The sequence below is a fragment of the Streptomyces xingningensis genome, from assembly GCF_054957865.1.
On record NZ_JBDJPF010000045.1, the window covers coordinates 1 to 56476 of the forward strand.

Annotated in this window: 52 protein-coding genes and 2 pseudogenes; 32 read left to right on the plus strand and 22 right to left on the minus strand. The window is 69.2% G+C overall.

Going from position 1 to position 56476, the window contains the following annotated elements; genetic code table 11:
- The coding region (locus ABCR83_RS22160; RefSeq protein ID WP_462696871.1) for a SpoIIE family protein phosphatase at positions 1-1045 on the minus strand (1045 nt) is incomplete at its 3' end.
- 148 nt (positions 1046-1193) lie between these two features.
- Between ABCR83_RS22160 and ABCR83_RS22165 the strand changes: the two genes are divergently transcribed.
- On the plus strand, positions 1194-2450 hold the full coding sequence (locus tag ABCR83_RS22165) for a GNAT family N-acetyltransferase (RefSeq protein ID WP_462696872.1): 1257 nt from the start codon (positions 1194-1196) through the stop codon (positions 2448-2450).
- Positions 2451-2508: 58 nt separating this feature from the next.
- Here the strand turns inward: ABCR83_RS22165 and ABCR83_RS22170 are convergent, their stop codons facing one another.
- Together ABCR83_RS22170 and ABCR83_RS22175 are read right to left on the minus strand one after the other, a co-directional pair.
- Positions 2509-3318 carry an Fpg/Nei family DNA glycosylase gene (locus ABCR83_RS22170; RefSeq protein ID WP_462696873.1) on the minus strand — a complete coding sequence of 270 codons (810 nt, stop codon included), beginning with the start codon at positions 3316-3318 and terminating at the stop codon, positions 2509-2511.
- A gap of 10 nt (positions 3319-3328) precedes the next feature.
- Positions 3329-3817: a ribose-5-phosphate isomerase gene (locus ABCR83_RS22175; protein WP_462696874.1), complete on the minus strand. Its 489-nt coding sequence runs from the start codon at positions 3815-3817 to the stop codon at positions 3329-3331.
- Between the two features lie 185 nt (positions 3818-4002).
- Here ABCR83_RS22175 and ABCR83_RS22180 point away from each other — a divergent pair, with 185 nt between their 5' ends.
- Positions 4003-5433 (plus strand): amino acid permease, encoded by a 1431-nt coding sequence (locus tag ABCR83_RS22180; RefSeq protein WP_462696921.1) that lies wholly within the window; start codon positions 4003-4005, stop codon positions 5431-5433.
- Positions 5434-5779: 346 nt separating this feature from the next.
- Positions 5780-6388: a Uma2 family endonuclease gene (locus ABCR83_RS22185; RefSeq protein ID WP_462696875.1), complete on the plus strand. Its 609-nt coding sequence runs from the start codon at positions 5780-5782 to the stop codon at positions 6386-6388.
- A 41-nt stretch (positions 6389-6429) separates the two neighbouring features.
- On the opposite strand, the gene ABCR83_RS22190 is transcribed toward ABCR83_RS22185, so the two are convergent.
- Positions 6430-7032: a biotin transporter BioY gene (locus ABCR83_RS22190; RefSeq protein WP_462696876.1), complete on the minus strand. Its 603-nt coding sequence runs from the start codon at positions 7030-7032 to the stop codon at positions 6430-6432.
- Positions 7033-7262: 230 nt separating this feature from the next.
- Here ABCR83_RS22190 and ABCR83_RS22195 point away from each other — a divergent pair, with 230 nt between their 5' ends.
- The 3 genes from ABCR83_RS22195 (at position 7263) to ABCR83_RS22205 (ending at position 11100) form a co-directional block, all read left to right on the plus strand.
- Positions 7263-8657, plus strand: a complete 1395-nt coding sequence (locus ABCR83_RS22195; protein ID WP_462696877.1) for an amino acid permease — start codon at positions 7263-7265, stop codon at positions 8655-8657.
- Between the two features lie 187 nt (positions 8658-8844).
- Positions 8845-10260 (plus strand): amino acid permease, encoded by a 1416-nt coding sequence (locus tag ABCR83_RS22200; RefSeq protein WP_462696878.1) that lies wholly within the window; start codon positions 8845-8847, stop codon positions 10258-10260.
- Between the two features lie 198 nt (positions 10261-10458).
- Positions 10459-11100 (plus strand): superoxide dismutase, encoded by a 642-nt coding sequence (locus ABCR83_RS22205; protein ID WP_462696879.1) that lies wholly within the window; start codon positions 10459-10461, stop codon positions 11098-11100.
- Positions 11101-11210: 110 nt separating this feature from the next.
- Here ABCR83_RS22205 and ABCR83_RS22210 read toward each other — a convergent pair whose 3' ends face one another.
- Both ABCR83_RS22210 and ABCR83_RS22215 read right to left on the minus strand, forming a co-directional pair.
- Complete coding sequence (locus tag ABCR83_RS22210) at positions 11211-11837, minus strand: hypothetical protein (protein ID WP_462696880.1); 627 nt, start codon at positions 11835-11837, stop codon at positions 11211-11213.
- A 64-nt stretch (positions 11838-11901) separates the two neighbouring features.
- Entirely contained in the window at positions 11902-12576 is a 675-nt protein-coding gene (locus ABCR83_RS22215) for a DsbA family oxidoreductase (protein WP_462696881.1), read from the minus strand.
- 68 nt (positions 12577-12644) lie between these two features.
- Here ABCR83_RS22215 and pepN (ABCR83_RS22220) point away from each other — a divergent pair, with 68 nt between their 5' ends.
- Together pepN (ABCR83_RS22220) and ABCR83_RS22225 are read left to right on the plus strand one after the other, a co-directional pair.
- The gene (pepN, locus tag ABCR83_RS22220; protein ID WP_462696882.1) at positions 12645-15239 is read left to right on the plus strand and encodes an aminopeptidase N; all 2595 of its coding nucleotides are present in this window, start codon (positions 12645-12647) and stop codon (positions 15237-15239) included.
- A gap of 122 nt (positions 15240-15361) precedes the next feature.
- Complete coding sequence (locus ABCR83_RS22225) at positions 15362-16393, plus strand: hypothetical protein (protein WP_462696883.1); 1032 nt, start codon at positions 15362-15364, stop codon at positions 16391-16393.
- An 11-nt stretch (positions 16394-16404) separates the two neighbouring features.
- Here ABCR83_RS22225 and ABCR83_RS22230 read toward each other — a convergent pair whose 3' ends face one another.
- Positions 16405-18147 (minus strand): TIGR03767 family metallophosphoesterase, encoded by a 1743-nt coding sequence (locus ABCR83_RS22230; protein WP_462696884.1) that lies wholly within the window; start codon positions 18145-18147, stop codon positions 16405-16407.
- A 454-nt stretch (positions 18148-18601) separates the two neighbouring features.
- On the opposite strand from ABCR83_RS22230, the gene ABCR83_RS22235 reads away from it, so the two are divergent.
- Positions 18602-21928, plus strand: a complete 3327-nt coding sequence (locus ABCR83_RS22235) for a S8 family serine peptidase (RefSeq protein WP_462696885.1) — start codon at positions 18602-18604, stop codon at positions 21926-21928.
- A 126-nt stretch (positions 21929-22054) separates the two neighbouring features.
- Positions 22055-22204, plus strand: coding sequence for a toxin-antitoxin system HicB family antitoxin (locus tag ABCR83_RS22240; protein ID WP_462696886.1), 150 nt, complete (start codon positions 22055-22057; stop codon positions 22202-22204).
- Between the two features lie 25 nt (positions 22205-22229).
- On the opposite strand, the gene ABCR83_RS22245 is transcribed toward ABCR83_RS22240, so the two are convergent.
- Both ABCR83_RS22245 and ABCR83_RS22250 read right to left on the minus strand, forming a co-directional pair.
- Complete coding sequence (locus ABCR83_RS22245) at positions 22230-22730, minus strand: hypothetical protein (protein ID WP_462696887.1); 501 nt, start codon at positions 22728-22730, stop codon at positions 22230-22232.
- Entirely contained in the window at positions 22727-23026 is a 300-nt protein-coding gene (locus ABCR83_RS22250; RefSeq protein ID WP_462696888.1) for a hypothetical protein, read from the minus strand. The genes ABCR83_RS22245 and ABCR83_RS22250 overlap by 4 nt, the downstream gene beginning before the upstream one ends.
- A 190-nt stretch (positions 23027-23216) precedes the next feature.
- Between ABCR83_RS22250 and ABCR83_RS22255 the strand changes: the two genes are divergently transcribed.
- Positions 23217-24260, plus strand: coding sequence for an aspartate-semialdehyde dehydrogenase (locus ABCR83_RS22255; protein ID WP_462696889.1), 1044 nt, complete (start codon positions 23217-23219; stop codon positions 24258-24260).
- A 72-nt stretch (positions 24261-24332) separates the two neighbouring features.
- Here ABCR83_RS22255 and ABCR83_RS22260 read toward each other — a convergent pair whose 3' ends face one another.
- Complete coding sequence (locus ABCR83_RS22260) at positions 24333-24878, minus strand: Uma2 family endonuclease (RefSeq protein ID WP_462696890.1); 546 nt, start codon at positions 24876-24878, stop codon at positions 24333-24335.
- A 133-nt stretch (positions 24879-25011) separates the two neighbouring features.
- Here ABCR83_RS22260 and ABCR83_RS22265 point away from each other — a divergent pair, with 133 nt between their 5' ends.
- Positions 25012-26160, plus strand: a complete 1149-nt coding sequence (locus ABCR83_RS22265; RefSeq protein WP_462696891.1) for a TerD family protein — start codon at positions 25012-25014, stop codon at positions 26158-26160.
- A 90-nt stretch (positions 26161-26250) separates the two neighbouring features.
- A complete protein-coding gene (gene pepN, locus ABCR83_RS22270; RefSeq protein ID WP_462696892.1) occupies positions 26251-28821 on the plus strand; it encodes an aminopeptidase N in 2571 nt (856 codons plus the stop codon).
- Between the two features lie 167 nt (positions 28822-28988).
- Here the strand turns inward: pepN (ABCR83_RS22270) and ABCR83_RS22275 are convergent, their stop codons facing one another.
- A complete protein-coding gene (locus ABCR83_RS22275) occupies positions 28989-29180 on the minus strand; it encodes a hypothetical protein (protein WP_462696893.1) in 192 nt (63 codons plus the stop codon).
- Positions 29181-29379: 199 nt separating this feature from the next.
- Here ABCR83_RS22275 and ABCR83_RS22280 point away from each other — a divergent pair, with 199 nt between their 5' ends.
- Entirely contained in the window at positions 29380-30252 is an 873-nt protein-coding gene (locus ABCR83_RS22280) for an AraC family transcriptional regulator (RefSeq protein ID WP_462696894.1), read from the plus strand.
- Between the two features lie 4 nt (positions 30253-30256).
- Here the strand turns inward: ABCR83_RS22280 and ABCR83_RS22285 are convergent, their stop codons facing one another.
- A complete protein-coding gene (locus ABCR83_RS22285) occupies positions 30257-31069 on the minus strand; it encodes a hypothetical protein (RefSeq protein ID WP_462696895.1) in 813 nt (270 codons plus the stop codon).
- A 446-nt stretch (positions 31070-31515) separates the two neighbouring features.
- Between ABCR83_RS22285 and ABCR83_RS22290 the strand changes: the two genes are divergently transcribed.
- The 8 genes from ABCR83_RS22290 to ABCR83_RS22325 all read left to right on the plus strand — a co-directional run bounded on the left by ABCR83_RS22290 (position 31516) and on the right by ABCR83_RS22325 (position 36145).
- On the plus strand, positions 31516-32025 hold the full coding sequence (locus ABCR83_RS22290; RefSeq protein WP_462696896.1) for a DUF6879 family protein: 510 nt from the start codon (positions 31516-31518) through the stop codon (positions 32023-32025).
- Between the two features lie 445 nt (positions 32026-32470).
- The gene (locus tag ABCR83_RS22295; protein ID WP_462696897.1) at positions 32471-32992 is read left to right on the plus strand and encodes a DUF6879 family protein; all 522 of its coding nucleotides are present in this window, start codon (positions 32471-32473) and stop codon (positions 32990-32992) included.
- Positions 32989-33819 carry a helix-turn-helix domain-containing protein gene (locus ABCR83_RS22300; protein ID WP_462696898.1) on the plus strand — a complete coding sequence of 277 codons (831 nt, stop codon included), beginning with the start codon at positions 32989-32991 and terminating at the stop codon, positions 33817-33819. Before ABCR83_RS22295 ends, ABCR83_RS22300 begins: the two co-directional genes overlap by 4 nt.
- A gap of 32 nt (positions 33820-33851) precedes the next feature.
- The gene (locus tag ABCR83_RS22305) at positions 33852-34145 is read left to right on the plus strand and encodes a hypothetical protein (RefSeq protein WP_462696899.1); all 294 of its coding nucleotides are present in this window, start codon (positions 33852-33854) and stop codon (positions 34143-34145) included.
- A 34-nt stretch (positions 34146-34179) separates the two neighbouring features.
- Positions 34180-34404, plus strand: coding sequence for a DUF397 domain-containing protein (locus ABCR83_RS22310; RefSeq protein WP_462696900.1), 225 nt, complete (start codon positions 34180-34182; stop codon positions 34402-34404).
- Positions 34405-34475: 71 nt separating this feature from the next.
- Positions 34476-34943 (plus strand): hypothetical protein, encoded by a 468-nt coding sequence (locus tag ABCR83_RS22315; RefSeq protein ID WP_462696901.1) that lies wholly within the window; start codon positions 34476-34478, stop codon positions 34941-34943.
- A 25-nt stretch (positions 34944-34968) separates the two neighbouring features.
- Positions 34969-35493 (plus strand): DUF6879 family protein, encoded by a 525-nt coding sequence (locus ABCR83_RS22320; RefSeq protein WP_462696902.1) that lies wholly within the window; start codon positions 34969-34971, stop codon positions 35491-35493.
- Between the two features lie 16 nt (positions 35494-35509).
- A complete protein-coding gene (locus tag ABCR83_RS22325) occupies positions 35510-36145 on the plus strand; it encodes a DUF5753 domain-containing protein (RefSeq protein WP_462696903.1) in 636 nt (211 codons plus the stop codon).
- 187 nt (positions 36146-36332) lie between these two features.
- Here ABCR83_RS22325 and ABCR83_RS22330 read toward each other — a convergent pair.
- From ABCR83_RS22330 to malQ, 3 genes and pseudogenes are all read right to left on the minus strand, one after another.
- Positions 36333-36668 (minus strand): annotated as a pseudogene (locus ABCR83_RS22330) (cysteine hydrolase family protein); the annotation flags it as partial.
- Between the two features lie 38 nt (positions 36669-36706).
- Positions 36707-36961, minus strand: coding sequence for a hypothetical protein (locus ABCR83_RS22335; RefSeq protein WP_462696922.1), 255 nt, complete (start codon positions 36959-36961; stop codon positions 36707-36709).
- An 11-nt stretch (positions 36962-36972) separates the two neighbouring features.
- Positions 36973-39084, minus strand: a complete 2112-nt coding sequence (malQ, locus tag ABCR83_RS22340) for a 4-alpha-glucanotransferase (RefSeq protein WP_462696904.1) — start codon at positions 39082-39084, stop codon at positions 36973-36975.
- Between the two features lie 217 nt (positions 39085-39301).
- Here malQ and ABCR83_RS22345 point away from each other — a divergent pair, with 217 nt between their 5' ends.
- Entirely contained in the window at positions 39302-42373 is a 3072-nt protein-coding gene (locus ABCR83_RS22345; RefSeq protein WP_462696905.1) for a beta-N-acetylglucosaminidase domain-containing protein, read from the plus strand.
- Positions 42374-42410: 37 nt separating this feature from the next.
- On the opposite strand, the gene ABCR83_RS22350 is transcribed toward ABCR83_RS22345, so the two are convergent.
- Positions 42411-42671 carry a hypothetical protein gene (locus tag ABCR83_RS22350; RefSeq protein ID WP_462696906.1) on the minus strand — a complete coding sequence of 87 codons (261 nt, stop codon included), beginning with the start codon at positions 42669-42671 and terminating at the stop codon, positions 42411-42413.
- A 105-nt stretch (positions 42672-42776) separates the two neighbouring features.
- Between ABCR83_RS22350 and ABCR83_RS22355 the strand changes: the two genes are divergently transcribed.
- Positions 42777-43637 (plus strand): serine hydrolase domain-containing protein, encoded by an 861-nt coding sequence (locus tag ABCR83_RS22355; RefSeq protein ID WP_462696907.1) that lies wholly within the window; start codon positions 42777-42779, stop codon positions 43635-43637.
- 8 nt (positions 43638-43645) lie between these two features.
- Here ABCR83_RS22355 and ABCR83_RS22360 read toward each other — a convergent pair whose 3' ends face one another.
- Positions 43646-43978 (minus strand): glyoxalase superfamily protein, encoded by a 333-nt coding sequence (locus ABCR83_RS22360; protein ID WP_462696908.1) that lies wholly within the window; start codon positions 43976-43978, stop codon positions 43646-43648.
- 365 nt (positions 43979-44343) lie between these two features.
- Here ABCR83_RS22360 and ABCR83_RS22365 point away from each other — a divergent pair, with 365 nt between their 5' ends.
- Complete coding sequence (locus ABCR83_RS22365; RefSeq protein ID WP_462696909.1) at positions 44344-44808, plus strand: DinB family protein; 465 nt, start codon at positions 44344-44346, stop codon at positions 44806-44808.
- A gap of 315 nt (positions 44809-45123) precedes the next feature.
- On the opposite strand, the pseudogene ABCR83_RS22370 reads toward ABCR83_RS22365, so the two are convergent.
- Together ABCR83_RS22370 and ABCR83_RS22375 are read right to left on the minus strand one after the other, a co-directional pair.
- A pseudogene (locus ABCR83_RS22370) lies at positions 45124-46222 on the minus strand (MerR family transcriptional regulator).
- A gap of 106 nt (positions 46223-46328) precedes the next feature.
- Positions 46329-46973 (minus strand): isochorismatase family protein, encoded by a 645-nt coding sequence (locus ABCR83_RS22375; RefSeq protein ID WP_462696910.1) that lies wholly within the window; start codon positions 46971-46973, stop codon positions 46329-46331.
- A 106-nt stretch (positions 46974-47079) separates the two neighbouring features.
- On the opposite strand from ABCR83_RS22375, the gene ABCR83_RS22380 reads away from it, so the two are divergent.
- From ABCR83_RS22380 to ABCR83_RS22400, 5 genes are all read left to right on the plus strand, one after another.
- Positions 47080-48060, plus strand: coding sequence for a GNAT family N-acetyltransferase (locus ABCR83_RS22380; protein ID WP_462696911.1), 981 nt, complete (start codon positions 47080-47082; stop codon positions 48058-48060).
- 88 nt (positions 48061-48148) lie between these two features.
- Positions 48149-49108 carry an alcohol dehydrogenase catalytic domain-containing protein gene (locus ABCR83_RS22385; RefSeq protein ID WP_462696912.1) on the plus strand — a complete coding sequence of 320 codons (960 nt, stop codon included), beginning with the start codon at positions 48149-48151 and terminating at the stop codon, positions 49106-49108.
- 1036 nt (positions 49109-50144) lie between these two features.
- Positions 50145-50582 carry a hypothetical protein gene (locus tag ABCR83_RS22390; protein ID WP_462696913.1) on the plus strand — a complete coding sequence of 146 codons (438 nt, stop codon included), beginning with the start codon at positions 50145-50147 and terminating at the stop codon, positions 50580-50582.
- Between the two features lie 391 nt (positions 50583-50973).
- Positions 50974-51834, plus strand: a complete 861-nt coding sequence (locus tag ABCR83_RS22395; protein WP_462696914.1) for an AraC family transcriptional regulator — start codon at positions 50974-50976, stop codon at positions 51832-51834.
- A 19-nt stretch (positions 51835-51853) separates the two neighbouring features.
- Positions 51854-52900, plus strand: coding sequence for an alpha/beta fold hydrolase (locus ABCR83_RS22400; RefSeq protein WP_462696915.1), 1047 nt, complete (start codon positions 51854-51856; stop codon positions 52898-52900).
- 18 nt (positions 52901-52918) lie between these two features.
- On the opposite strand, the gene ABCR83_RS22405 is transcribed toward ABCR83_RS22400, so the two are convergent.
- Both ABCR83_RS22405 and ABCR83_RS22410 read right to left on the minus strand, forming a co-directional pair.
- The gene (locus tag ABCR83_RS22405; RefSeq protein ID WP_462696916.1) at positions 52919-53365 is read right to left on the minus strand and encodes a hypothetical protein; all 447 of its coding nucleotides are present in this window, start codon (positions 53363-53365) and stop codon (positions 52919-52921) included.
- Positions 53366-53430: 65 nt separating this feature from the next.
- Positions 53431-53631 carry a hypothetical protein gene (locus ABCR83_RS22410; protein ID WP_462696917.1) on the minus strand — a complete coding sequence of 67 codons (201 nt, stop codon included), beginning with the start codon at positions 53629-53631 and terminating at the stop codon, positions 53431-53433.
- 354 nt (positions 53632-53985) lie between these two features.
- Between ABCR83_RS22410 and ABCR83_RS22415 the strand changes: the two genes are divergently transcribed.
- Both ABCR83_RS22415 and ABCR83_RS22420 read left to right on the plus strand, forming a co-directional pair.
- Entirely contained in the window at positions 53986-54915 is a 930-nt protein-coding gene (locus ABCR83_RS22415; protein ID WP_462696918.1) for a helix-turn-helix domain-containing protein, read from the plus strand.
- Positions 54827-55012 carry a DUF397 domain-containing protein gene (locus ABCR83_RS22420; protein ID WP_462696919.1) on the plus strand — a complete coding sequence of 62 codons (186 nt, stop codon included), beginning with the start codon at positions 54827-54829 and terminating at the stop codon, positions 55010-55012. Before ABCR83_RS22415 ends, ABCR83_RS22420 begins: the two co-directional genes overlap by 89 nt.
- A 198-nt stretch (positions 55013-55210) precedes the next feature.
- Here the strand turns inward: ABCR83_RS22420 and ABCR83_RS22425 are convergent, their stop codons facing one another.
- The gene (locus ABCR83_RS22425) at positions 55211-55753 is read right to left on the minus strand and encodes a hypothetical protein (RefSeq protein ID WP_462696920.1); all 543 of its coding nucleotides are present in this window, start codon (positions 55751-55753) and stop codon (positions 55211-55213) included.
- Between the last annotated feature and the right edge of the window lie 723 nt (positions 55754-56476).

Genomic DNA, 56476 nt, shown 5'->3' on the forward strand with positions numbered 1-56476 from the left:
AGGTGACATAGCGGTCGGCCTCCCCGGTGAGCCGGTCCATACCCTCGGTGAGCTCACGGTCGGAGGTCTCGACCAGGCCGTCCGTGAACAGCATCAGGACGTCGCCGCGGCGCAGTGTGCCCTTGACGGCGTCGAACTCGGCGCCGTCGTAGACGCCGAGCAGCGGGCCCTCGGCGGACTTCTCCTCCCAGCGGCCGGTGCCCGCGCACAGGTGCAGTCCGGGAACGTGGCCGGCCGAGAAGAGTTCGTAGTCCCCGCTCTCCAGGTCCAGGACGAGGTGGACGGAGGTGGCGAAGCCCTCGTCCCAGTCCTGGCGGAGCAGGTAGCCGTTGGCGGCGGGGAGGAAGGCGTGCGGGGGCAGGGAGCCCAGCAGGCCGCCGAAGGCGCCGGAGAGCAGCAGGGCGCGGGAGGCGGCGTCCATGCCCTTGCCGGAGACATCGGTGAGGACGACCTCCAGGGTGCGGCCGCCATTGGTGCGGGCGCCGACGACGAAGTCGCCGGAGAAGGACTGGCCGCCGGCCGGGCGCAGGGCCATCTCGCGATGCCAGCCGCGCGGCAGCTTGGGCAACTTGCTCTGCACGCGGATGCGTTCGCGCAGGTCGAAGAGCATCGTTCCGCCGCGCCGCCAGGGCACCCCGACGCGGCTGCGGAACTGGGCGATGAGCAGGCCGAAGAAGCCGACCGCGGCGACGACCAGGATGGTGCCGGGGGTGACCCGGTCGGCGCCGTAGGCATAGGGGTCGAGGACGGCGGACTCGACGATGAGCGCGGTGGCCGCGGCCGCGTACAGCCCGAGCAGGCTGGCGGGGCGCAGCAGCAGTCCGCCGGCGACGATGGGCAGCACCAGGGCGGCGGGGGCGCACCATTCGGGCTGGACGATGGTGCCCAGGGCGATGGCGGGTACGGAGAGCAGCAGGGCGGTGAGGGCGAGCCAGTCGGAGCCGTCGCCGCGGAAGTAGTCGACTCCGGATTTGCGCAGGCCGGTGCGGGCCCGGTGCAGTGCTTTGCGCATCCGGGCCGTCGGGGTCTCCGCACTGCCAGTCATTGCTTCGGGACCTTATCCACCCATTCGGCGGTGCGTCGATTCACGCCGCGCCGACACGACAGCCTGGGGCACGCCGACCGGCAACCCCGGGAGCAACCCTATGCGAAATTCGGTCGCGCGCACGGGTATGCGTTGCTAGGCATGGTTCATGGCGATGGAGTTGCGCGTACTGCGCGAGGCTGACTGGGATCGGTGGTACGACACGGTGTTGCTCGCCTGGGGCGGGGTGCCCGAGCCGCCCGGGGTGCGCTCGCTGTGGGGCGAACTGGCGTCGGTGGAGCGCTCGATCGGGGCCTGGGAGGACGGCGAAACCATCGGTACGGCCAGCGCGTTTGCCTTTCGGCTTTCGGTACCCGGCGGTGCGCTGGTGCCTGCGGCGGGGGTGAGCCTGGTGAGCGTCCGGCCCACGCACCGGCGGCGCGGGGTGCTGACGGCGATGATGCGGCGGCAGTTGGAGGGGATACGGGCGTGGGGCGAGCCGCTGGCGGTGCTGACCGCCTCGGAGCAGGCGATCTACGGCCGCTTCGACTATGGGGTGGCCACCCACAGCATTCGCGCCAGTATCGATACAGCACGGGTGCATGTTTCCGTACCGCATGACACGCGTGTCTCACAGGGCGCGAACGGCACAGCTGGTGTGCGGTTGCGCTTGTCGAAGCCCGGGGAAGCGCGCGATGTCTGCGAGGCGGTGTACGCGCGCCGGGTAGCCACCCGGCCCGGCATGCTGGCGCGGGCGCGCGGCTGGGCGGCGCTGCCGCTGCTGGACCCGGCCGAAGAGCGGGCGGGCGCCTCGCCGTTGCAGTGCGTACTGGCCGAGGTGGCGGGCGAGACGGTGGGGTATGCGCGGTATGCGGTGCGCCCGTCCTCGGATGAGTCCGGGCCGAACGGCACGGTGATCCTGCGCGATCTGGAGGCGCTGAGCCCCGGGGCGTACGCCGCGCTGTGGGAGTTCCTCTTCGGCCTCGATCTGACCACGCGCCTGGAAGCCGACGCCCGGCCGGTCGACGACCCGCTGCTGCAGCTGGTGAACGACCTGCGGCCCTGCCGGCTGGGGGTGCGGGACGGGCTGCATCTGCGGCTGGTGGAGGTGGGCGCGGCGCTGTCGGCGCGTACCTATCGGGCGCCGGTGGATGTGGTGTTCGAGGTCGAGGACGCCTTCTGTCCCTGGAACGCGGGGCGCTGGCGGCTGACCGGCGATGCCAAGGGCGCGTCCTGCCGGCGCACCGGGGACCGGGCCGATCTCGCGCTGTCCGTGGGCGAGTTGGGGGCGGCGTATCTGGGCGGCGTCTCGCTGACCGCGCTGGCGGGCGCGGGGCGGGTGCGGGAGCTGCGCGAAGGGGCGCTGGCGGAGGCCTCGTTGGCGTTTGGCTCCGAGGTGGCGCCCTGGCTTCCGCACAGTTTCTGACGGATCGGGCTTCCGTACCGCTCCTGACGGACCTGGCCTCCGCACGGCTCCTGACGGATCAGGCCCGTTGGCAGCCCGGGCACCAGAAGAGGTTGCGGGCGGCGAGGCCGGCGGTGCGGATCCCCTCGCCACAGAGGTGGCAGGGCTGTCCGGCCCGGCGGTAGACGTAGACCTCGCCGCCGTGGTCGTCCACCCGGGGCGGCCGCCCCATGGCCTCGGGGGTGTGCTCGGGCCGGACGGTGTCGATGCGGTTGTGACGTACGCCCTCGCGCATCAGCCCGACCAGGTCCGACCAGATCGCATCCCACTCGGACCGGGTGAGATCGCGCCCCGCACGGTATGGGTCGATGCCATGCCGGAACAGGACTTCGGCGCGATAGACATTGCCCACCCCCGCGATGACCTTCTGGTCCATCAGCAGCGCGGCGACGCTGCTGCGGCTGCGGGATATCCGGGCGAAGGCGGGGGCCGGGTCCTCACCCGGCCGGAGCGGGTCCGGCCCGAGCCGGTCGTGTATCGCCTGCTTCTCACCATCGGTGATCAATGTGCAGGTGGTGGGGCCGCGCAGGTCGGCGTACGCCTCGGGGGTCGCCAGCCGCAGCCGCACCGTGTCGGTGGCGGGCGGCACGGGGGCGCCCCCGAAGGTGTACTTCCCGAACAGGCCGAGGTGGACGTGCACCCACCCGGTGGCCTCGAAGCCCAGGAAGAGGTGCTTGCCATGGGCCTCGGCGCCGGCCAGCGGCTGTCCGTGCACCAGGGCGGCGCCATCGGTGAACTTGCCCTGGGGGCTGGTCGCTCGGACGGGGCGGTCCGCGAACAGTTCGCGGTGGTCGGCGGCGAGCCGGTGGATGGTGTGCCCCTCGGGCATGGACGCGTCCTCAGCCCTGCTGCGGGTGGTGGGCCGGGATCGGGGGGAGCTCGCCGGTGGCCTCGTAGGCGCTCAGCATCTCAATGCGGCGGGTGTGACGCTCCTCACCCGAGTAGGGCGTCGCCAGGAAGATCTCGACGAACTTGGTCGCCTCCTCCTGGGTGTGCATCCGGCCGCCGATCGAGACCACATTGGCGTCGTTGTGCTCCCGGCCGAGGGCGGCCGTCTGCTCGCTCCAGGCGAGTGCGGCGCGTACGCCCTTGACCTTGTTCGCGGCGATCTGCTCGCCGTTGCCCGAGCCGCCGATCACGATGCCCAGGCTGTCCGGGTCGGCGGCGGTCCGCTCGGCCGCCCGGAGGCAGAACGGCGGGTAGTCGTCCTGGGCGTCGTAGATGTGGGGACCGCAGTCGACGGGCTCATGGCCATGGGCCTTGAGCCACTCCACGAGGTGGTTCTTAAGTTCGTAACCGGCATGGTCGGAGCCGAGGTACACGCGCATGCGTGCAGTGTGGCATGGACCGGCAGTGGGCTACGTCGCCGGGCCGTTGTCTTCAAAGTGTGAATACAACGATACGGATTCGGGTCTTCCGGAGTACGTCTTCGGAAGGTCTAATGCGGGGACTCGTACCCCGAGTAATCCGAGAACCGAAGGAACCTGCTTCCATGAGCGCGATACCGCCGACCATGACAAAGGCGTCGACGTCCGGTGATCCCGCAGACGCCGCCTCCTCGTCGGCCGACCGGGACGGCCTGAAGGCCGGGCTCAAGAACCGCCATCTCTCCATGATCGCCATCGGCGGCGTCATCGGTGCCGGCCTCTTCGTGGGCTCCGGATCCGGCATCGCCGCGGCGGGCCCCGGAATTCTGATCTCCTACGCACTCGTCGGCGCGATGGTCGTCCTCGTGATGCGGATGCTCGGCGAGATGGCCGCCGCCCGGCCCACCTCCGGCTCCTTCTCCGCCTACGCGGACCAGGCGCTGGGCCGCTGGGCCGGGTTCACCATCGGCTGGCTGTACTGGTTCTTCTGGGTCGTCGTGCTGGCGGTCGAGGCGACCGCCGGTGCCAAGATCCTCGCGGGCTGGGTCCCGGCCGTGCCGCAGTGGGCCTGGGCCCTGATCGTCATGGTGGTGCTCACCGCGACCAACCTGGCCTCGGTCAGCTCGTACGGCGAGTTCGAGTTCTGGTTCGCGGGCATCAAGGTCGTCGCCATCACGGCCTTCGTGGTGGTCGGCGGACTCGCGGTCTTTGGCATACTGCCTGGCTCCAAGAACAACACCGCCGGGCTCTCCAACCTCACCGACCATGGCGGCTTCCTGCCGCACGGTTCCGGAGCGATCCTCACCGGTGTGCTGATGGTCGTCTTCTCCTTCATGGGCAGCGAGATCGTCACCCTCGCCGCCGGTGAGTCCGAGGACCCGCAGCGCGCGGTGCGGCAGGCGACCAACAGCGTCATCTGGCGCATCGCCGTCTTCTACCTCGGCTCGATCTTCGTCGTGGTCTCGCTGCTCCCCTGGAACTCCAAGGCGATCACCGACAAGGGCAGCTATGTCGCGGCGCTCGACTCGATCGGCATCCCGCACGCCGGCCAGGTGATGAACGTCATCGTCCTCACCGCCGTGCTCTCCTGCCTCAACTCCGGCCTCTACACGGCCTCCCGCATGGCCTTCTCCCTCGGCCGACGCGGCGATGCGCCCAACGCCTTCGCCCGCACCAACCGGCGCGGTGTCCCACAGGCCGCGATCCTGGTCTCGGTCGTCTTCGGCTTCCTCGCCGTCGCCTTCAACTACTGGTGGCCGGACACCGTCTTCAAGTTCCTGCTCAACTCGTCCGGCGCGGTCGCCCTGTTCGTCTGGCTCGTCATCTGCTTCACCCAGCTGAGGATGCGCGGCATCATCCTGCGCGAGATGCCGGAGAAGCTGGTCGTACGGATGTGGCTGTTCCCGTATCTGACCTGGGCGACGATCGGCATGATCCTGTTCGTCCTCGGCTACATGCTCGTCGACGGCGGCGACAACCGCGAACAGGTGCTGCTGTCAAGCCTGGTGGCAGCGCTGGTGCTCGGCCTGGGCCTGGTGCTGGAGCGGCGGCGCAGGGTTGCGGGGGCGGTGGAGTAGTCCTCGGTGTGTACGTACCTGGCCCGCACCTTTGACGAGGTGCGGGCCAGGTTCTCGCGTCTGCGGGCGATCGACGATCGGGGGTGGGCGGTATCGGACAGCCGGAAGCCAGAAGTGATCTCTCCGACGTTGTCGGTCCTCTATGTGGCAGCTTCTGCCCCGGGACATTGCCCGGTCACGGGGGACGTCTCGGCGTACTGGAGGCACACTGGGCAGTACTGGCTGGAAGGAGCGAACATTGAGTGCGCAGCCCGTTCATTACGACGACTACGGACATGAAGCACCTGAGCCCAAGCCTCGCGACCATCTGAAGGCAGTCTCATGGGCAGGGGCGAGCCTGCGGGAGATGGCCGAAGAGATCGAGAAAGCCAGCGGCCTGCGGGTCGAGATCATCCGAGGAAGGCTTATCGTGTCCCCCTCGCCACGCCTTGGCCACGCGCAGACCGTGAACTTTCTTCGAAGGCTCCTGGGTCCGTGCTTCACAGATGGCCTGGATGCCTACGAGAACGTGTCCATCCCCCTCCCCGACGACCCGGATGACTACGCCACGCCAGATCTGCTGGTGTGCCATGACTCGATGTTCAATTCCGAGCCCGACGAGTGGCTGCTTCCCGGCGAGGAGGTCGAACTGGCCGTCGAGGTGACCTCTCCCTCCGAGAAGCCGTCAGACGTAGCGGGCAAGATCGACTGGTACGCAGAGGCCCACGTGCCCGCGCTGCTCTATCTGAACCCGGCCAAGGGAGAGTGGACCCTCTGCACTCGCCCGTCCAACAGTGGCTACCTCACAGTGGCGCACGGTACATACGGCGAAGCGGTCCAACTCCCCGACAGCCTGCGCAAGAATTTGGGCGGCGAAGACCTGCCCACCGGGGAACTGCCCCGCTTCCGCGGCACGCCCGCGCGGAAACGCGCCCCCCAGCAGAAGGAAGCGGACGGCAACCGGGCCGACGCCTGACCGGCGCGGCCCGGCCCGTATGTGCTGCGTACCCGGAACCCTCAGCCCCGCCGGCCCAGCAGTCGCCAGGCCGCCGGCAGGGCGCCCATCGCCAGGGCCGCCTTGAGCGCGTCGCCGATCAGGAACGGGGTCAGGCCCACCGCGACCGCGTCGGCCGGCGAGAGGTGCGCGGACAGGGCCAGGTACGGCACCCCGACCGCATAGATGACCGCGGAGCCGAGCACCATGGTGCCCGCGGTGCGCAGCACCGAGCGGTCGGCGCCGCGCCGGGCGAGGGCGCCGACCACGGTGGAGGCGAGCAGCATGCCGAGGACATAGCCGAAGGACGGGAACGCGGCGCCCGAGCGGGCCTCCGCGAACCACGGCAGGCCCGCCATGCCGACCAGGGCGTAGAGGGCGAGGGAGAGGAAGCCCCGGCGGGCGCCGAGGGCCGTGCCCACCAGCAGGGCGGCGAAGGTCTGGCCGCTGACCGGGACCGGGGAGCCGGGGACGGGGACGGCTATCTGGGCGGTGACGCCGGTGAGGACGGCGCCGCCCAGGATCAGGGCCGCGTCGCGGACCCGGGCGCGGGCCGCGGAGGAGGCGGGCAGGAGATCGGCGAGGACCGTACCGGTCCGGGGGACTGACGCTGCGGCGGTGGCCATCGGTACTCCATGAGCGGAAGACAGGTGGGGACAGGGCGACGTTAGCCGAGCGTGATCCGATAGGCACGTGGTCATCCGCGACAAAGGCGACCTGCCGGGCTTTGGTGGGTTTCACCCGAGTGATGCTGGTCACGCGGGGCCGGGCACGGCTTGGCTCCGGCCCCCGGCTCGGGGGATTGTGGAGGCTGCGCATACGCGCGGATCAGCACGACCCGAGAGTACGTACCCGCATGCACGACGCACCCCCCGCCGCCGAGCCCCTCGTCGGCGCGAAGGAACCGCTGTCCGCGGGGCTCAAGCAGCGGCATCTGACGATGCTGGGGCTGGGCGGGGTGATCGGGGCCGGGCTGTTCGTGGGCTCGGGGGCCGGGATCGCGGTCGCCGGACCGGGGATCATCGTCTCGTATCTGATAGCGGGCGCACTGGCGATGCTGGTGATGCGGATGCTCGGCGAGCTGTCGGCGGCGATGCCCGCCTCGGGCGCGTTCTCGGTGCACGCGGAGCGGGCGCTGGGCCGGTGGGCCGGGTTCACGGTGGGCTGGCTCTACTGGTTCCTGCTGGTGATCGTGCTCGCCGTGGAGGCGACCGCCGCCGCGCAGATCGCCCATGGCTGGGTGCCCGGGATGCCGCAGTGGGCCTGGGTGCTGGTGTTTATGACGGTCTTCACCACGGCCAACCTCTCGGCGGTGAAGCACTTCGGTGAGTTCGAGTTCTGGTTCGCGGCGCTCAAGGTCGGGGCGATCCTCCTCTTCCTCGGGCTGAGCCTGCTGGCGATCTTCGGGCTGCTGCCGGACACCCATGCGGTGGGCCTCACCAATCTCACCGGCCACGGCGGCTTTCTGCCCCACGGCTGGAGCGGAGTGATCTCCGGGGTGCTGGCCGTCGCCTTCTCCTTCGGCGGGCTCGAGGTCGTCACCATCGCGGCCGCCGAGTCGGACGACCCGGAAAGGGCCGTGGGCCGGGCGGTGCGCAGCGCCGTGTGGCGCATCCTCTTCTTCTATGTGGGTTCGATGCTGGTCATCGTGACCCTGCTCCCCTGGTCGTCGATCAAGCCGGGCCAGAGCCCCTATGTGGCGGTGCTGGACCAGGTCGGGGTGGTGTCGGCCGGGCAGATCATGCAGATCGTGATCTTTGTGGCGCTGCTGTCGGCGCTGAACGCCAATCTCTACGGTTCCTCGCGGATGGTGTTCTCGCTGGCCGAGCGGGGCGAGGCGCCGCGTTCGCTGTTGAAGGTCACTCCGGGCGGGGTGCCCGGGCGGGCGGTGCTCGCCTCGGTGGCGTTCGGTTTCGCCTCGGTGGTGCTCAACCTCCAGTGGCCGGATTCGATCTTCCGCTATCTGCTCAATGCGGTGGGCGCGGTACTGCTCTTCGTCTGGGCCTTGATCGCCGCCTCCCAGCTGCGGCTGCGTCGGCGCATCGAGCGGGAGATGCCGGAGCGGCTCTCCCTGCGGATGTGGTGCTTCCCCTATCTGACCTGGGCGGCCCTGGCCGTGATGGCCACCGTGCTGGTGCTGATGGTCACCGACCAGGGCACCCGGCCGCAGCTGCTGTGGTCGGCGGCGGCGACCGGTGCGGTGCTTGTGGTGGCGGGGCTGCGGGAGTTGCGGCTGCGCCGGGCTCGCTGACCGGGCACCGATAAGCGTGTTTTTGGCGAGATGTCAGGTACAGAGAGTCATCGGTGCGTCTAAATATCGGACAGCTCTGTGACAAGTGTTGTCCTGAGCGAACATCACCCCCACACTGAGGCAACTTTTCAGCGTTGTTTCACCATCCGTCACTCATTTCACGAGGACAGACACGACCATGACTCGGATGAATGCGACCCCCGCGCCCGAGCGCGAGGTCACCGATGCCATGCCGGACAACGGCGGCGGCACCGCCCTGTCGCACGGCCTCAAGCAGCGCCATCTGTCGATGATCGCCCTCGGCGGAGTGATCGGCGCCGGGCTCTTTGTGGGCTCGGGCACCGGCATCGCCGCCGCGGGGCCGGGGATCGTGCTCGCCTATGCGGCGTCCGGGCTGCTGGTGATGCTGGTGATGCGCATGCTGGGCGAGATGGCCGCGGCCAGTCCGGCCTCGGGCACCTTCTCGGTGCACGCCGAGCGGGCGATCGGGCCCTGGGCGGGGTTCACCGCCGGGTGGATGTTCTGGATAGAACTCTGCGTCGGCATCGCCGTGGAGGCGATCGGCGCGGCGGCCATCATGGTCAAGTGGTTCCCGGCCACGGACTCCTGGATGTGGGTCCTGCTCTTCATGGCCTTCTTCTGCGGGACCAACCTGGCGGCGGTCGGCAACTTCGGCGAGTTCGAGTTCTGGTTCGCGGCGCTCAAGGTCTCGGCGATCTTCGCCTTCCTGGTCCTGGGCGTGCTGGCCATCCTCGGCCTGCTGCCCGGCACCTCGGCCCCGGGCACCGACAACCTCACCGGGCACGGCGGATTCCTGCCCAACGGCACCGACGGCCTGGTGGCCGGCCTGCTGGCCTCGGTCTTCGCCTATGGCGGCCTGGAGACGGTGACCATCGCCGCGGCCGAGTCCGAGCACCCGGTCAGGGGCGTGGCCAAGGCGGTGCGCACGGCGATGTGGCGGATCGCGCTGTTCTACGTCGGCTCCATGCTGGTCGTGGTGACGCTGCTGCCCTGGACCGACTCCTCGGTGGTCAAGAACGGCCCGTACGTCGCCGTACTCGACTACCTGGACATCCCCGCGGCAGGGCGGATCATGGACGTGATCATCCTGATCGCGCTGCTGTCGGCGATGAACGCCAATATCTACGGCGCGTCCCGGATGTCGCACTCCCTCGTCCAGCGCGGCCAGGGACCCCGGGTGCTGGGCAAGGTCAGCAACGGAGTGCCGCGCCGGACCGTGCTCGCCTCCTCCGCCTTCGGCTTCTGTGCGGTGCTGTTCAGCTACTGGTGGCCGGACACCGTCTTCAAGTGGCTGCTCTATATGACCGGCGCGGCCATCCTGGTGGTGTGGGCCTTTATCGCCGCCACCCAGCTGGTGATGCGGCGGCGGCTGGAGCGTGAGGCCCCGGAGCGGCTGGTGGTGCGGATGTGGCTCTACCCCACACTCACCTGGGTGGCGCTGGCGGGCATCGTGTGTGCGCTGGGGCTGATGCTGCGGGAGAAGGACACCACCACCCAGCTCTACTTCACCGCCGGCCTCACGGTGGCGCTCGCCCTGATCGGCTACGGCCGCCAGCGCTGGGTGGCCGCCAGGCAGAGCTGACGCTCCGCCACGCTCCCCTTTTCCGAGCCTTCCCGAGCCCTTTCCGAGCTCTTTCCGAGGCGGGGTGGGTCCTGATCTTCAGGACCTACCCCGCCTACGTCTTTGGACCGAGGCCCTCCCCCGCAACCGCCGCGGCAAGGCACTTGCTGATAGCGTCTACCTGCAAGTTAATTGCAATAAGCAGTCGGAGGGCTCGGCATGGCCATCTACACACTTCCTGAACTCCCGTACGACTACGCGGCGCTCCAGCCCGTCATCGACGCAAAGATCATCGAGCTGCACCACGACAAACACCACGCGGCCTACGTCAAGGGCGCCAATGACACCCTGGAGCAGCTCGCCGAGGCCCGCGACAAGGACCAGTGGGGGTCCGTCAACGGCCTGGAGAAAAACCTCGCCTTTCATCTCTCCGGCCACATCCTGCACAGCATCTACTGGCAGAACATGACCGGCGACGGCGGCGGCGAGCCCCTCGACAAGGACGGCGTGGGCGAGCTCGCGGACGCCATCGCCGAATCCTTCGGCTCCTTCGCCAAGTTCAAGGCCCAGCTGACCAAGGCCTCGGCCACCACCCAGGGTTCCGGCTGGGGCGTCCTGGCCTATGAGCCGGTCAGCGGCAAGCTGATCGTCGAGCAGGTCTACGACCACCAAGGCAACGTGGGCCAGGGCTCCACGCCGGTCCTGGTCTTCGACGCCTGGGAGCACGCCTTCTACCTGCAGTACAAGAACCAGAAGGTGGACTTCATCGAGGCCATGTGGCAGGTCGTCAACTGGCAGGACGTGGCCAGGCGTTACACGGCCGCCAAGGAGCGCGGCAACGCGCTGCTGCTGGCCCCGTGACCCACCCCCGAGCGGCCTGCTCGTGATCGTCTTCTCACCCGTGTCACGCGGCAGGCACCCGGAGGGCCCCCGCGCGGTCGACTCGCGCGGGGGCCCTCTCCCCCATGATCTCAGGCGTGCCCGAACGCCTCGCCCAGAACGGCGAACTGACGGGCCAGCCCGGTCTCGTGCAGCCGGGCGAACGGGGTGAACGGAATTCCGCACTCCGATTTGCCCCGGTCGAAGTTCCAGCTCTTCGCCACGGCGAACCGGTAGTCCACCGCCGTACTGCCGTCCGCGGCCACCCGCACCGTGCCGGTCAGCCGGAACTCCACACAGCGCAGCGCCAGCCACCAGTCGGTGCTGACCCGCCGGGTGATCAACGCGTCCCGCCAGCCGCTGTCGGCGGGATAGGCGGCGAGGGTGCGCGGCCCCGCCCGCCACCGCTCCAGGGCCTCGGCCCGCCACCGCGCCAGCTGCGCATCGGCGGCGGCCCCTACGGCCGGAAGGGTGAGCAGCGCCTCGGCGTCCACCCGGCAGGGGGTGCCGGTGGCCCCGAGATAGTGCCGCATCATGCGCGCCGCCTGCCGCAGCCCGAGGAGTGACCACAGCGGTGGCAGGGCTCGGCAGACGGCGAGCGTCAGCAGGTCGTACGGGCGTACGGGCAGCTCCGCGAAGGCGGCGTTGTCGCACGGCGGCTCCGCCTCGGCCCAGCCGCCGTCCCGGCCGAGCGGCCGTGAGAGGTCGGTCTGGCCCATGGGGGGACCTTAAGGGACGGGCCGCGTGGCCGCCTGTCGTCGCTGCCCGGCCGGCACTGCCCGGTCAGTCGAAGATCGGGTTCTCGGTCCGCGTCCGCTTGATCTCGAAGAAGCCCGGCGTGGCCGCCACCAGCAGCGTCCCGTCCCACAGTCTGGCCGCCGCCTCGCCCTTGGGCGCCGGGGTGACCACCGGGCCGAAGAAGGCGACCTCCGTGCCGTCCGGGCCGGGCACCGCGATCACCGGGGTGCCCACCTCCTGGCCGACCTTGTCGATGCCCTCCGCGTGCGACTCGCGCAACTCGGCGTCGTACTTGTCGGTGTCCGCGGCGTCCGCCAGCGACGCGGGCAGCCCGGCCTCCTCCAGCGCCGCCACGAGGGTGGCCCGGTCCTGGGGCAGGCCCAGGTTGTGGAAGCGGGTGCCGAGCGCGGTGTAGAAACGGCCCAGCGCCTGCTGTCCGTGCTCACGGCCGACCGCGATGCACACCCGCACCGGCTTCCAGCGCTCGGGCTGCTGCTCCCGGTAGCGCTCCGGTATCTGGTCGAGCTTGTTCTCGTTGAGCACGGCCAGGCTCATCACATGCCAGCGCACCTCGACCGGGCGCTGCTTCTCGACCTCGAGCATCCAGCGGGAGGTCATCCAGGCCCAGGGGCAGATCGGGTCGAACCAGAAGTCGGCGGTGACCTTCTCGGTTGTCGTCACGCAAATCTCCTCAGCAGGAGGGGTAAGGGCGGTCGGCATTTCAACAATGTCCCCCGTGCCATGATTCCTGATGTTCGAAAGACCAGACGAGCCAAGGGAGCCCTGTCGTGCCCGGTGAGAACCTGACCCGCGAGGAAGCCCGGCGGCGGGCCGCGCTGCTGACCGTCGAGGCGTATGACGTGGCCCTCGATCTGCGGTCCGCGACCGGCCCCGGGAACGGCGGGCCGCGCACCTTCCGCTCGGTGTCCACGATCCGCTTCCGCTGTGCCGAGCCGGGGGCCGGCAGCTTCGCCGACCTCATCGCGCCGTCCGTCACGGCCGTCACCCTCAACGGCCGGGAGCTGGACCCGGCGGCCGTCTTCGACGGCTCGCGGATCGCGCTGGACTCGCTCGCCGCCGAGAATGTCCTGGTGGTGGACGCCCGGTGCGCATACAGCCGCACCGGCGAGGGGCTGCACCGCTTTGTGGACCCGGAGGACGGCGAGGTCTACCTCTACACCCAGTACGAGCCCGCCGACGCCCGCCGGGTCTTCGCCAACTTCGAACAGCCGGACCTCAAGGCCCCGTTCACCTTCTCGGTGACCGCGCCCGCCGACTGGACGGTGCTGAGCAACGGCGAGCAGGACGGGACGCCGGAGCCCGTCGAAGACACCGCCGCCACCTGGCACTTCGTGCCGACCCGGCCGATCTCCAGCTATATCACCGCCGTGGTGGCCGGTCCCTACCATGTGGTCCGCGACCACTACAGCCGCAAGCTGACGGACGGCAGCGTCCTGGAGATCCCGCTGGGGGCCCTGTGCCGCAAGGGACTTGCCCGGCACTTCGACGCCGATGACATCTTCACCGTCACCAAGCAGGGCCTGGACTTCTTCCACGACCACTTCGACTACCCCTATCCCTTCGGCAAGTACGACCAGGCCTTTGTGCCGGAGTACAACATCGGGGCCATGGAGAACCCGGGGTGCGTGACCTTCCGCGAGGAGTTCGTCTTCCGCGGCAAGGTGACCCGGTCCTCCTATGAGCGCCGGGCCAATGTCATCCTGCACGAGATGGCGCACATGTGGTTCGGCGACCTGGTCACCATGGAGTGGTGGGACGACCTGTGGCTCAAGGAGTCCTTCGCCGACTTCATGGGCGCCTTCTCCCAGGTGGAGGCGACCCGCTTCGACAACGCCTGGATCAGCTTCGCCAACCAGCGCAAGGCCTGGGCGTACCGCGCCGACCAGCTGCCCTCCACCCATCCGGTCACCGCGGACATCCACGACCTGGAGGACGCCAAGCTCAACTTCGACGGCATCACCTATGCCAAGGGCGCCTCGGTGCTCAAGCAACTGGTCGCCTATGCCGGCCGGGACGCCTTCCTGGAGGGTGCCCGCCGCTACTTCAAGCGCCACGCCTACGGCAACACCCGCCTCACCGACCTGCTGTCGGTGCTGGCGGAGACCTCGGGCCGGGACATGGCGGCCTGGTCGCGGTCCTGGCTGCAGACGGCCGGGGTCAACTCGCTGACTCCGCAGCTGACTTATGACGCCGCCGACCACATCACCGAGCTGGCGATCCTCCAGGAGGCGCCCGCCGAACACCCCGAGCTGCGCCCGCACCGGGTGGCGGTCGGCCTCTACCGCCGCGAGGGCAGCGAACTGGTCCGCTACGCCCGGGCCGAGGTCGATGTGGTGGGACCGCGCACGGTGGTGGCCGAACTGGCCGGTACCCGGCGCCCGGAGCTGGTCCTGGTCAACGACGAGGACCTCACCTACTGCAAGATCCGGTTCGACGAGCACTCGCTGGCCACCCTGCGCGGCCACCTGGGCGACCTCACCGACCCCCTCGCCCGCGCCCTGTGCTGGTCCGCGCTGTGGAACCTCACCCGCGACGGGCTGATGCCGGCCCGCGACTACCTGGACCTGGTACAGCGCTTCGCCGGCGCCGAGAGCGACATCGGGGTGCTGCAGATGCTGCAGACCTGCGCGGGCTCCGCGCTCACCCACTATGCGGCGCCCGGCCGGCGGGAGGCGGACGGCCGGCAGCTGGCCGAGAGCGCGCTGCGCGAGCTGCGGCTCGCCGAGCCGGGCAGCGGCCACCAGCTGGCCTGGGCACGGTTCTTCGCCCAGCTGGCCACCAGCAACGCCGATCTGCAGCTGCTGCGCGGGCTGCTGGACGGCTCCGCGCGGATCGACGGCCTGGACGTCGACCAGGAGCTGCGCTGGGCGTTCCTGGCCCGGCTGGCCTCCCGGGGCGCGGCCGACGAGCGGCTGCTCAACGCCGAACTGGCCCGCGACAACACCGCCTCGGGCAAGCGGCACCACGTCCGCTGCCTGGCCTCCCGGCCGGACGCCGAGGTCAAGGCCGAGGCCTGGACGGCGGTGGTGGACTCCGACGCACTCTCCAACGCCCTCGCCGAGGCCACCATCGCGGGCTTCGACCAGCCGGGCCAGCGGGAGTTGCTGGCGCCGTTCGCGCCGCGCTACTTCGAGGCGATCGAGCGCATCTGGCGGGAGCGGTCCATCGAAATCGCGATGGCCGTCGTCAAGCGCCTGTTCCCGATGCTCCAGGACGACCGGCGCACGCTGGACGCCACCGACGCCTGGCTGGCCGGGCACCCGGATGCGGCCCCCGCGCTGCGGCGGCTGGTGCTGGAGGCGAGGGACGACCTGGCCCGGGCGCTGCGCGCCCAGGCCTGTGATGCGCAGGCGGCCGGCTGAGCCGACCGGGCGACGGCTCTTCGGCAATCGAACACCCTTACTTTAGTCCGGTGTTGTCCGTATTTGTCGACGAGCCTGTAACAACGGTTAAGAGACGGGCGGGCGGCGGGAATGGCCGAGGCATGAGCTTCGACACACCCCTTTCCCCCCGCCCGCTCCACCACCTCTCCGACGTCCGGCACCGCGTGCTGACCTCCCGTCAACTGCGCGAGCACGGCATCGCCTCGGCCGTCGTCAACGAGCGCTGCCGCCCCGGCGGCCCCTGGCAGCAACTCCTGCCCGGCGTCTATCTGTTGCACACCGGACCGGCCACCAGCGAGGAACGGCTGCACGCCGCCCTGATGTACACCACCGCACGGACCCAGGGCGTCCCCGTCCAGCCCACCCGGGCCACCGAGCCGGCCTCCTACGGCGAGGCGATGATCACCGGCCTGGCCGCGCTCGCCCTGCACCGCTTCACCTCCGCTCCCCCGCTGCTCTCCCTGGAGCACATCGACGTCCTGGTGCCCCGCACCCGCCGGCTGCGTGCCACCGGGTTCGTCCGCCCGGTACGGGCGCACACCGTGCCCCGCCCCCGGCTGCTGACCGGGGTGCCGGTGGCCCCCGTGGCGCGCGCGGTCGCCGACGCCGTCGCCCAGCTCTCCGACACGGCCGCGGTGCGCACCGTGCTCACCGAGGCCGTGCGCGGCGGGCATTGCGAGACCGCCCAGCTGGTGCGGGAGCTGACCCGGGCGCGGCTGCTGAGCCGCCCGCAGGTGGTGGGCGTGGTGGACGGCCTGCTCGCCGAGGGCCGGGCCGCCGCCGAGGACCGGCTCTACGCCATGGTGGCCGACCACGCGCTGCCCGCCCCGCTGTGGAATGTGGAGCTATGGCTGCCGGGCGGCCCCTGCCTGGGCAGTGTGGACGCCTACTGGCCGGACCACGGTGTGGTGGTGGAGATCGACGCCCGGGGTGCGCGGGGCGAGGAGGACGCGCTGCTCTCCCAACACGCCCGCAAGCGGGAGCGGTTCGAACGGCTGGGCATCATGGTCGTCCACCTCACGCCGAAGAAGCTGCGCGAGTCGGCGGAGCAGCAGGCCGCGGTGGTCCGTACCGCCCTGATGGCCTCGGCCGACCGCGATCCCGCCGCCTATGTCGTGGTCCTGCCCCGCTGACCGGGGGGCGGTCAGCGCTTGAGCAGCAGCTCGGTGTTGCGGTCGGTGGAGTCGCCGACCAGCGAGGGGTCCGATCCCGGTGCGTTGAAGGCCAGTTCGCGGTAGAGCGAGGCCAGCCCGGTCTGGGAGAGGTCATGGAAGTCGGTGCGGTAGGGGGCCGCCGACTCGATGAGGGTGGTGAAGAGGGACACCGTGCCATCGCGGTTGTCGGTGATCTCGATGATGCGTGCCAGCTGCGGGTAGTCGATGTGGGAGGCGGTCGCGATCTCCCAGAAGCTGCCGCGCGGCCTGATGCGGTTGCGGTGGCTGTGGCCGTTGATCCAGGCCAGTACGTTCTTGTGGCGCTGGAGGAGGGCGATCAGCTCGTCGCCGCCGTGCCGCTGGTCCTTGGGGCGGCCGGGGTCGGGGGTGGTGTTGTTCATGCTCCAGCTGGGGTGATGGCTGAAGACCAGCGCGTACTCGTTCTTGTGCTGCGTCAGGGTCCGGTCCAGCCAGTTGAGCTGGGTGGTGCCGATCGACCCCTGGTAGTGCCCGCCGGGGTCGGTGGAGTCCAGGCTGATGCCGATGACCTTGCCGGAGACGGGGAAGGTGTAATAGAGGTTGCCCGAATCGGCGTTGGCCTGCGTATAGCCGTGGCCGACCGGGCCCTTGCCGGTGTGCTTGCGGTCGAGGTGCATCGCCACGTACTGACGCTGCGTCAGCGGAACGCGGCGCGGGTCCGGGGTGACCCTGCGCAGCTCCTTCTTGTGCCTGCGCAGCAGCTCCTCTATGCGCTTGCCCTTGGGGTCGGCGCCGTGCAGCTCGCCGTCCATCAGCCACTTGGCCTCGTCGGCGGGGATGGAGTAGAGCTTCTTGCCGCCCACCGCGACATCGGCGATGAAGGAGCCCACGGCCGGGTAGCAACCGCCGGACAGCAGGTCGTGGTTGCCGAAGGTGGAGTACCAGGGGATGTTCAGGCCGGGGCTGTTGACCTTGCGCATGGCGGCGTCCAGATAGCCGTGGATGCGCGGATAGCCGATCGCCTTGTCCTGGTCGCGCAGCGAACTGTCGGGGTGCCAGAAGAGCTTGAGGCCGCTGTTCTGGACGCCCTCGTAGTGGCGCGGGTCACCGGTGTTGGGGCTCATCCGGCCGCCGCTCATGGCGGTGAGGAACCACTCCGCCTCGATCCTGGCGTTCTCGTCGCCGTTGTCCCCGGTGGTGACGACGAAGCGCAGCGGGCTGCCGGTCGCGGGGCCGCGCCGCAGCCGGTTGACGCGCTCGATCAGGGACACCACGCCGGGCAGGGTCAGCGCCTCGTGCGGCCGCCAGGCGCCCTCGCCGCCGGAGCGGAAGAACTCATAGCGCAGCGGGTGCTGCACATCCGTCAGGTGGAGATCGGTGAACTGGACGAAGGAGGCGAGGGTGGTGCGGCGGTCGGCCCGGGCGGAGTGCGCGGCGGCGAGGTCGGTGCGGACGATCCGGGGCCAGCCGGGCCCGTCGCCGAGCCGCCGGTAGCCGCCGCTGCCCCGGGGGGCGGCCACCGAGGTGAGGGTGGTGCCGGCGCCGGTGGGAGCGGCCTCGGGGGCGCTCTGGGCCAACAGGGTGTCAGGGTGCGGGGTGGAGGTCGGGGTTGGGGTCGGGGTCTCGGCGGCGGCGGTGCCGCTGCCGCCGAGGGTGAGCCCGAGGCCGGTGGCCGTGCTGACGGCACCCGCGGCGGCCAGGAACCCACGGCGGTCGAGGTGCGTGGCTGCGGATCTGGTGGATCTGCGGTGCATGGCGGTCTCCCCGAGTGCGAACGCGAAGGCGGGCGGTCTGGCAGGTGCGGCGGCTGCCGTCAGTGAGGATCGTTGGCAGCGCGAGTGACCTCGGCGTGAACGCGGCAGCAACGGCCGCCGCCGATCACTTCACATCGATCTTGGCCACTGCGAATCGACATATATCACTCGTCCCCTGGAGTGCTGACGCTCACTCAGCGTTCACCCGCCGGGGAACGCGGCTCGCGAAACCCTACGGCTCGTCGAAGGCCGGTGTAGTCCGTTTGCCCTACAGCCCCTGAACTGCGAGAACGGCCCTGACCTGATTCGCGCCCTGCGTCCCGCTTCATCCCGCACGGCGAATGGCGGGTTTACGCCATCTTTATTTTCCCTCCCTGGCAACTCTCCCCAAACACCCATCACTTCCATAAAAGTGATCGGTCACCAGCCGTTCATTCGTGATCCAGGGAAGTTGATGACCGCCCTCACCCCCCGCACCCCCGCCGGCCGCGCGAGACGCGGGACCCGAATAGCCGTCGCGGCCGCCGTGGTGGCCGCGCTCACCGCGGCGGGCACCGCCCCCGCCCTCGCCGACGACCCCGGGCCGCCGGCTCCGACTCCGGCCCCGGGCCCGGTCAAACCGGCCAACCCCGCGGCGGACAAGCTCGGTTCGCACGGCGCCGGCCTGCTGGCCAAGGCCAAGTCGGACGGCGACCGGACCGTCACCATGATGATCGCCACCACCCCGGGGCAGACCGGACAGATCACCGGAAAGCTGGACGCCATCCAGGGCGCCTCGGTGGGGCAGACCTATGACCGGCTCGGCTATGTACGGGCCACCGTCCCCACCCCCAAGGCCGATGCGGCCATCGGCGAGGCACAGAAGCTGTCCTCGGTCCATGGCATCGACCTCAAGCAGGAGATCAAGCTCCCCGACCCGACACCGCGCGGTGACGCCGTGGCGGTCACCAAGGGACCCAGGGGCCACGGTTATCCGGCACCGGGCAAGGACACCCCGGCCAAGAACCCCTACCAGCCGGCCTTCGAGACCGGCGCCGTCGACTTCGCCAGGGACCACCCCGAGGCCGACGGCCGGGGCGTGACCATCGGCATCCTCGACTCCGGCGTCGACCTCGCCCATCCCGCGCTGCAGAAGACCACCACCGGCGAGCGCAAGATCGTCGACTGGGTCACCGCCACCGACCCGCTCGGGGACCAGGACGGCACCTGGCTGCCGATGACCACCGAGGTCTCCGGCCCCGGCTTCTCCTTCAACGGCCGCACCTACACCGCACCGCCCGGCGACTACCAGGTCGCGCTGTTCCGCGAGAGCGCCACCACCGGCGGCGACATGAACGGCGACCTCAACCGGGACGGCGACACCACCGACTCCTGGGCCGTCCTCTACGACAAGAAGAAGGGCACCGTCCGCGTCGACCTCGACAACAACGGCGACTTCCGGGACGCAACCGAGATGAAGCCGTACAAGGACGGCTTCCAGGTCGGCTACTTCGGCAAGGACGACCCCAAGTCCCCGATCGCCGAGCGCATTCCGTTCGTGGTGCAGGTCCGCAAGGACGTGCCGATGGACCCCAAGGGCGGCAACTGGGTCGGCAAGAAGGCCGACTTCGTCAACATCGGCGTCATCGAGTCCGAGCACGGCACCCATGTGGCCGGCATCACCGCCGCCAACAGCCTCTTCGGCGGCCGGATGAGCGGCGCCGCCCCCGGCGCGAAGATCGTCTCCTCCCGGGCCTGCACCTGGACCGGCGGCTGCACCAATGTGGCGCTCACCGAGGGCATGATCGACCTCGTCGTCCACCACGGCGTGGACATCGTCAACATGTCCATCGGCGGGCTGCCCGCGCTCAACGACGGCAACAACGCCCGTTCCGAGCTCTACACCCGCCTCATCGACACCTATGGCGTCCAGCTCGTCATATCCGCCGGCAACAGCGGCCCCGGCGTCAACACCATCGGCGACCCCGGGCTGGCCGACAAGGTGCTCAGCGTGGGCGCCTCCGTCTCCAAGGAGACCTGGGCCGCCAACTACGGCTCCGAGGTGCGGACCCCCTACGCGATGATGCCCTTCTCCTCCCGCGGCCCGCGCGAGGACGGCGGCTTCACCCCCACCATCACCGCACCCGGCGCGTCCATCAACACCACCCCCACCTGGGAACCGGGCGCACCGGTCAGGGAGTCCGGCTACGACCTGCCGCCCGGCTACGGCATGCTGCAGGGCACTTCCATGGCCTCCCCGCAGGCGGCCGGCGCCTCGGCCCTGCTGCTCTCGGCGGCCAGGCAGCAGCATATGAAGCTCACCCCGGCCGATCTGCGCACCGCGCTCACCAGCACCGCGAAGCAGATCAACGGCTTCCAGGCGTACGAACAGGGTTCCGGCCTGATCAACATCACCGGCGCCTGGGCCGCACTGCGGCACGGCGCGACCGCCCATGACTACACGGTCAAGACACCGGTCTCCACGGCCCTTTCGGACCAGTTGAAGACGCCGGGCTTCGGCACCGGCATCTACGACCGGGAGGGCGGCCTCAAGGCCGGGCAGTCCAGGACCTATGACGTCACCATCACCCGCACCTCCGGCCCCGACCGTCCGGTGTGGCACGGGCTGAAGTGGCAGAACAACGACGGAACGTTCAAGCTCATCGGCTCCGACCGGGTCGGGCTGCCGCTGAACCGGCCCGTCACCGTCAAGGTCCGGGCCAGGCCCCGGTCGGCGGGCATCCACAGCGCGATCCTCGATGTGGACGACTACCGCACCATCGGCGTCGACAAGCAGATCATGGCGACCGTGATCGCCGCCGAGCCGCCGACCAAGCCCTCGTATGTGCTGAAGAAGTCCGGCTCGGTGCAGCGCAACGCGACCACCTCGTACTTCGTCCAGGTGCCCAAGGGCGCCAAGTCGCTCGAGATCGCCATGAGCGGCCTGGCCAAGGGCAGCCAGACCCGGTTCATCGCCATCAACTCCTATGGCGTACCGGTCGATCCGACCTCGACCGTCAACTGCTACCCCGACTACGGCAACCCGAAGGACACCTGCCGCCCGGATGTGCGCTCCTACCCCGACCCGCTGCCGGGCGTCTGGGAGATCGAGGTCGAGGCGCGCCGCACCTCACCCGAGCTCGACAACCCCTACACGGTGACCGCCACCACCCTCGGCGCCACCTTCGACCCGGCGGTGCGGACCGTCCCCGAGGCCAAGGCCGGCACCCCGGCCGCCGTCTCCTGGAAGGTCACCAACGGCTTCGCCGCGATCGACGCCAGGCCGGTCGGCGGCCGCCTGGGTTCGTCCAAGGTCACCCGGCCCACCGTCAGGCAGGGCGAGCGGCAGCTCACCAAGGTCACCCTGGGCGAGGGCGTCACCCGCTTCGAGGCGGCCATCGGCGGCACCTCCGACGCCAAGGCCGACCTGGACCTGGCCGTCTACCGGGACGGCAAGCCGGTGGGCTCCTCCACCAGCGGCGGCTCCGAGGAACTGGTCACCCTCGACAAGCCCGCCCCCGGCGAGTACACGATCGAGGTCAGCGCCTACTCGGTGCCGGGCGGCTCGACCGCCTATGACTACCGCGATGTCTACTTCGCACCCGCGCTCGGCGAGATCAAGGCCGGCGGCAGCAAGCCGGTGAAGCTGCGCACCGGCCAGTCCGCCCAGGTCACGGCCCAGGTCCTGGTCACGGGCGCGGCACCGGAGGACCGCACCTTCTCCGGTGACGTCCGGCTGGTCGACGACCGCGGCACGGTGGCCGGGACCGGCAGCGTGAAGATCGAGAGGGTGGTGCGGTAGCCGCTTCGCGGCGACGGCGGGCGGGGCGGGTGTCCGGGACGGGCGCCCCGCCCCGTCGGTTCGTCCGGCGGACGAGTTTCCGCGATGCCCTGCTCCGGGCCTGGAGAAGTACGTACGGTGGGGCCCATGGGCGCGTTCACCATCCGTATCCCCGATGAACTCGACGCCGACGTGCGAAGAGCCGCTGCTGGATCCGGCCTCTCCCTCAACGGCCACCTGGTGCGTGCCCTACAACGCCAGCTGATCAAAGAAGCCTCTGCAGCCCAGGCCTGTTGAAGCGCACGAGCGGAGTGCTTGTCTGTCAGCGCAGAATGCGTTTTCCGGCCAGGAAGCCTGCGATGTCTGCCGTGTGCAGGATCAGCACCCCGCTCCGGCACTCCGTGAGCTCATCCCGGTAAGCGGCAAGGTCCTGGGGATCTGAAGTGACAAGGACGGCCTCGACATGCCGAGCCGCGATGACCACGGCCAGAGCATCCACCGCATCGGGGCGCTTCTGCTGGGGAATCGACGCTATGGCCAGCAGTCGGCCTGCGCGCCGGGCATCTTCCTCCGTGTGCCCGGCCAAGCAGACTCCGCACGGCGGAGGGGAGTCGGCCCGGACTCCGAAGATGACGCACTGCGGAATCAACCGTGTCAGTGGCGTCCACCGCCCTGGGCGCCACGCCTGCGCCAGCACCGGCAACGGCACGACAGGGGCATGGCCGCGCTCAGCCAGCACGCGATGCAACATATGGGCAGCGGTGTCCTGGCGCTCCAAGGCGATGAGCATGCCCGTGTCGTAGACGAAGGCGGCAGAACTCATGCCGCTTCCTGGGCAGCCGCAGCGAGCGACTGCGCCATACCGGCTCTCGCAGCAGCCAGCTCCTCCTCCGTGAACTGAACCTCTGCCCCTTCAGGTGCGGGGAGAGCCTCCGTCACGGCGATATCCGCGTCCACCGCAGCGAAGCGCCGGGTGATCAGATCGTCCTCTTCCATCTGCCTCTGCACAGCCACGGTGACATACCTGGTGACATCCAGTCCCATGGCACGGGCGTGCTCTTTGACGGCCGCGCGTAGTTCGGGGTCCATGCTGATGCTGAAACGCTCCTTGGGGGCCATATCACGACCGTAGCACCGCGTGTTACGCCATGCTGGGGCATCGCGCGATCCGGCTGGGACAGCCACCGTCCCGCTCTCCGAACAACGGATTGGACTTTCACCCCCCACCCCCCCGCATGATGGGAACCGCGCGGTCGGGCACCCCGTCCCCGCCAGCGACGGATGTGACGGACGTGAGTAGGGAGTCCTCGTGAGGATCGGAATCGTCGGAGCCACCGGTCAGGTCGGCGGAGTGATGCGCAAGATCCTCGCCGAGCGGGCCGCATTCAATTCTCTGGGCCCGGTCACGGAGCTGCGCCTGTTCGCCTCGGCCCGCTCCGCCGGTTCCACGCTCCCCTGGGAGGACCGGGAGATCACCGTCGAGGACGCGGCCACCGCCGACTACTCGGGCCTGGACATCGTGCTCTTCTCGGCGGGCGGCGCCACCTCCAGGGCGCTGGCCGAGAAGGTCGCCGCGCAGGGCGCCGTGGTGATCGACAACTCCTCGGCCTGGCGCCGCGACCCCGACGTCCCGCTGGTCGTCTCCGAGGTCAACCCGCATGCGATCGCCAACCGCCCCAAGGGCATCATCGCCAACCCCAACTGCACCACGATGGCCGCGATGCCGGTGCTCAGGCCGCTGCACGCGGAGGCGGGGCTGACCGCGCTGGTCGCCACCACCTACCAGGCGGTTTCCGGCTCCGGCCTGGCGGGCGTGGCCGAGCTCGACGGCCAGCTGCGCGCGGCCGTCGAGCGGGGGCCCGAGCTGGTCCACGACGGCGAGGCCGTCGGCCTCCCGGAGCCCGGCATCTATCAGCGGCACATCGCCTTCAATGTGCTGCCGCTGGCCGGTGCGCTGGTCGACGACGGCAGCTTCGAGACGGACGAGGAGCAGAAGCTCCGCAACGAATCCCGCAAGATCCTGGAGCTCCCGGAGCTCAAGGTCTCCGGCACCTGCGTCCGGGTCCCGGTCTTCACCGGCCACTCCCTCCAGGTCAACGCCCGCTTCGAGCGTCCGCTGACCGTGCGGCGCGCATATGAGCTGCTCAAGGACGCCCCCGGCGTCGAGCTGTCCGAGATCCCGACCCCGCTCCAGGCGGCGGGCAAGGACGCCTCCTACGTCGGCCGCATCCGGGTGGACGAGACCGCCGAGAACGGCCTCGCGCTCTTCCTCTCCAACGACAACCTGCGCAAGGGCGCGGCGCTCAACGCGGTGCAGATCGCGGAGCTGGTGGCGAAGGAACTGGGCGGCTGAGGCCGCCGGAACGCATAGGGCGAGGGCTGGGTACCGCAGCGGTACCCGGCCCTCGCCCTCGTCCGGGACAGCTCAGCCCTCGACTGGGAAGCCGCTGGTGTCGATCGTGAACTTCCGGCCGTCCGCCAGGTCCATCTCCACGATCTGCCCATAGGCATACTCTCTACGCTGTGCGTACCCGGTGGCCAGGGCTCCCTCGTACAACGTGCAGACCTGCTTGAAGGGGTCGATGATCAAGTACGTCTCGATGCCAAAGCGGCTGTACTTGGCCACCTTGGTCACATAGTCGTTGTCGTCCGAATCCGAGGACACGATCTCGATGGCGGCGATCACGTCCTGGCAGACATAGCGCTTGCCGCGAGGCTGAGCGTCCAGGTCGAGAATGGACACGTCCGGCGCCGAAGAAGTCTCGCCGGGAAAATCGATCGCCACATCGAAGACCAGGGGCACATCTTCGCCCAAGGCCCGCTCCGCCTGACGCGTGACACTGCGGATCGTGTTGGACTGCGTCGGACTCCGTGGCGTCATGATCACCTTTCCGTCGATGATCTCAACCACGTAGCCCTCCGGGCGGGTCATGGCTTCGACCTCGCGCCAGAGCCGATCGAGCACCGTCATGACTCACACCTCCCTGCGCCGACTGCCTCCGCCGTCAGCGTACCCACCGCCACCGACAACGCCGTCCGACAGCCCGGCACCCCTCACCGCCAGAAACCGGACAGCATGTTCGATTCCATGGCAGAGTGCGATCATGACGCAGATACCCAAGGGCGGCAACCTGCCCATCCCCACCGAACCCCTGCATATCGCCGTGTGCTGGGGAACCGGCCCCGGACTGCCGGATGCCGACATCTCGGCCCTGCTGCTCGATGCGGGCGGCAAGGTCCGTGGGGACGCGGATCTCGTCTTCTACAACCAGACCACGCACCCCTCACAGGCCGTGCAGCACCTGGGCAAGTCGGACGGCGACGCGGGCGCACGGGCCGACTGGCTGGTGCTGGAGCCGGCCCGGGTGGAGCCGGAGGTGCAGCGGATCGTGGTGGCGGCCTCCGCGGACGGCGGGACCTTCGGACGGATCCCGGGCCTGCACATCCGGGTCAGCACGGCGGCGGGCGCACAGGTCGCCTACTTCCCGGTCACCGACGCCGGCACCGAAACGGCCTTCCTCTTCGGCGAGTTCTACCGCCGCGACGGCGGCTGGAAGTTCCGGGCGGTCGGCCAGGGATACGCCTCGGGCCTCGCCGGCCTGGCGACCGACTTCGGCGTGCACGTCGAGCAGCCGGTCGAGCAGCCGCAGGACGCCGTGCCGCCCCCGCCGACGGCGGCCCCGGTGCAGGACCTCCCGTCCTTCGCACCCGCCGAACAGCGGGGCCGGGGCAACCAGACCGTCACCCTCGGCCCGCTCCCGCCCGGCCGGGTGATCATCGAGATCGAGTGCCGCTTCGAGATCGGCGCCGCCATCTCCAGCTGCGACCAGTACGGCCGCACCGACGACACCCTGCTCAGCCACTACTACGGCGGGGACCGGCTGCACGGCCGCACCACGGCCAGGGTCCCGCACGACCGGCCGCTGACCCTGCGGGTCGAGGTCGACGGACCGTGGACCGTCCGGGCCCTCCCGCTCCATGCCGCCCGCAGGCTCACCGACACCCCGGTCCAGGGCCAGGGGCCGGACGTCCTGCGGTACGAGGGCCCGGACCGGGTCGGCGAGTTCGGCCACCGCGGCGACAACAACTTCGCCGTCTGGCACATCGCCGAGGACCCCGGGTTCCCGGGCCACGACGACGAGACCCTCCTGGTCAACGAAATCGGCAGGCTCCAGGTGGGCGCCCCGCTGCCCGGCCCCGGACTGCTGCGGATCGAGGCCGACGGCCCCTGGACATCCGCGCTGCGCCGCTGAGCCCCGCCGTGGAAGGATGACCGGAACCGTGATGGCCGTGAATACCCCGTGATGGCCGCGAATACCACGAAACACTAAGGAGATGCCCGGATGCCTGGCACGAATCTGACCCGTGAAGAGGCGGAGCGGCGGGCACGGCTGCTCACCGTGGACTCATATGAGATCGAGCTCGACCTCTCCGGGGCGCAGGACGGCGGCACCTACCGCTCCGAGACGACCGTGCGCTTCGACTCCGCCGAGGCGGGGGCCGAGACGTTCATCGACCTGGTCGCCCCCGCCGTGCGCAAGGTCGTGCTCAACGGTGCCGCCCTCGCCCCGGCCGAGGTCTTCAAGGACAGCCGGATCGCGCTGCCCGGGCTGCTCGCCGGGCGCAATGAGCTGACGGTCGTCGCGGACTGCGCCTACACCAACACCGGTGAGGGACTGCACCGGTTCGTGGATCCGGTCGACAACCAGGCCTATCTGTACACCCAGTTCGAGGTGCCGGACGCCCGCCGGGTCTTCGCCTCCTTTGAACAGCCCGACCTGAAGGCCACGTTCCGGTTCACCGTGAAGGCGCCCGAGGGCTGGACCGTCATCTCCAACTCGCCGACGCCCGAGCGCCCGGCGGACCGCATCTGGCGTTTCGAGCCGACGCCACGGATCTCGACATACATCACCGCGCTGATCGCGGGCCCCTACCACAGCGTGCACAGCTCCTATGAGAAGGACGGGCGCACCGTCCCGCTGGGGATCTACTGCCGGCCCTCGCTCGCCGAGTTCCTCGACGCGGACGCGATCTTCGAGGTGACGCGGCAGGGCTTCGACTGGTTCCAGCAGAAGTTCGACTACGCCTACCCGTTCGCCAAGTACGACCAGCTCTTTGTGCCGGAGTTCAACGCGGGCGCGATGGAGAACGCGGGCGCGGTCACCATTCGCGACCAGTATGTGTTCCGCTCCAAGGTGACGGACGCGGCGTATGAGGTGCGGGCGGAGACGATCCTGCACGAGCTGGCCCATATGTGGTTCGGCGACCTGGTGACCATGAAGTGGTGGAACGACCTGTGGCTGAACGAGTCGTTCGCCACCTTCACTTCCATCGCCTGCCTGGCCGCCGCTCCCGGCTCCCGGTGGCCGCACTCCTGGACCACCTTCGCCAACTCCATGAAGACCTGGGCCTACCGGCAGGACCAACTGCCCTCCACCCACCCGATCATGGCGGAGATCCGCGACCTGGACGACGTGCTCGTCAACTTCGACGGGATCACCTACGCCAAGGGTGCGTCCGTGCTCAAGCAGCTGGTCGCCTATGTGGGCGAGGACGAGTTCTTCCGGGGCGTGCAGGCGTACTTCAAGACGCACGCCTATGGCAACACCCGTCTGTCGGACCTGCTGGACGCGCTGGAGAAGACCTCCGGGCGGGACCTCAAGGCCTGGTCCAAGGCCTGGCTGGAGACGGCCGGGATCAACACCCTGCGCCCGGAGATCGGCACCGACGCCGACGGGGTGATCACCTCGTTCGCCGTCCGGCAGGAGGCGAACCCGCTGCCCGAGGGCGCCAAGGGCCGGCCCACCGTGCGCCCGCACCGGATCGCGATCGGCTGCTATGAGCTGACGGGCGGCAAGCTGGTGCGTACGGACCGGATCGAGCTGGACATCGACGGCGAGCTGACCGAGGTCCCGCAGCTGACCGGCAAGCGCCGCCCGGCCGTCGTCCTGCTCAATGACGACGACCTGTCCTATGCGAAGGTGCGGCTCGACGAGGAGTCCCTGCGGGTGGTCACCGCGCACCTGGGCGACTTCGCCGAGTCCCTGCCGCGCGCCCTGAGCTGGGCCTCCGCCTGGGACATGACCCGGGACGGCGAACTGGCCACCCGCGACTACCTGAAGCTGGTGCTGTCGGGCATCGGCAAGGAGTCGGACATCGGCGTGGTCCAGTCGCTGCAGCGCCAGGTGAAGCTCGCCCTGGACCTGTACGCGGCGCCCGACCGGCGCGAGACGGACCTGGCCACCTGGACCGAGGCCGCCCTGGAGCACCTGCGGTCGGCCGAGTCCGGCAGCGACCACCAGCTGGCGTGGGCCAGGACGTTCGCCGCCACGGCCCGCACCGGGGCGCAACTGGACTTCCTGTCCGGCCTGTTGGAGGGCACCGAGACGGTGGCGGGCCTGGCCGTCGACACCGAACTGCGCTGGGACCTGCTGACCCGGCTGGCCGCCACCGGACGGGCGGACGAGAAGGCCATCGCCGCCGAGCTGGAGCGCGACCGGACCTCGGCGGGCGAGCAGCACGCCGCCTGCGCACGGGCCGCGCGCCCGACGGCCGAGGCGAAGGCCGAGGCCTGGGCGTCGGTCATCGAGTCCGACCGGCTGCCCAACGCGGTGCAGGAGGCGATCATCGGCGGCTTCGTCCAGACCGACCAGCGCGAGTTGCTCGCGCCGTACACGGAGAAGTACTTCGCGGCGGTCAAGCAGGTCTGGGAGACCCGCGACCACGAGGGCGCACAGCAGATCGCGACCGGCCTCTACCCCGCGCTGCAGGTGTCCCCGGCGACCCTGGAGGCCACCGACGCCTGGCTGGCCTCGGCCGAGCCCAGCGCGGCCCTGCGGCGCCTGGTCACCGAGTCCCGGGCGGGCGTTGTGCGGGCGCTGAAGGCCCAGCAGGCGGACGCGGCCGCGGCCTGACAACAGCGCGCGGCCCGACCGACAACGAAGGGTGGGGCCGGGGTGAAAACCCCGGCCCCACCCCGAAAGCCCCGAAAGCAGACCGCCACCGATAGAAGACTACGTTCCACGGACGTTCGGACGGCTCGGAGCCGTGTGAAGGCTCGGAGCCGTCTGCCTGATCGCGGTTACGCGTGGTGCGAGATCCTCCTGGTGTAGACGCCGACGGACCAGTAGCCCGCGTTGGGGGTCTTGAAGGCGTAGATCGGCTCGATCACTCCGGGGGCGAGGGGCCAGTTGAGCTGGATCGCGCTGTACTGCCCGGAGTAGTGCCCCGTTTCCTTGATGATCTGGTCGGCCTCGGCGGTGTCCAACTGCACGGACGGGACATCGACGGTGGGGCCGAGAAATGACCATGCTGCGAAGCATTTAAGGTGTTCCGAGTCGCACTGTTCCCTCCCCTCACTCGACCATGAATGGCTGACGTGCGCCCGCCCGACCGGAGCGGGCACGGATTGTCGGGTGGGGGAGGCTGTTCTCTTCCTACGGTGGTGATCGCAAGGGAGGGAGGGGTTCGGGGTGCTGGAGCAGCTGAACCGGGCCATGGACCACATCGAGGAGCATCTCGACCAGCGGATCGAGGTGGCCGACCTGGCCCGGATCGCGGTGACGTCGGAGTACCACTTCCGACGGATGTTCTCCGCGCTGGCGGGGATCCCGCTGTCCGAGTACATCCGGCGCAGGCGGCTCACGGTCGCCGGTGCCGAAGTGCTCGGCGGCGAGCGGACGTTGCTCGAGGTGGCCGTGCGCTACGGCTACACCTCGGGGGAGGCGTTCGCCCGGGCGTTCCGCGCCATGCACGGGGTCGGCCCCGGCGAGGCCCGGCGCACCGGTGCGGCGTTGCAGTCGCAGCCCCGGATGTCCTTCCGCCTCATCGTCGAAGGGAGCAGCAGTATGCGATACCGAGTGGTGGAGAAGCCGGAGTTGCGGGTGGTCGGCTGGAAGGCGCGCGTCCCGCTCGTCCACGCGGGCGTGAACCCGCACATCGCGGAGTTCATCCGGGGCCTGGACCAGGACGCGATACGGAGCCTGGACGGGCTGTCCGGCCAGGAGCCGCAGGGCATCGTCGCGGTGACCGACGACATCGACCCCAGCCGCGCGGAGGGGACGGAGCTCGACTACTGGCACGGTGTGGTGACGGGTACGTCCGTGCCCGTGCCGGAAGGGCTGGACGTCCTCACCGTACCCGCGGGCACGTGGGCCGTCTTCGAGAACTCCGGGGCGTTCCCGGAGGCGCTGCAGCTGATGTGGCGGGACGTGTACACGGAGTGGTTCCCGTCGAACCCGTACCGCAGCAGGCCCGGCCCGGAGTTCCTGCGGGTCCGTCCGGACGACAAGGGCCAGGCGGACGCGCAGCTGTGGATCCCGGTGGAGCGGACGACCACGGCCTGACCGGTCAGCGACGGTGGTGCGGGACACGGGGGCGGTCCCGCACCATGGCGCGGAGCGCGTCGACGCGGTCGCGGATGGCGGTGGCGTCGGGTCCTGCGTCCGTGGGCCGCTCGCCGTGGCAGGGGCGGCAGAGGCCGCCGGGGAGGGCTTGGGACGGGCCGGGGTCGCCGCAGTTGGTGCATTCCATGAGGCGGGGCGTGGGTGCTTCCACCACTTCCGGTTCCGGTGGCATCTTGTCGTTGAGGCGTCGGCGGATGAAGGCGCCGGGGCAGTGGATGGGTTCGGCGGGCAGCCCGGTGGTGAGGGTGCGGGCGAACTCGGGCGGAGTGACGCCGCGTTGGAACCATTCGGCGGCGAGGGGTTCGAGGGCGGAGCACTCGGCGGCGGAGAGCGCGACGCGGGGGCTGGTACGGCCGAGCGCGGCGAGGGCGGTGTACGCGACGGACCGGCCGGCCTGTGGCGCCTGCTCCTGCTCCTGCTGTTGCGGGACGTCTCCTGCGAGGACGGCAGCCCACCAGTCGTCGTCCCGGGCGGTCCGGCTGAAGAGGCTGCGGGTGACCCACTGGGTGCCGCTGGGTTCGCGGACGCGGCGCAGGTGCCCGGCTTCGGAGAGGTTGTTGAGGGCGGTACGGATGGCCTGCTGCCCGTAGGCGGCGATCTCCTTGGCGAGCGTCTTCGCGTCCATGGCGGCCCCGTCGGGAAGCCGGTCGATGTGCGCGGCGATGACCGCCTCGCGGGCGGGCAAGTGTGCGAAGTCGCGGGCGGTGCGGGGTGCTTGATCTGGTACGGAGCGTTTGCCGTAACCGGGCGCGGCCATGGGAGGAGCAGGGATAGGGTGAGCGACAGCCATGAGATCGTTCCGATCTTGCGATCTTGATGGTCAGGCCCTCGGTTGGTGGTAGCACACCGGTCGGGGGCCGTTTGCTTGTGCCGCACGCTACACGGCGATGGTGGGCGTCGACGCCCGCATTCGCGAAATGTCATCCGTCCGTGTGCACACGGGAGTTGGGCGGGTGGGTGGGTTCAAACCCAACAAACCATTCCTTGGAAACAGGGCTCGAATCCCGACCCCCGAAACCCGAAGCTCAAGCGCCGGGCAGGGTGGCCACGCGAACGCCCAGGTGCGGCCGCCAGGCGCCGAGTTGACGCCTTGACCCGAGCTTCGGCGACTTTCCCGTGGCGGAAAGGCGTGCCCCTTGACCACACGACCACTTGCTCGACAGCATCGAGGCCACCACACAACACACATGGAGGAGCACTCCCTTGCTCGTAGGTGAGGAGTTCGGACGCCTCTTCGAGGTCTTCCAGCACACGGCCTTCCGGCTGGAAACCCTGAGTGTCTACGACGTCGAGGAAGAACGAGAGGAGTTCGAGGCATTCCTGGCCGGGAAGCCGATGCCTCCCGAGTGGAGCGACAACCCGTGGGTTCGCTCGATGACCGATCTCGGGAAATCCGTATCGCGTGTGCACGTACTCACATCACCGTTGACCGAGTACCTGCGCTACGAGCTGTCGGCATACCCGGGCAACATCACCGCTGGCGAATCGATCGGGATCATCGACCTGGCACAGCAGAAAGTGGCCGGTCTACCGGATCACGACTTCTGGCTCTTCGACGAAGCCGAGGTCTATCGGATGCACTACACGGACTCGGGGAAGTTCGTTGGAGCCGAAGCTCTGCCCTCCGGCCGACTACCGGAGTACCAGCAGTACCGGGACATCGCACAGGCTCATGCGGTGCCGTTCTCCGAGTACTGGGGACAGCGGAACTAAGCCATCAGACCGAACTGGGCAAGACTCTACGGGAGTTGCGGACAGCAGTCGACCTCACCGGGGAGTCCGTGGCTCGCGGGGCTTCCACGCCTGCGCGTGAACAAGCGGCGGCAAGTTGACGCCCTGAACCCGGGCTTCGGCTACCCCGGGCCAGTTTCCTGTTCTCTCAACTGCCGCATCTTGACCCAGCAGTCATGGAGTCGGGACGATCGATCCAGGGGAGACAACCGCAGACCGCACGGGAGGGGACGCAGCATGGCGCTGACACGGCTCGTGGGCGAGTGTCAAGATGGCACCTGTCCGCAAGTCTTCGCAGTCGACGGTACTGACGACGCCGTAGTCCAGGGCTACAAGGTGACTGACCCGGAAACCCTTAGGGCTATGCGGCTTCCGGCGAACGAAACGGCTGTCCGTATCCCCATGTCACTGCTTCGGAGGCTGGCAAATGAAAATCTCGTCTGAGGAGCTCGGAAGGCTTTTCACGGATTTTGAGCGCGAAGCGTTCAGGCTGGAGACCCTGGACGACTACACCGGTTCGTCCGAGGCGGAAGAACTGCGCGCCTTCCTCGCAGGAGAACCTCGGCCGGCTGACTACAACCAGAAGTGGGCGGACCAGGTACGCGCCACCACCCAGGCGGGCAAACGGATGTACCGCGTGCACATCCTTTCCCGCCCACTTACGGACTACCTCCGGTACGAGCTGGAGTGGGCATACCACAAGAACGCCGAGTCCGGTGAGGAGTTCTTCATCCTCGACACCACGGAACTGCTCAACCCGCTCGAAGGCGTACCGGACTTCTGGATGTTCGACGAATCGTCCGTCGTGTCGATGAGCTATGACGACAGCGGCAAGTTCATCGAAGCCGAAACAGAGCCTGACGCTTCCAAGTGGATCGAGTATCGGGAGACGGCTCTGGCGCACGCCGTGCCCTTCCACGAGTGGTGGGAGCGATACGGAGCCGAGTGAACCGCACGGATCTGGGTAAGGCGCTGCGGGAACTGCGTGAGGCCAGCGGGAAGCAGGCCAAGGCAGTCGCCCGCAGCGCTGCCATGTCTCCAAGCAAGCTGAGCAAAATCGAAAACGGCGTTCTGCCACCCAGCGTCATCGATGTCGAGCAGATCTTGACGGCATTGGAGGTCTCTGAGGAGGTCAAGAGCCAGCTAGCAGAGGTCGCCCGGAAAGCAGCCACGGAGGCGACCGCTTGGCGCCTGTATCACCGTTCTGGGCTTCACAAGCACCAGATCGCCATCGGCGCGATGGAAGCGCAGACCAGCCTTATGCGGCTCTTCCAGCCGTCTTGCATCCCTGGGTTGCTGCAGACGCCAGAGTATGTACGCGCGATCCTGAGCAGCCGCGATATGTCGGACGACGCGCTTGAGAAAATGCTCGGGGCGCGACTGAAGCGGCAAGAGGTCCTCTATGACAGGAGCCGGTCATTCCGATTCCTGATCACAGAATCGGTTCTCCGATGGCGGTTCATCCCGGCGCCCATGATGGCGGCCCAATTAGACCGGCTGGCGACCATGTCAAGGTTGCCGAACATCAGCATCGGCGTCTTGCCGCTCTCGAAGCCCATGCCGGGGCTTCCCCCTTCCTCGTTCGCCCTCTTCGACACTCGCCTGGCCCTTATCGAGATTCCACACGCAGAGGTCACGGCCAGCGAGCCGCGAGACATCGAGATCTATCTAGCAAGGTTTGAGAGCTTTGAACGGGTGGCTGTTTATGGCGACGAGATGCGATCCTTCGCCGCCAGCATCAGGGATGATTTCTTGAGGGAACAGGAAACAGACTAGAACCTCGTCGCCCATGGCGCCACGATGTCCACATGACATCGGACACCGAAACCGCCGCGCGACAAGCCGATGCCTTCATGGCAGGCAAGCGGAAGTCTGACGACACCGCATTCATGCTCGAGCGTGTGCTGGCGGACATGGGCATCAGGGTCGGCGACCGGGATTCCTGGCCCCAACTCACCGGCCGCGCCTCCCTCTCCGGCGAACCATCCGTATTCCTGGGGACGGTCCCACTGCCCACCGTGCGCAAGCTGATCGACACCCTGATCTATGCGCAATCCGCAAAGCGCAAGCAGGACCAGCGTGCCCTCGGTTACGACGGCTGATTCGGTGTCCCACCACTTCTCAGGAAGGTTCACCATGACTGACCTGTACGGCCTGCCCCTTGACGGCGTCCGATTCGCCAAGGCATGCGGCGGCAACACGCACCCCGACGGCGAAGCATGCGTCACCCTCGCCCGCATCGGTGACAACGCCTGGGCCCTGGGCGACAGCAAGCGCCCGCACGCCGAGCCACTGAGGTTCACCACTGACGAGCTGAATGCGGCGGGCATCGCCCCGTCGTGGTTCGGTCTCTCGGCCTGACCCGTCGAACTGCGGTTCCCGCTCTCGGTATTCACGAGAGCGGGAACCGCAATGGAACAACAGGACGCAACTTGCACTTCCACGGCTATCTGTGGGTCGGCGACAAGGCGGTCTTCGACAAGGAGAGCGTTCGGCGCCCGCCCACATCGTTGGAGCCGACAGCCACCAGCCCGCCCGATGTGCTGGAAAGGTATCGCGAAGCGGTCTCGGAGTGGCGAGTCACGGACGTACCCCCGCTGGAGACGGCGTACTGGCTGCTAAAGCCGGCCAAGTTGGTTCGGGGAACCTGGGAGCACCCGAAGGAAGCAGCCAAGTGGCTGGCCGAGCAACTGCGCGAGTACGCACCACGCTTCGATTCACCGACTGACCGCGACCCACGCCGGCTCGCCGACAAAGTCGCATACGCGACGGAGGCCCTCGAACACGACGGGGACGTATCCCTAGGGTTCTACCTCGCGCGCCCGTTGTTCCTGAGCATGGCCTTGGTGACATGCTCACCCAACCATGCTATCCCTGAACAGCCCTGTCCAGCCGCATAGTTGACTCCCACGTGGAAGGTGGTCCATGGTCAGCTCGTCCAAGAGCCTCGCCGACATGCTCGAGACCTTTGAGCAAGAAGCATTCCGACTGGAGACGCTGGACGACTACAGCAAGTCCGGGAACGTCGACGCCTACCAGATGTTCATGGCTGGTGGCCAGCAGCCAGCGGACTACAACTCCGACTGGGTCGAAGAAGTGCGGTCGCACACGAACAAGGGCAAGCGCGTCTACCGTGTGCACATCGTGACCCGCCCGCTGACGGACTACCTCAGGTATGAACTCGGCTGGGGGTACCAGAAGAACCTGACGGGCGGGGAGGAGTTCTTCATCCTCGACATCACAGGACAGGCCAACCCTCTCGAAGGCGTCGATGACTTCTGGCTCTTCGATTCACGGCACGTGGCGTCCATGCGCTACGACGACCACGGGGGCTTCCTCGGAGCAGACGTCCTGCCACCGAGCAGCACAGCAGAGTTCGCCCGCTACCGGGACACAGCACTTGCTCACGCACAGCCGTTCACGGAGTGGTGGGCCACGTATGGCATGTGAGGAAAGGGAGTCTTCCATGCGTCTGGACGGTGAGCAGCGGCCCGCCTCCGCCCGAGTGGATCTCTACGGCAAGCAAGGCGAGCTGCGCGCACGTGAATCCTCATCGCGAGTGATGCGGCACTTCCTCCCGACTGTCCCCACCGGGCTTCTGCAAGTCCGCCAGTACGCGGAACTGACGCTTTCCGAGACTGTGAGCGGCGGCCCCCCACGGGACGCCGAAGACATCAGACGCGCCGTGCAAGCGCGCATGGACCGTCAGGCGATCCTCGACGACGAAGACCGCAGCTTCACCTTCCTGCTCACCGAGCAGGCCGTCAGGTGGCGCCGGGCATCCATCGAGGTCATAGCGGCACAGTGTGCGCACATGGCGGACGTGTCACTGAAACCGAACGTGGAGCTTGCGGTCCTTCCCCAGGCTTCCCACATCCCCGCCACACCGCTGAACATCTTCGTCATCTACGACGACCAACTGGTGACAGTAGAACTGTTCTCCGGTGAGGTGGTGTTGCGCGAACCGCAGGAGATCTCACACCACCTGAATCTGTTCGACCTGTTCCTGGGATATTCCCTGCGAGGGACTGAAGCGACAGCATTCCTCCGGGGCGTGGCCGAGGAATTCATGTGTCAAGGGACAACACCCGCATCCACCTGACCCGTCGTTCAGCGGTAGGTGTTGCGCCCGTTGCAGCCCAAGCGAACCGGGTACGGCTTTCCTCACGAGAACTGCCCCCAGTCGTGAGGAAAGCCGTACCCGGTGCCACCGAACCCGCTCTGCGTGGCGAGGCCATGAGTCGGTGCGCGTCGCGCGGGATCTCTGGTCAGCTTGGGATGGACTTGAGCTAGTCCTCGACGGTGATGACGTCCGCCTGCCTCGGGAACAGCCGCTCCGTGAGGGCGCGGTGCAGCTCGGGGTCGGTGTCGAGGCAGGCGTCGGTCAGGGCGGTGAGGCCGAGGTCCAGGTCGGCGGCCTGGCAGAAAGTGGACAGCACGACAACGCTGGTTGCGATGCCGGTGAGAATGAGGTTGTTGATGTCGCCGGCCCGCAGGACCAGGTCGAGGTCGCTGCCGGAGAACGCGCTCCCGCGCTTCTTGGTGACCACGATCTCTCCCTCCCGGGGAGCGATGTCAGGGTGGATCACTGTGCTCGGGTTGTCCTCGTCGAACGCCCCGGTCCGTGCGTAGGCGCCGAGGCAGCGAAGCCCCGAAAGCTCCGTCAGCGCGAGGAGCGCGCGTAGTGCGTGTCGTGGATCCGGGTGTTGTCCGACTTCTTCGACAGGACCATCACCAGCCCCGCGATGACCAGGAACAGCACGATCGGCGCGGCGACGAACAGCCCCAGCGTCTGGACCACGCTCAGGCCCGGGCCCGGGTCGTCACCGTCGTCGCGGACGAGCGCGAACGCGGGGGACGACATCATCAGCAGCATGAGCGTGCCGACGGACACGGCCCCGGCGCGCACGGCGTTCATCTTCTTATTGCTCACGCCCCGAAGGTATCGGACCCCTGCGAGGCCCGCGCGCCCGGGGTGCTCCATCGGCGCGCGACCCCCCGCACCTCCTCCATCAGGGCGTGCAGCCGGGGCGAGGCCGCCAGTTCCTCCAGGGACAGGGCCCGCCCGGCCGCGTCCGCGATGGGCAGCCGCCAGTTCGGGTACTCGTCCCAGGTGCCCGGCAGGTTCTGCGGGCGCCGGTCGCCGACCGCGTCCGGCAGCCAGATGCCCACCATCCGGGCGGGAGTGCTCAGCAGGAAGCGGTGCACGGCCTTGATCACCGCCTCCTCGTCCCGCGGTCCCTCCGGCAGCAGCCCCAGCCGCCCGAAGAGGGCCAGCCATTCGGCGACGCCCTTGGCGTCCTCGCGCTGCTCGACCGCCAGCGGGCGGCCGAGCAGGCCCAGCCGGTGGCGCAGCTCGACATGGTCGCCGGTGAGCCGGGCGGCGGTGCTCGGCAGGTCATGGGTGGTGGCCGTGGCGACACAGCCGGGGCGCCAGCGGTCCGGCGCCAGCGGCGCCGGGCGGCGGACGCCCGGCCGGTAGTCCCGCTCGAACCACAGCACCGAGGTGCCCAGCACCCCGCGCTCGGCCAGCGCCTCGCGCACTCCGGGCTGCACGGTGCCCAGGTCCTCCCCTATGACGGGCGCGCCCGCGCGGTGCGCCTCCAGGGCGAGGACGCCCAGCATCGCCTCCGCGTCGTACCGCACATAGGTGCCCTGCCCGGGCTCGCAGCCCTGCGGCACCCACCACAGCCGGAACAGGCCCATCACATGGTCGATGCGCAGGGCGCCCGCATGCCGCAGCAGCGCCCGCAGGAGCTCGCGGAACGGGGCGTGGCCGGTGGCCCGCAGGGCGTCGGGGCGCCAGGGCGGCAGGCCCCAGTCCTGGCCCCGGGAGTTGAAGGCGTCGGGGGGAGCCCCCACCGACATGCCGGCCGCGAAGGCCTCCTGCTGGGCCCAGGCGTCCGCGCCCGAGGGGTGCACCCCGACGGCCAGGTCGTGGACCAGGCCGATGCGCATCCCGGCGTCGCGGGCGGCGCGCTGGGCGGTGGCCAGCTGGCGGTCGGTGAGCCAGGCGAGCCAGCAGTGGAAGTCGACGCGGTCCAGGAGCTCACCGCGGGCCCGGGCGGTACGGGCCGAGCGGGGATCCTTCAGGGCGCCGGGCCAGCCGTGCCAGTCGGGCCCGTGCACCTCGGCGAGGGCGTTCCAGGTGGCGTGGTCGTCCAGGGCCTGGCCCTGCTCGGCGAGGAAGTCGCAGTACGCCGCCCGCCGCCCGGGGCTCAGCGGCACCGTCCGGACGAGCTCCAGCGCACTGCGCTTCAGCGCCCGGACCGCGTCCCGGTCGATCAGCTCGCCCCGGCGCAGCACGGCCTCGCGGAGCTCGGCGGCGCGGGCCAGCAGCCGCTCGGCGCCGTCCCGTTCGGGGCCGGTGAGATAGCCGTACTCGGTGATCTCCTCGATCCGCAGATGGACGGGGTCGGGGAAGCGGCGGGAGGAGGGCCGGTAGGGGGACGGGTCGGTGGGGTCCCCGGGCACGGCCGCGTGCAGCGGGTTGACCTGCACGAAGTCCGCTCCGAAGGCCCGCCCCGACCAGGCGGCCAGCTCGGCCAGGTCGGCGAGGTCGCCCATGCCCCAGGACCGGGCGGACAGCAGGGAGTAGAGCTGGACCAGGAAGCCGTGCCCGCGCCCGGGCGGCTCGGGCAGCCGGGCCGGCGAGACGATCAGCGGGGCGCTGGAGGTGCGCCCGTCGGGTGTCCGGGCGCGCAGCAGGTGGATGCCCGGCGGCAGCGGGCCGTCCCCCGGCAGGCTCGCCCCGTCCTCGGTCTCGACGCGCAGCGCCAGGCCCTTGAGCGGTCCGTCCGGGGAGAGCCGGGCCGGGCCGTCCTCGGCGCGCAGCACCACGGTCGGCGGCAGCAGCCGGTGCCGCTCGGCGTGGGCGTGGGCGTCCAGGGCGTCCTGGACGGACCGGGGGGTGGAGGCGTCGACGCCCAGTGCGGCGAGGACGGCGACCACGGTGTCCTCGGGCACCGGCACGCTCTGGCCGGGCGCGGGCTCATAGGAGGTGGCGACACCGTGCAGTTCGGCGAGACGGGCTCTGCCCATGCGTGCCTCCTGGCTGAGACGGGCCACGGGTCACGTCTGGACTACCCCGGTGGTCCCTGGAACAGACCGCCCCGCCACCGGCTTTCGGGCGCCCGGTCCCTATCGGCCCGTCACCTCGCCGGGCAATACCGGCACTTCGGTCACCTGCGTTGACACGCCCAGCGGCTGGTGATGGGCTCGTCGCTCACCCGCGAGATGGAGGGGCTGAGAGAAGGCCGTGCGGTTCCCGGGCAACGACCCCTCGTATGACAGCCGTGGTGGCGGGCGGCTCCCCGGCCGGTCCCTGGGCGCCGGCCGGTTCACCGCTCCGGGCGCCCGCCCCCGGCGCGCCGGGGTGACCGTCCTGGCCGCCGCCCTGCTCGGCGGGCTGCTCACCGGCGCGCCGGAGGCGCTGGCCGCACCGAGCGACCCGATGACCGCCTCGCCGGGCAGCCCGGACCGGGAGAGCGCCGACGGCCTGCCGCAGGTCTGGCCGCGCCCCCAGTCCGCCCGGGCCCAGGGCGAGTACGCCCGGATCGGCGACGAGGTCACCCTGCTGGCCGACCAGGACACCGACCCCGCTGCGCTCGACGCGCTGCGCGACCTGCTGCGCGGGCTGGGCGCCCGGACCGTGGTGGACGCCCAGCCCGGCGGCACCCCGCCGCCGCGCGGGCTGATCGTGTATGCGGGCGGGAAGGCCGGCGAGGACGCCCTGCGGGCGCTCGGCGCCCCGGCGGCCGGCGACCTGCCCACCGGCGGCTACCGGCTGGCCGCCGGGCAGCGGGACGGCCGTCCCACCGTGGCGCTGGCGGGTATCGGGCCGGACGGGCTGTTCCACGCGGCGCAGACGCTGCGGCAGTTGGCGGTGGAACAGGGCGGCGGCCGGGCGTTCGCCGGTGCGGTGGTCCGTGACTGGCCGGGCACCGCGGTGCGCGGGCTGGCCGAGGGCTTCTACGGGCAGCCCTGGTCGCGCGCGCAACGGCTGGCGCAGCTGGACTTCATGGGCCGCACCAAGCTCAACCGCTATCTCTACGCGCCCGGTGACGACCCCTACCGCCAGGCCCGCTGGCGCGACCCCTACCCCGCCGGACAGCGGGCCGACTTCCGGGCGCTGGCCGACCGGGCCCGCCGCAACCATGTGACGCTGGCCTGGGCCGTCTCGCCGGGGCAGGCGATGTGCTTCTCCTCCGAGGAGGATCTGCGGGCACTCAAGCGCAAGATCGACGCGATGTGGGCGCTGGGCGTACGGGCCTTCCAGCTCCAGTTCCAGGACGTCAGCTATACCGAGTGGCACTGTGACGCGGACGCGGACGAGTTCGGCTCCGGCCCCAAGGCGGCGGCCAGGGCCCAGGCGAGGGTCGCGGGCGCGCTCGCCGGGCACCTGGCCGCCAAGGGCGGGGCGGCGGCCCCGCTGTCCCTGCTGCCCACCGAGTACTTCCAGGAGGGCCGCACCGCCTTCCGGCGCGCCCTCGCCCAGGCCCTGGACTCCCGGGTGGAGGTGGCCTGGACGGGCGTGGGCGTCGTCCCCAGGACCATCACCGGTGGTGAACTGGCCGAGGCGCACACGGCCTTCGGGCCGCACCGGCTGGTCACCATGGACAACTACCCGGTGAACGACTTCACCCAGGACCGTATCTTCCTCGGCCCCTACACCGGCCGCGATCCCGGTGTCGCCGTCGACTCGGCGGCCCTGCTCGCCAATGCCGCACAGCAGCCGGTCGCCTCCCGCATCCCGCTGTTCACCACGGCCGACTACGCCTGGAACCCGCGCGGCTACCGCCCCGAGGAGTCCTGGCAGGCGGCCGTCGACGACCTGGCGGGCGGTGACGACCGCACCCGCGAGGCCCTGTGGGCACTCGCCGGGAACGATGCCTCCTCCATGCTCGGCGGCACCGAATCCGCCTATCTGCGCCCCCTGCTGGACGACTTCTGGTCGGCCCTCTCCGGTACGGACAACGGCAGGCTGACCGAGGCCGCCGACAAGCTGCGGGCCGCCTTCCGGGTCATGGCCGAGGCGCCGCAGCGCCTGGAGCGCATCTTCGCAGGCGGTGAAGTACAGCCCTGGCTGGACCAGTTGGCGCTCCATGGCGAGGCCGGCGGCCGGGCGGTGGACATGCTCACCGCCCAGGCGCGCGGCGACGGCGCGGCGGCCTGGCGCACCGAACTCGAGGTGCTGCGGCTGCGCGGGCGGATCGGGCAGGAGCGGGTGACCGTCGGCGACGGGGTGCTGTCCCCCTTCCTCACCCAGGCCCTGGCCCGCGCCAACGGCTGGCTGGGCGTGGACCGTCCACAGCGCACGGCGGGCGAGGCCACCGATGGCGACCCGGCCACCGCGGTGAGCTCCCGGCCGGGCACCGCGCTGACCGTTCCGCTGCCCTCCGCGCATCCCCTGACCTCGGTCACCGTGCTCACCGACCCGGCCTCCGGGGTGCGTGGCACGGTGCAGGCGCACACCCCGGACCGGGGCTGGCAGCCGCTCGGTGCCGTCTCGGACAGCGGCTGGACCCAGTTGCCGGGCAAGGGCGTCCGGGCCGACACTCTGCGCGTGGTCTGGGGCCCGGGGGCGACTCCGCCGCCGGTGCACGAGATCACTCCCTGGTTCGCCGACACCGCCGCGGCCGACTTCGAGCTCACCCGGGACGAGGCGACCGCGGAGGCGGGCGGCGCCCCGGCGGTGGTCGAGGCCCGCATGATCAACCAGCGGCCGGAGACGGTCCGGGTGCCGCTCACCGTCCAGGCCCCGCAGGGCGTCAGTGTCAAGGCGCCCGGCCAACTCACCGCCGTCCGCGGCGGGGTGACCACGGTCCGTATCGAGCTGTCGGTCCCGGCGGGCGGCGCGTCCCGCACCTTCACCGTGCCCATCCGGCTGGGCGAGGTGGAGCGGACGGTGACCGTGCATGCCTATCCGCCCTCCGGCGGGCCGGACTTGGCGCGCGGCGCACCGGCCACCTCCTCGGGCGACGAGGCCACCGACTTCCCCGCCTCGGCGGCCGTCGACGGCGACCCCAGAACCCGGTGGTCCTCCAGGCCCGAGGACAACGCCTGGTGGCAGCTCCAACTCCCGCGCCCCACCCGGCTGGGCCGCCTGGTCCTGCACTGGCAGGACGCCTACGCCGCCCGCTACCGCATCCAGGTCTCCCCCGACGGCCGCACCTGGCGCGACGCGGCGTCGGTCACGGACGGCAAGGGCGGGGTGGAAACCGTACGGATGGACGCCCCCGGCACCCGCTTTGTCCGGATGCAGGGCGAGAAGCGGGGGACACCGTTCGGCTATTCGCTGTGGGAGGTCGAGGCCTACGCGGTGCGGTAGCCCCGCCGGGCGGACCGTGCGGCTCCGGGCAAGTGGATCAGGCGCCTCTGGGGGAGGGCAGCAGCCGGTCACCGGTCGGCGGGGACGCGCCCCGCTCCCCGCCCTCACCGCCCCGCTTGGGATCCTCCCGACTCGACCGGCGGTAACCGCAGTTGCAGATCCAGTCGTCGTAGCGCAAGATCGTTCCATCGTGAGCGAGGTGGATTTCCCGCACCATGGTCCGGTCCATGCAGCGGGTACAGCGCACCCCTTCGCACAAGGTTCTGGGGGATCTCTTCTGGCCGGTTGTCTGGCTCATATCCGTGATGATGCGCCCAAGTTGTGAAGAGAGCACCATCATCGCGCAGGACTCAGCCGGACGAGGTACGCGACCCTCCTCGAGCGGTAAGGCGGGCAACTGACGGTGTTCTCCCTCTCCCCCACCCCGACCTGCGTCCTGGCCGGCCCCGGCCCCGCCCCCTGGTACGCCGATCATGGCCATGACCCGGACGCCTTTGTGGAGATCGGCTCCCTCACCAAGGTCCTGACCGGAACCCTGCTGATGCAGCTCGCGGCCCGGGGCACCCTCGCCCTGGACGACCCCCTCGAACGCCGGCTGCCCACCCCCAAGGGCACCGGCATCACCCTGCGGCACCTGCTGGAACACACCTCCGGCCTGCCCCGCCTGCCACCCGGCCTCACCCGCCCCGACCCCTACCGCCCCTTCACCCAGGACTCCCTCCGGGACCTCCTCACCCGACTCGACACCCTCCCCACCTCGCCCCCGGGCGAGACCGAGGAGTACTCCAACCTCGGCTATGCCATCCTCGGTTCGGCCCTGACCGCGGCGGCCGGACAGCCCTACCCCGACCTCGTCCGCGAACTGGTGCTCACCCCGCTGGGCATCCCCGACGATGTCACCCACCGGCCTCCCGCGGCCCGAAGCCTCGTCCCCACCGGCCTGTTCGGGCGGCGGCTCGCCCCCTGGACGATGGACGGCGCGATCCTCCCCGCGGGCGGCATGTGGGCCACCCCCAAGGCCGCCGCCCGCATCCTCACCGGCCTGGTGGTGGACCGCGTACTGGGCGACCCGGCCCCCACCTGGCGCCGGGCCCAGACCCTGACCTGGCACAACGGCGCCACCCGCAATGCCTCGGTGTTCGCCGGCGCCCTCCCGGACGGCCGCTGGGTCCTCGCCCACCGCCTCGGCGGCTCCCCCGCCGCGACCCAGCGCATCGCGATCGCCCAACTGCGGTCGGCGAAGATCCCCGGAACGCCCGGCTGATCAGCGGCTCAGTCCCTCACCTCCCCCACCCTCAGCCGGTTGCCGTCGGGGTCCCGGATCTCGAGCTCGCGCCCCCAGGGGGCCTCGCTCACCGGCACTCCGAACTCGGCGGCGACGGCATCCACATCACCGACCCGGAGATACACCAACCCATCGGGCCGGGCGTCCCCTTCATGCTCCGACAGGAACAACCGCACCTGCCCACGGGCGACTTCCACAAATGCGGGAAAACCCGGCTCAAAACGGTGCTCCCACTCTTTGACGAAGCCAAGACGCTCGTACCAGCCAACCGCCTTGGCAGCATCCTCGACACGCAGGATCGGAATCACTTCTTCATTCATGAGACCCATGTTCACAGATTCCGCATGGATCAACACGGCGAACGGCGGATAGAGTTGCGTACGAGATCTTTTCTCCGGTTACCTGCGTCTTCGCAAGGGCAGCACTGGATGCGGTTCGCACACGCCCGCCTGCGGCTGATCGAACTGATGGAGCCGCGGGCCGACTGCCGCCGCTCGCCCCCGGGAGGGGATGCAACACACTCGACGGTCTCCGTCGCGAAGGCAACCGTGGCGGCTGACGAGGACGCCAGAACGCCGATCACACGACAACAGGCAGATCCATCCCCACGAACAGAATCGAGCCGACAATGACATGGTCGATACCACGAATCACCACCGGCGCTGAACGCCGTTTGCTCGAGAGCATGCTCGACCGCAACCGTGCCGAGCTGATCAACACGGTGCGCGGTCTGTCCGAAGCAGAGGCCCGCCGCCGCCTCGTTGCGTCGCCGACCACCCCGATCGGATTGCTCAAGCACGCCGCAGTCGCCGAACGGATCTGGTTCCAGCACGTCCTGGCGAGCCTGCCCAAGAGCGAATGTGATGGCGGCACGACGGCGGGCGACGCCAGTTTCATCGTCGACGACAACGAGACCCTGGCCGACGTGATCGCCGAATTCGAGCGCGCCAGCGAGCGCTCGCGCGTGATCGCCGCCGACTTCGACCTCGACGACATCACCACACACCCCGACCTCGGCGACGTCAACCTGCGGTTTATCTACCTGCTCATCATGGAGGACTTCGCGCGTCACGCCGGCCACGGCGACATCCTCCGTGAGCAGATCAAGCGTCCCGCCGCACCCACCCCCGACGTTTCGGAACAGCCATAGTCGGGTGATCTATGCCACGTCATCGAGGCGGAAAACACACACCTTTGCATCACATATCCGCGCGGCGCAAATTGAGGTCAGATGCTCACTCCTGTGACCAAATCCGGCTCAACGGGCACGGCTCGACGACATTCGCGACAACCTCAATGCGCGCATCGCCGAGGCCGAGCGTGAAGGTCGGCTCGGCGAGATCGAAAGTCTGCGAATCAGCCTCACCGGAGCGGAGGACAAGCTTGCACAGTCCGACCAGCAGGGCTCGCAGGCTATCGACCTGGGCATGCCGGAGCCACCGCGATGCCGAGGATGCGACGCGGTTCAGGCTATGAGCAGGCGGAGGCCGAGATCTGCCGCGTCGAGGTCGGCGAGGTCGCTGTTGCGCCCGGCCCACCGGCCGGAGTCGAGGTCGTCGCTGAGGCTTCGTACCGCCCGCTGCTCGGCCTCCGGCCCGACCCGCGTCCACACCGACATCGCACGGCGCACGCGATCCTCCAGATACGCCCCTGGCCGGCGCCAGTACGCCTCGAACAGGCCGTCAGCGCAGTCCCACGGGATGGGCACCGGCTCAGCGCGGGCGCCGATCGCGTCGGCCATCCCAGCAAGCGAGGGAAACTCTGCGAGAACGGCGGCGAACTCGGGCAGGTAGTCGCGGGTAAGCCAGAACCGGTCCTGCCATCCGGGCTCGTCGGTGTCGAACGTGAGCACCACCACGCGGCGGGCCACGCGCCGCATCTCACGCAGCCCCGCTATCGGGTCCCCCCAGTGGTGAACAGTGGAGACGGCCATCGCGACGTCGAAGGAGTGGTCCTCGAACGGCAGGCTCTCCGCGGCGGCGGCCACGCACGGCGCCGAGCCGGCAGGCCGCTGCGACCGCATGACCGCCGACGGCTCCACCGCGGTCACGTCCCGGTCGCAGGGCTCGTAGGAGCCCGGTGCCGGCCCCGACGTTCAACACCGCCTGCGCGTCTCCGAGCGCGTCCCAGATCTGTGCGGCGATCCGCGGGTCGGTGCGGCGTGTTGCGGTGTAGGCGCCGCCGATCGCGTCGTACAGCCGTGCGCCGAGCATCTCCAGTTGCTCCTCCGGCGTCATCTTGACTCCCCTCGCCCGTGCCTCGAGTTCTCTGTCGATGGCCGCCACCATGGCATCAGCGTGATCGCGCCGTTCCAGCAGCAGGCCGCGCAGCCGGCGCAGGTGCGCGACCGCGTCGGTGGACGGGTCGCCGACCAGGTCCGCGACCTCCCGCAGTCCGAAGCCCAGGCGCCGGTAGGCAAGTACCTCGCGCAGTCGTTCCACATCGCTGCCCGAGTAGGCCCGGTACCCGGCTGCAGTTCGCGCCGACGGCCGTACAAGCCCGATCTCGTCATAGTGATGCAGCGTGCGGACGCTCACGCCCGCCAACTTGGCCACGCGTCCCACAGTCAAGTGCTCCTCCACGACGCCGACTATGCAGCCTGACGCCACGTGAGGGTCAAGCGCCTCGCTTCTGGCAGCGAAGCCGAACGCGGTCCTGACGGAGCAATCGTCAAGAGTTGTGGATGAGTTCGAGTACGTCGACGGTGGGCCGGACATCGCCGAAGGTGCGGTAGACCGTGTAGAGCGTGGCGTTGTGGTCCTCGTCGCGGCGGGCGGCATTGGCGTCGGCGACCATGATGACCCGGTAGCCCAGAGTGCTCGCGTCACGCGCAGACGACTCGCAGCACACGTTGGTCACCGTGCCGGTGATCAGGACGGTGTCGATGCCGCGTTGTTCGAGCAGCCCGGGAAGCGGACACCGTCCCGGGAAGAAGGCGCTGGCGGCGGTCTTCTCCACGGCGAGGTCGCTGTCGTGGACTTGGAAGGCCGGCCAGAGTCGCTCGCGCAGCGGCCCGGTGCCGGCGGCAGTGGCGAGCAGCTCAGCGGCGCGGGGGCCGAAGAAGTCCTCGCGTGCGGGTGTTCCCGCTGGAAGGATCCAGGCCACCGTGCCCCCGGCCGCGCGCAAAGTGGTCGCAAGACGCGTGATGTTGGTGACGATGCCCAGCGCGTAGGGCGCCCCGGCCACGAAGAACGGCACCATATCGACCACAACCAGCGCCGTCCGTGCGGGCGTGAGGTGCTCGTAGGCGTGACGACGACCGCGCCGCTGCTCCTGACGGACGTACTCCCGTTCCTCGATTCGCCAGTCATGCACTTCAGGCTGCCCGGTCATCGGCGCCTCGGATCGAAGGCAGCCCGGCTCTCCGCTGGGAACACCGCATCACATAAGGCCGCGAAGGCCGCAATGTACCCTTTAACGGATGGATATGACATTTCAACCGCTCGGTATGGCGGACATCCCCGCCCTCGTGAACCTGCGGGACGAGGTCGAGCGCGAAGACCAAACGGGCATCCACTACGACGCAGCCGATATCCGCGAGGAATTCGCCGACCCCAAGCTCGACTTGGCCCATAACGCGGTCGGCCTGTGGGAGGGCGCGCGGATGGTGGCGTACGCCATGGTGTACGAGCCGGAACCGGTGCGAGGGGTGTTGCGCTTCGAGACCAGCGGGGGTGTCGCTCCCGCGCGGCGGCGTCAGGGTCTGGGCACGGAGGTCATCGGCTGGATGCGGACCCGGGCCCGGACAATCCACGCGGAGCGTGGAACCGGGGCGCCCGGCGAGCTGCTGCTCGCCGGGGCGGCCGGCAACGCCGGCCTGGCGGCGCTGGCCGAGCGGACCGGGTTCGCGCCGTGCCGGTACTGGTTCACCATGTCGCGTGACCTGCGCACCACACCGGCCCAGGAAGCCGCCCTCCCGCCGGATGGCCTGCGCCTGGCGCCCTTTGCCCGGGAGTTGGACGCGGCGGTCCGCCTCGCGCACAACGAGGCGTTCCGCGATCACTGGGACTTCACCGAAGCCGACGAGGCGGACTGGCACACCTGGGGCACGGGGGCACGGTCGTTTCGGGCGGACGTCTCCGCCGTACTCCTTGACGCCGACGACCATGTGGCCGCATACCTCCTTGCCGACGAGTACATCGCCGATAACGCTGCCACCGGACGCCGGACCTGCACCGTGGGCCACCTCGGCACCCGCCCCGCCTACCGGGGCAAGGGCGCGGCGCGCGCCCTGCTGGCGCATACGCTGCGGGCCGCCCGGCAACAAGGATACGACCGTGCGGAGTTGGTGGTGGACACCGCCAACCCTACCGGAGCGCTCGACCTCTACGAGAGCCTCTCCTTCGTGGCCGACCGGAAGCTCATCACCTACGGCGGCCCGCTCGACCCAGGCCTGTCCTGAGCCCGGATCACGGTATGGCGAGCAGCCTGCGCAGCCGGCCGATGGAGCCGCGTAGCTGGAGTCCAGGGCCTGTACATAGAGTGCGACCATGCGAGCTGTAGTGATCGACTCCGACGGGCATCTCCATCTGGAGCAACGGCCGGACCCGGTGGCGGGACCGGGAGATGTGGTGGTCCGCGTCCGCGCCGCAGGTCTCAACGCGGCTGACCTGCAGCAGGCACGGGGGGACTATCCCGCACCACCGGGATGGCCAACCGACGTACCCGGCCTGGAAATTGCCGGTGAAGTCGAGCACATGGGGAGCGCCGTTACCGGGATCTCCACCGGAGACCGGGTCATGGCACTGGTCGGTGGCGGCGGTCACGCCGAGCGGATCACCGTCCCTGCCGATCTTCTGCTTCCGGTGCCGGATGCCCTGTCCTGGCAGGAGGCCGGCGGCTTCCCGGAAGCCTTCAGCACCGCCTGGGACGCCCTGATCACCCAGGCCCAAGTCCGCGCGGGCGACCGTGTGCTGATCACCGGTGCGGCAGGCGGCGTGGGAACGGCCATGGTGCAGGTTGCCGCAGTCTCCGGAGCGCACACCGTGGCGAGTGTGCGCCGCCCCGAGCTTCACAACCGGCTGAAGGCGCTCGCCCCGGACGGCACACACGTCGACGTCGTCACCCCCGCCGATGAGGCCCAACACGGGCCGTACGACGTGATCGTGGAACTCGTCGGCGGACCGGACTGCCTGCAACGGGTCACCCTGCTGCGCAGCCGCGGCAAGGTCCTCATCGTCGGGGTCCAGGCCGGCGCCACGGTCCCGCTGCGGATGTTCGACCTGATGCTGGTACGCGGCCAACTGATCGGCACGACCATCCGCGGCCGCACGCACGCGGAGAAGGCACTGCTCGCCAACCTCATTCGCACCTCGGTCGTTCCCCTGCTCGCCCACGGTCGCCTGCGGGTCCCCGTGGACACGGCCTTCTCCCTCGACCGGTACGCCGATGCTTACGCCCGGCTCGCCGGCCCGGGCAAGTTCGGCAAGGTCATCCTGACTTGCGGATGACAGCGCGCTTTCGATACACGCCCTGGGCCCAGCGGCTCGAACGGTACGCCCTCCGGGATACGTGGGGGCAAGCGTTCGCCTGAACAGCGGGAAGCCCCGCCCGGCGCCTCGAGAAGGGGTGCATGGACGAGGCTGGACGGGGAGGCTACTTCCCTCCTGCCATCTCCCGGAGGAAGTCCCCGGCCGACTTCACGAACTCTTCGCGTGCTTGCTTGAAGTCGTGCCAGTCCGGGGGCTTTCCTCCGGCTACCAGCACGTGGAGCGCAGGAGCATGGCAGGGATTCCGCCAACCTAGAGCGAGGGCTCGGATCGGGTGTTGTGGGTGCTGCCTCACTCGTAGTCTGATGGTCAGTCAGATTGACTCGCGTCCCGGAAAGGGAGAATGACGTGATCCGTAAAAGCAGAAGAGCGAGGTATCTGGGGCCGGGAGCGGCTGCGCTTGCCGCGCTGGCGCTGGCGGGCAGCACGTCGCTCGCCTACGCGTCGCCGGGAGCATCTCACCTGCGACCGCCGAAGCCGAAGCCTGTCATCACGGCTGGGCCAGTGGGCGGTCAGGACACGGTGTCCTGCGAATTGGTAGCGCAGAAGCCACACTACAGCGGTGGTGTGATCACGGGGGTGGGCGGAATCGATAACTGCACGCCACACAGGCCGGACACATGCACCACTGATGCAGAACTGTGGATTTGGATGCCCGGTCCGCAGCAGTGGGCACCAGCTGGTGCTGTCCACGGTCGTAACTTTGCTTGCCCGCCGCCACGCCGCACGGAGAGGTCCAGCATCCACTGCGACTACAGGAGCGAGTACCCGAGGTACGGGTACAAGATCATCACCACCGGAACCATTGTCTACGGTGGCAGCAGTGACAGCGGCGCCGTAGACGGAGACGTTCTCTATCTGAGATGTGTCTGATGGGCGACGGTGCATGGGTGTGAGACGGCGTGCACCCATGCACAATGCCCGGATGGACAGTGCGAGTTCGGGCTTGCAGGATCCTTGGCCGGCGTCTGCCGTCTATGCGGACCGGATCATCCACATGGCCGGCAAAGTGCCCGGTGCCGATGAGGAGCAGAACCAGCGCTTCCTGACCTGGCGGATCGACCCCCGTTCCGGGAGAGCACTCACCGCGGCACTCATCCAGCTCGGCATCCACGCCGCCACCTTGGACCTCGGCAGCATGGAGGCGGACCGAACCGGTGCGGCGGACAGGCTGGAGCTCCGGGCGGTTGCCGAGTCACTGCGCACACGTCCGCGGCACGAACTCTTCGCCTCCGTGCCACCCGACAACGAGCGCCAGGGCCCGTATGTCGCCGAGTTGCGGCTGATGTCTTACACCGCTACGCCACGCGGCACCTTGTCCATGGAACGACTCGTGCAGGAAGCCGCCATCACGATGCTGGCCGTAGCGGACCTCTTTCCGGGGCAGCAGCCGGTCCTGGCCGACATTCCCGCGCCCGGGGCTGACCGGGCATGAGATTGCAGGTGGAATGCGGCTCACAGCGCTGCTGTCGGCTTGGCGCACGGTGACCGCGCCCACGTGCGCGTCGAGATCACATGATGACGGCCTTCACCGCCGCCCTCCCGTCCCGGCGTCGGCTCTTCAGTGCATGACTGAGGCGCCCCGGCACGCACACGGTGCGGGCGATGCACCGCACCGCGCGCACCGGACGGTGCGCCGCACTCGCGGCAGTCGCCCCGGTGCGCATCGAATGCCCCGCATCGTCCGCACCGGGGCGGCGCGTGAACACGAAGAGTAAGACCGTGTCCTATGTGGTCAAGCACCCGCTGGGGCGGACGACTACCCACCGGCCCAGCCTGAACACACAACTCGGCGATCGTGCCGTCAACAGCCCTAGCATGGAGCGATGCGATCCACCGTGGACGGGCGTAACGCTGCGGTTGTGTGGGATGTCGCGCTGCCGTCGCGGCCCAGTCGGGTGGCAGGCATCAGCATGGCCGGGTTCCGCGATCGTGGCCCCGGCTCGGTTGACCAGCGGGTGGTCCCGCACCCGGCCATCACGTTGGTTGTTGAGTTCGGCGACGGCCCACTGGTCGTCGAGGGCGCTGCCGACCAGCAGCGGGGAAGTCTCGCCGCCGGGTTCCTGCCGGGCGCGGTTCGTGTTCGTGGCGAGAACATCCAGTGCGTGCAGGTGCGTCTGTCCCCGGTGATCGCACACGCCGTGCTGGGTGCCTCCCCAGCGGAGCTGGACGGCACCGTGATCGCGCTGGACGACCTGTGGGGCCGGGACGCGACACGGATGCGGGAACGGCTGGGCGAGGCCCCCTCGTGGGAGGACCGCTTCGCGATGACGGACGCGTGGCTCGCCCGTCGGTGCGAGACGGGGCCGCCCGCGGACCCGGAAGTGGCCTGGGCCTGGGACCGGATCGTCGCCGGCCGCGGCCGGGTCCGGGTCGACGAACTGGCGGTCGAGATCGGATGGAGCCGCAAACGCCTGTGGTCCCGGTTCCGGTCGCAGATCGGCCTTCCCCCCAAACGCGCCACGAGGCTGGTCCGCTTCGACCATGCCGCCCACCGACTGGCCGCGGGCGAAAGCCCGGCCCTGGTCGCCGCGGAAGGCGGCTACGCCGACCAGTCCCACCTCCATCGGGACGTCCGGATGTTCACGGGAGCGACTCCGGCGACCGTGGCCGACGAGCCATGGTTGGCAGTGGACGACATCGCATGGGCGAGCCTCGGAACATTCGTCCAAGACCCGCATCCATGAGGCACACGAGCGTGGGGCCATGCGCAGTCACGACCCCACCACCACGCCCGGCAACCCCTCACCAGAGCAATCCACCCCCGATGCCCACCTGGAAGCGCTTCCTCCAGGGGAGAACGGGGCCGCGCCGCCGTCCGCACGCCCCAGGAACCGGCGCCGCAGGACGGTCAGGATCACTCTCGCAGTCCTGACCGTCCTGGTCGCACTGCTCGCGGCGAACGCGGTGCTGGTCTCCACGCAAACCAGGCAGGCCGTCGGCGACCGCATCGTCCGGCTCGACGGCGGGGACGTCCACATCGTCGAGGGCGGCCCGCCGTCCGCGCCCGCGCTGGTCCTCATCCATGGCACCGCCGGGTCCACCCACTGGTGGGATCCCGTCATGCCGATGCTGGGCGTCTACCACGTCGTCCGGATCGACCTCCTCGGACACGGCGGCTCGGCGAAACCGGCGAGCGGCTACGGCGTCCCGGAGCAGGCGCGCCGCATCGGCGCCGTCCTCGACCGGCTCGGCATCGGCCACGCGGCCGTGGTCGGCCATTCCCTGGGCGGTATGGTCGCCACCTCGCTCGCCGAGCAACGGCGCGACCTGGTGCGCTCCCTGACCCTCATCGACACGGGCCCCCGCAACGATGCCTTCCTCGCCGACAGCACCACCGGCCATCTCCTCCGTGTGCCTGTCATCGGCCAGTTGCTCTGGCGGCTGCGCAACTCGGCCATACGGGACGGGCTGGCCAGCGCCTTCACCCGCCCGGTCAAGATCCCGGACCAGCTCATCGCCGACGTGCGCGGCATGACCTACCGCAGCTTCACCTCGACGGACCGGGCATCCTCGGTCTACCTGGGGGAACGCACCATGCCGGAACGGCTGTCCGGTCTCGGCCTGCCGGTCATGGCGATCTACGGCACCAGGGACAAGCGGTGGCTGCCGGCCTCCTACGAAGGCTATGCGGCGGTTCCCAGGGCCAGAATCGAGCGGCTCGACGGCGTCGGCCACACCCCCATGTTCGAGGAGCCGGAGAGGACCGCAGCCCTCATCCGGGACTTCGTCACCACCGGCACGGCACACTGACCCGGCGGGTCTATGCGGTCACAGACCAGGCTCGGAGATCCGAACGTGGCCATTCAGCAGTTGACGCGCTTTGTTCATCAGCTCAGGGTCTTCCAGTGCGAAGCGGCCGACCTTCAAGTGGTTGTGCCCGTACAGCGTTGAGGCCGGTGCGCTGCTGCTGTCGACATCCAGCGACCACGCGGCCTCGCGAAGATCCAGAGTGCCGGGCTTGGGTACCGCCCGGGCGCTCCATGCCGTACACAGCACCCAGTCCGTATGCGCGGTGCGGGACTGGCCCACCGCGTGTCGTGCCGCCACGTCCATCATGGGGACATCCGGCACTTCCGGAAAAGGGACGTATCCGACGACGGCCGTGTCCCCGAAATTCCCCGTGGTTGCGTACCCGATCACGCCATACGTGTCAGGCCAGATTTGGAGCAGTGGGAAAATCGTCACGCGCCCAACACCCGTCATGCTCCTGCCCATTGGCCTCCTCAAACAGGTACGACCCCGCTCCAGTGTTCCAGAGCAGGGCCGCCCGGATCGCTCGGTCAGCGGGTGAAGTTGTCACCCCACCCGGCAGGCGGGTTGCCCTCCTGACCGTCGCCACCGTCACCCGTCTCGTCCTGGCTGTTGTCTTCGTCGCCTCCGATGGCGAGCGGGGAGTCAGCCGGTGGATTGGTGAGCGGACCGCTCGTGTGCGGTAGGGGCACCAGGGGCTTCAGCGACCACATGGGCGGGGGCATCCTCATGAGCGCCCTCCGGGCAGGACGGCCGGCGTACGCACGGCACGACCGCGACGCCGATGCCCGGCGCACTGTTCACACCCGCACGGCGGGAAGCGAAACGGGTCATCCTCAACCTTTTTGGTGGCCCCCACGTAGTGGGTCGGCCCCCAAGTACGCCCACCGTCCCGTGATACCCGCAACGTCATCCGCGCCGTCTCAGGCACGGCTTCCCACTGCCCTGTCATGCGTTCGAGCCTCCGCGTGTCCCGCCCGCCGTGGGCGGGCATCAGCCTTGAGACCCAGGTTCGTACCGTCCGAGTACGCTTGACCAGACCATTTTGCATTCCAAACTCCTTTGGAATACCGGGAGTTGCACGCATGAGCGAAGAACTGGCGTCACCGGCTGAGGCGTTCGGCCAAGAGATCGAGTACGCCCGCGAGGCGCACGGTTGGACGCAAGCCGTGCTTGCCGACAAGCTGTGCTGCCAGCAGCCGTATGTGAGCAAGGTGGAGAAGGGGCAGCAGTTGGCGAGCGCTCAGTTCGCCGAGCAGTGCGACCGGGTATTCGGCACGCCGGGCGTCTATGCGCGCATGCGCCAGCGGGCGGCCGACGCCGGTAATCCGGCGTGGTTCATCCCGTACCTCCAGCTTGAGCGTGAGGCAGTGGCGATCTGTGACTACTCCACCATGCGCGTCATGGGCATACTGCAAACGCCGGAGTACGCGGAAGCTGTCTTCCGCGCGGCTCATCCATCCGAGACGGCAGTTGAGATCAAAGCACGCGTGGAAGGCCGGTTGCAGCGACGCGAACTCTTCGAAGGAGCCAATCCGCCATCACTGTGGGTGATCCTGTACGAAGCAGTCCTATGGTCCAGCGTGGGCAGCGCAGGCGTCATGCGGAGGCAACTTCGGCACCTGCTGGCTGCGTCCGAGTCTCCACACATCACCGTCCAGGTATTCCCTTTCAGTGCGGGCACCGCGTCACGAGGGGTGCCGTTTATCGTGCTGACTCGACAGGATGGAACGGATGTCCTGTATGAGGAGACATACCAACGGGGGCAGGTAGACGATTCAGCAGAGGCAGTGACAGAGGCGCGCGCAGCCTACGAGCGGCTGCGCGCCAACGCCTTGTCGCTCGCCGACTCTCTGACCCTCATCCGGCACGTAATGGAGGCGTACGCCCATGAGCACCACCCACGGCTTCCCCAACGAGATATGGGTGAAGTCCAGTTACAGCGAAGGGAACGGCGGCAATTGCCTCGAATGGGGCCCCGAGTGCGCAGCCTCCGGCGCCGTCCCAGTGCGTGACAGCAAAGCCCCTCAGCACTCTGCACTGCTCTTCTCTGCAGGCGTGTGGTGCGCCTTCGTGGCCGAGATAAGAGGCAATGGGTTCACGGTTGCCTAAAGGTACAGGTTTCCCAACAACAGGGCTATGTACCAGCGTTGAGGCCACTCGGAGGCCAATTGCCCCTTAGCGAACCACCGAGACGAGCACGCGTAACCAACTTCAGCGCCGCCGCTACTCGAACGAGTTGCGGCGGCGCTTCGTGGTACCTCCGGGCTGCTTGGCTTCCTTCGTAACCAAGGCAATCCCAGCAGTCAGTTATCTCCAAAACATATTCTCTTGGCCATCGCACCGCTCCAACACGGGAAGGCGGTCACGCGGACGACCACTATCGGGCCGGGCAGAGAGGCACAACCCCGAGCCCCGATTCTTGAGCACCCAGCCACCATTCCACTGTTCCTCAGACCAGCGCTGGTATGCGTCACTGCCATAGCAAGCAGAAAGCTGAACGCTATCCATAACCGCCGTGAGGCACATGTCAGTACCCTGAGGCCGCTCAATCCAGTCATGATATGGGTTGTTGTTACTCGGCTGGAGGTCATTCCAACGCGTGACGCCATTTGAGTCGCAACTGGCCAAACCGACGTCGTCGGCCGAGCCATGGCTCAGGCAGAGCTCCCGGAGCTCCCGCTTCGCAATTCCCTTGTTCTGCCACTGAACGTAATCGCCGGCAGACGCCGGGGCTGCCACTGACAGAGCGATGGCAGGAGTTGCCACAGCAGCAACAGCGAAACGAAGCAGAGTTGATTTCCTCACCAAATCACCAGTTTCTAAATACGCACGCGCTGCCGGGCTTGCCATGCATCGGATGTAGCGCGGCTCGCCGAGAGCTTCCTGATGTCGATGCCGTTCTACCTCACAAGACACTTGAGTGTCTAGAAGAAATGCGCCGTCGAACCTGCACTCACACCCAAGCCGCAAAGTCCCATATGGGTGCGATCATTGAGGCATAAAAAGCCGACCCCCCTCGAACACGATGAAAAGAGCCGATCAGGCAGATATCCGCCAAGTGCCATATCAGTGCCAGAACATGCCTTCTTCGCCCATCGCACGGATAGGCGCGCACGGCCGTCCCCGACAACGGCCGTCCCCGACGCCCGAATACCGAAGCTCGGCCCGCCGCCCCCAACTCACGTACCCCGCACCGCAGCTGGACGTTTCCCACACCGCACCACCCGCCGCTTGAGCGTCGGGCATCGGGCGCCGAGATTCGAGCCTCTTCTCCAAGGAATGGTTGGTGGGTTTAATCCCACCCTCCCACCCAAGTCCCTTGCTCACACGGACGGATGACATTTCGCGATCGAATCGCCACCGTCCGTCGCCGCCATGTAGCGTGCGCCACAAGCACGACAAAGCAAACGACCCCCGCCGGTGCCAACAACACACGGCGAGGGTCTGACCATCAAGATCGAGAGTAGGACGATCCCATGGCTGCCGCCAACCTTACCGCCGACGCGCGCCCGTACGCGCCCCCCATGGCCGCCCCCGGCTACGGCAAGCGCTCCGCGCCCGACCAGGAGCCCC

Excerpts from the sequence above, each read along its gene's own strand:
- ABCR83_RS22165 (WP_462696872.1), top strand. The coding sequence starts at position 1,194 with ATGGCGATGGAGTTGCGCGTACTGCGCGAGGCTGACTGGGATCGGTGG.
- ABCR83_RS22170 (WP_462696873.1), bottom strand. The coding sequence starts at position 3,318 with ATGCCCGAGGGGCACACCATCCACCGGCTCGCCGCCGACCACCGCGAA.
- ABCR83_RS22175 (WP_462696874.1), bottom strand. The coding sequence starts at position 3,817 with ATGCGCGTGTACCTCGGCTCCGACCATGCCGGTTACGAACTTAAGAAC.
- ABCR83_RS22180 (WP_462696921.1), top strand. The coding sequence starts at position 4,003 with ATGACAAAGGCGTCGACGTCCGGTGATCCCGCAGACGCCGCCTCCTCG.
- ABCR83_RS22185 (WP_462696875.1), top strand. The coding sequence starts at position 5,780 with ATGGCCGAAGAGATCGAGAAAGCCAGCGGCCTGCGGGTCGAGATCATC.
- ABCR83_RS22190 (WP_462696876.1), bottom strand. The coding sequence starts at position 7,032 with ATGGCCACCGCCGCAGCGTCAGTCCCCCGGACCGGTACGGTCCTCGCC.
- ABCR83_RS22195 (WP_462696877.1), top strand. The coding sequence starts at position 7,263 with ATGCACGACGCACCCCCCGCCGCCGAGCCCCTCGTCGGCGCGAAGGAA.
- ABCR83_RS22200 (WP_462696878.1), top strand. The coding sequence starts at position 8,845 with ATGAATGCGACCCCCGCGCCCGAGCGCGAGGTCACCGATGCCATGCCG.
- ABCR83_RS22205 (WP_462696879.1), top strand. The coding sequence starts at position 10,459 with ATGGCCATCTACACACTTCCTGAACTCCCGTACGACTACGCGGCGCTC.
- ABCR83_RS22210 (WP_462696880.1), bottom strand. The coding sequence starts at position 11,837 with ATGGGCCAGACCGACCTCTCACGGCCGCTCGGCCGGGACGGCGGCTGG.
- ABCR83_RS22215 (WP_462696881.1), bottom strand. The coding sequence starts at position 12,576 with ATGCCGACCGCCCTTACCCCTCCTGCTGAGGAGATTTGCGTGACGACA.
- ABCR83_RS22225 (WP_462696883.1), top strand. The coding sequence starts at position 15,362 with ATGAGCTTCGACACACCCCTTTCCCCCCGCCCGCTCCACCACCTCTCC.
- ABCR83_RS22230 (WP_462696884.1), bottom strand. The coding sequence starts at position 18,147 with ATGCACCGCAGATCCACCAGATCCGCAGCCACGCACCTCGACCGCCGT.
- ABCR83_RS22235 (WP_462696885.1), top strand. The coding sequence starts at position 18,602 with ATGACCGCCCTCACCCCCCGCACCCCCGCCGGCCGCGCGAGACGCGGG.
- ABCR83_RS22240 (WP_462696886.1), top strand. The coding sequence starts at position 22,055 with ATGGGCGCGTTCACCATCCGTATCCCCGATGAACTCGACGCCGACGTG.
- ABCR83_RS22245 (WP_462696887.1), bottom strand. The coding sequence starts at position 22,730 with ATGAGTTCTGCCGCCTTCGTCTACGACACGGGCATGCTCATCGCCTTG.
- ABCR83_RS22250 (WP_462696888.1), bottom strand. The coding sequence starts at position 23,026 with ATGGCCCCCAAGGAGCGTTTCAGCATCAGCATGGACCCCGAACTACGC.
- ABCR83_RS22260 (WP_462696890.1), bottom strand. The coding sequence starts at position 24,878 with ATGACGGTGCTCGATCGGCTCTGGCGCGAGGTCGAAGCCATGACCCGC.
- ABCR83_RS22265 (WP_462696891.1), top strand. The coding sequence starts at position 25,012 with ATGACGCAGATACCCAAGGGCGGCAACCTGCCCATCCCCACCGAACCC.
- pepN (WP_462696892.1), top strand. The coding sequence starts at position 26,251 with ATGCCTGGCACGAATCTGACCCGTGAAGAGGCGGAGCGGCGGGCACGG.
- ABCR83_RS22285 (WP_462696895.1), bottom strand. The coding sequence starts at position 31,069 with ATGGCCGCGCCCGGTTACGGCAAACGCTCCGTACCAGATCAAGCACCC.
- ABCR83_RS22295 (WP_462696897.1), top strand. The coding sequence starts at position 32,471 with ATGAAAATCTCGTCTGAGGAGCTCGGAAGGCTTTTCACGGATTTTGAG.
- ABCR83_RS22305 (WP_462696899.1), top strand. The coding sequence starts at position 33,852 with ATGACATCGGACACCGAAACCGCCGCGCGACAAGCCGATGCCTTCATG.
- ABCR83_RS22310 (WP_462696900.1), top strand. The coding sequence starts at position 34,180 with ATGACTGACCTGTACGGCCTGCCCCTTGACGGCGTCCGATTCGCCAAG.
- ABCR83_RS22320 (WP_462696902.1), top strand. The coding sequence starts at position 34,969 with ATGGTCAGCTCGTCCAAGAGCCTCGCCGACATGCTCGAGACCTTTGAG.
- ABCR83_RS22325 (WP_462696903.1), top strand. The coding sequence starts at position 35,510 with ATGCGTCTGGACGGTGAGCAGCGGCCCGCCTCCGCCCGAGTGGATCTC.
- ABCR83_RS22335 (WP_462696922.1), bottom strand. The coding sequence starts at position 36,961 with ATGAACGCCGTGCGCGCCGGGGCCGTGTCCGTCGGCACGCTCATGCTG.
- malQ (WP_462696904.1), bottom strand. The coding sequence starts at position 39,084 with ATGGGCAGAGCCCGTCTCGCCGAACTGCACGGTGTCGCCACCTCCTAT.
- ABCR83_RS22350 (WP_462696906.1), bottom strand. The coding sequence starts at position 42,671 with ATGAGCCAGACAACCGGCCAGAAGAGATCCCCCAGAACCTTGTGCGAA.
- ABCR83_RS22360 (WP_462696908.1), bottom strand. The coding sequence starts at position 43,978 with ATGAATGAAGAAGTGATTCCGATCCTGCGTGTCGAGGATGCTGCCAAG.
- ABCR83_RS22365 (WP_462696909.1), top strand. The coding sequence starts at position 44,344 with ATGCTCGACCGCAACCGTGCCGAGCTGATCAACACGGTGCGCGGTCTG.
- ABCR83_RS22380 (WP_462696911.1), top strand. The coding sequence starts at position 47,080 with ATGGATATGACATTTCAACCGCTCGGTATGGCGGACATCCCCGCCCTC.
- ABCR83_RS22385 (WP_462696912.1), top strand. The coding sequence starts at position 48,149 with ATGCGAGCTGTAGTGATCGACTCCGACGGGCATCTCCATCTGGAGCAA.
- ABCR83_RS22390 (WP_462696913.1), top strand. The coding sequence starts at position 50,145 with ATGGCCGGCAAAGTGCCCGGTGCCGATGAGGAGCAGAACCAGCGCTTC.
- ABCR83_RS22395 (WP_462696914.1), top strand. The coding sequence starts at position 50,974 with ATGCGATCCACCGTGGACGGGCGTAACGCTGCGGTTGTGTGGGATGTC.
- ABCR83_RS22400 (WP_462696915.1), top strand. The coding sequence starts at position 51,854 with ATGCGCAGTCACGACCCCACCACCACGCCCGGCAACCCCTCACCAGAG.
- ABCR83_RS22405 (WP_462696916.1), bottom strand. The coding sequence starts at position 53,365 with ATGGGCAGGAGCATGACGGGTGTTGGGCGCGTGACGATTTTCCCACTG.
- ABCR83_RS22410 (WP_462696917.1), bottom strand. The coding sequence starts at position 53,631 with ATGAGGATGCCCCCGCCCATGTGGTCGCTGAAGCCCCTGGTGCCCCTA.
- ABCR83_RS22415 (WP_462696918.1), top strand. The coding sequence starts at position 53,986 with ATGAGCGAAGAACTGGCGTCACCGGCTGAGGCGTTCGGCCAAGAGATC.
- ABCR83_RS22425 (WP_462696920.1), bottom strand. The coding sequence starts at position 55,753 with ATGGCAAGCCCGGCAGCGCGTGCGTATTTAGAAACTGGTGATTTGGTG.